Below are 57671 nucleotides of genomic sequence, written 5' to 3'. Positions count from 1 at the left end.
TGCGACGGCGTGCTCCCGGCACGCGGCGCCGCCGAATGCCGAGGTGTCTGCTGCATGTTCAAGCGCGTTCTAAGCGTCGCAACGTTGATCGGCGTGTGTCTGCTGGCAAACGGCTGCAATGCCGCCGCGCCGACCTGGATGGGCGCCAACGTCAAGGTGTCCGCCAACGCCCCGTGGGAAAGTCAGGCTGCAGCGCAGTCGCTGGACGCACTGGCCAAGACGGGGGCCAGCAAGGCGTTGCTGGTCGCGTTCGTGTGGCAGGCCAACCCGCAGTCCAACGACCCGGTGCTGGGCAGCGACAGCAGTGTGGACGCCATGCGCGCTGCGTTGCGGCAAAGCCTGCAGGCTGGATTGCAGCCGACGCTCAAGGTGCATGTCTGGATTCCGGGACACTGGGCCGGCGATGCCGCGCCCACCAACCCGGCGGCGTGGTTTGCGGCCTACCAGCAGGCATTGCTGCCATTGGCCAGGTTGGCCCAGGACGAACACGCCGAAGCGTTGGTGATCGGCACCGAGTTGCGCAAGTTGCAGGACGCGCCGCAATGGCCGGCGTTGGTCGCGGCAGTGCGCAAGGTCTACCACGGAAAACTGCTGTATGTGGCCGACGGTATGGAGCATGCCGAGAGCTTCCGTTACTGGTCGTTGTTCGATGCGGTGGGCACCAGCCTGTATCCGCGCCTGTCCGAAGCTGCCGATGCACGCAGCGCTGAAATGACCGCTGCGGCGCAACGCCTGCAGCAGTTGGGTCAGCGCGTGGGCAAGCCGGTGTGGGTGGCCGAGCTGGGGTTGCGTTCGGCGCGCGGTAGTCTGGCGGCGCCGTGGGAAAGCCCGGAGCAGCGCACGGCTGCCGTCGATACGCGCCTACAGCTGCAGGTGTTGCAGCAGTGGCGCAAGGTACTGCAGGCGCATGGCGTGGAAGGCATTGCGCTGTGGTGCTGGTATACCGACCCCAAGGCCGGCGGCCCGGGCGACAGCGATTTCACCGTGCAAGGCAAGCCGGCGCAGCAGGTGCTGGCGCGCTGAGGGCGACTGGCGAACAGCTGCGTTCGCCGCAGCGGCGGGGTGCGGCCAGTGCCCGGGATCGCCAGAACCCGCTCGCACGCTTGGGCTTCTGGCGCCGGCCACGTCACGCGATGCAGGCTCGCTCTGGTCGCCGGTCGCGCTAGATCGCGCTGCACGTGCATGGCGTGCGCCTGCGCTGTGCGTCAGACGGGCGCAGCTGCACGTGCTGGCGTCACGTTGCATGCCTTCCGACGTGCTCCTTCCGCCAGCGGCTGCGCTGCGCAGAACGGGTTGGAACGCGCTGGCCCAGCTTGGCAATCGCGGCTGTCTACCTGACGACACAGGTGCGCTGCGTTCTCACGCGGCTTGCGCACTGCACGCGCTGTCATCGCCGCCAAGGGCATAATCCGGCGGCATGATCATCCATTCGCTGCTCGACACCGACCTGTACAAATTCACCATGATGCAGGCAGTGCTGCACCAGCACCCGGCAGCGCAGGTGGATTACCGCTTCAAGTGCCGCACCCCCGGCGTGGATCTGGCGCAGTTCGTCGATGAGATCTCGCGCGAGATCGATGCGCTGTGCCGGTTGCGGCTGCGCGAGGACGAAGTGGATTACCTGCGCAGCCTGCGCTTCATCAAGCCGGACTTCGCCGACTTCCTGGCGCTGTTCCATCTGGATCGCAAGTATCTGAGCCTGACCGCATCGGCCACCCATCCGGGCGAGATCGAGCTGACCATCCGCGGCCCCTGGCTGCACACCATCCTGTTCGAGGTGCCGCTGCTGGCGATCATCAACGAGGTGTGGTTTCGCAATACCTCCGAGCCGGATTTCGAAGAGGGCCGCAGCCGCCTGCGCGAGAAGGTGGCGAGCCTGCGCAGCATGCCGGCCGGCTGCAAGATCGCCGACTACGGCACCCGGCGGCGCTACTCGCGGCAATGGCATGGCGAGTTGCTGCCGCTGCTGCGCGATGGCCTGGGCGAACAGTTCGTCGGCACCAGCAACGTGTATTTCGCCAAGCAGTACGGGCTGACCCCGCTGGGCACGATGGCGCACGAGTATCTGCAGGCGTTCCAGGCGTTGGGGCCGCGGCTGCGCGATTCGCAGGTGGCGGCGCTGGAATCGTGGGCGCGCGAATACCGTGGCGATCTGGGTATCGCGTTGTCGGACGTGGTTGGGCTGGATGCGTTCCTGCGCGATTTCGATCTGTATTTCTGCAAGTTGTTCGATGGCATGCGCCATGATTCGGGTGACCCGTTCGAATGGGGCGAGCGCGTCATCGCGCATCTGGAAGCGCACCGCGTCGATCCTCGGACCAAGGTGCTGGTGTTCAGCGACGGGCTCAATATCGACAAGGTGATGCGGCTGTACCAGCACTTCCACACGCGCTGCCGGCTGGCCTTCGGGGTGGGCACCAGCCTGACCAACGATCTGGGGCCGACGCCGCTGCAGATCGTGATCAAAATGGTCCGCTGCAATGGCCAGCCGGTGGCCAAGCTCAGCGACTCGCCCGGCAAGAGCATGTGCGAGGACATCGGGTATCTGCGCTATCTGCGCGACGTGTTCGGACTGCCGCCGATGGCAGAGGGATGATCGCTCGGGGCGATGCCGGCGGGGACTGACGGGCGGGCGTCGCCACCCGCTACAGAAATTCCCTACACGCTGTCGGGGAATGCCCGAAAAAAGTGAGACGCAGCTCTCGATTCGAGGATGGCGGCCGCTAACATGTCATCACGCATGCATCACATCGGGTGCATGCGTCGCATGTGACGGCCCTTTTTTCCTTGCGAAGTCTGTTGAATGAGCGCACTCGACCCGCTGCCGCTATACCGTACGCGCAGTTGCTCCCGGCAATGGCTGGGGTTTGTGCGCGCGATGGCCGAGGAGTTCGGCGCCGAGTTGCCCGAGGACGATCTGGCCCTGTTGATGGCGCGAATCGGCCAGCGCTTCGCACGCGAACAGCGGCTTGCGCCGTGCGCCACGCTGGACGACGCGCAGCTCGCGGCCAATGCGGTCTGGGACCGCTGCGATTGGGGCCAGTGCGTGTTGGAGGAATACACCGACCATGTGCAGATCCGGCACGCGGGGGCGCCGTTGAGCGTCGCGCTGAATGGCGCCGCGTGGAGCGATGGGTTTTTGCAGGGTGTCTACGAGGGGTGGTTTCAGCAACTGGGGATGCTGGCGGGTCTGGCGGTGCAGAGCGTGCCGAGCGACACCGTCGATCTGCGCCGCCTGGTGTTGGCGCGCACGGCATGAGCATGTCTGATCGGGCAAGGAGAGTGTGATGACAGCAAGGAAGGGCAAGGACGCACCCCAACATGACGATGTGTCGGGCCTGTTCGCGCGTTTGGGGACGCCGGCGAGCCAGGGGTACCACGATTTCGCCTATACCCAGCTGTCGCCGCGCACCTGCAGCCTGCCGCAGGCCGGTGCGCCGGCAGCGGTCGAACCGATCACCGTTGCGCCCGATGCCGTGCAGCCGCCGGTGGCGGTTGCCGCGCCGACGCCGAACTTGGGCATGCCGGCCGCCGTACCGGCGCCAGAGCGTTCGCTGCAACCCGTCGTGACGGCAGCAGACCCGGTGCCGGATGCGCTCGCCCCGCTGCGCAAATTGCGTCAGCTCGACGAACCTGCGCCGCGCGGCGTGCAGCCGGCCGATCGGCCGGCGCAGACGCCGTTGGAGCGCTTGTTCCAGCGCCTGTTGCAGGCCGATGCGCGCAGCTGCGCGCAAAGCCCGCTCAAGCGCCTGCGCTCGCGTTGACCTGTTGCCCGTTGTTTCCCGCTGCAGGCGCCGGTGCGCTTGTCGCTTGTTGTGCCGCACGCCGCCATGCCTGAAGGACGATTGATGACCGCTGCCAACCGCCATTGCGCATCACCGCTGCCGACGCTGGCGACCTGGGCGCTGTGGTTGCTGGGTGCGTTGCTGCTGGTGTTCGTGGTGGCCGTGCCGATGGATGTGACGCAGCAGCTGGTGTTTTCCGGCGTGTTGTTCGCGGTGGCGCTGGCGGTGCGCAACCGCGGCGGGCGGGTGGTCATCCTGATGATGATGGGGATGTCGCTGGCGGTGTCGTGCCGCTACATCTGGTGGCGCATGACCCAGACCATGGGCGTGGGCAGCGCGGTGGATTTCATCCTCGGCCTGGGCCTGCTTGGCGCCGAGCTGTATGCCTTCGTGATCCTGGTGCTGGGCTATTTCCAGGTGCTGTGGCCGCTCAACCGCAAGCCGGTGCCGCTGCCGGCCGACCAGCGCCTGTGGCCCAGCGTGGACGTGTTCATCCCGACCTACAACGAGCCGCTGTCGGTGGTGCGCACCACCGTGCTGGCGGCCAGCGTGATCGATTGGCCGGCCGGCAAGATCACCATCCATTTGCTGGACGACGGCCGTCGCGACGAGTTTCGCGCGTTCTGCGCCGAGGTCGGCATCAACTACGTCACCCGCACCAACAACGCGCATGCCAAGGCCGGCAACATCAATGCCGCGTTGAAGAAGTGCAGTGGCGATTATGTGGCCATCTTCGATTGCGACCACATTCCCACCCGCAGTTTTCTGCAGGTGGCGATGGGCTGGTTCCTGCACGACACCAAGCTGGCACTGGTGCAGATGCCGCACTATTTCTTTTCGCCGGACCCGTTCGAACGCAACCTGGACACGCATGGCAAGGTGCCCAACGAAGGCGAGTTGTTCTACGGCCTGCTGCAGGATGGCAACGACCAGTGGAATGCCACGTTCTTCTGTGGCTCGTGTGCGGTGATCAAGCGTACCGCGCTGGAAGAAGTGGGCGGCGTGGCGGTGGAAACGGTCACCGAAGATGCGCACACCGCGCTCAAGCTGCAGCGCCGCGGTTACCGCACCGCCTACCTGGCCGTGCCGCAGGCGGCGGGTCTGGCCACCGAAAGCTTGTCCGGCCACGTGGCGCAGCGCATCCGCTGGGCGCGCGGCATGGCGCAGATCGCGCGCATCGACAACCCCTTGCTGGGGCGCGGGCTCAAACTGTCGCAGCGGCTGTGCTACCTCAACGCGATGCTGCACTTCTTCTATGGTTTGCCCCGCATCATCTATCTGACTGCGCCGCTGGCCTATCTGTTTTTCGGCGCGCACGTGATCCAGGCCTCGGCGTTGATGATCCTGGCCTACGCCTTGCCGCACATCCTGCAGGCCAACCTGACCAACCTGCGCGTGCAGAGCCGCTTCCGCCATTTGCTGTGGAACGAGGTCTATGAAACCACGCTGGCCTGGTACATCTTCCGTCCCACGCTGGTGGCCCTGCTCAATCCCAAACTCGGCAAGTTCAACGTCACGCCCAAGGGTGGGTTGGTGTCGCGCAGCTATTTCGACGCGCAGATCGCCAAGCCGTATCTGTTCCTGTTGTTGCTCAACGTGGTGGGCGTGGTGGCTGGGGTGCTGCGGTTGATCTATGTGGGTGGCAGCGGCGAGCAGCAGACCATCTGGTTCAACCTGGCCTGGACGCTCTACAACATGGTGCTGCTGGGCGCCACGATTGCCACCGCCAGCGAAACGCGCCAGGTGCGCAGCGCACACCGTGTGCCGCTGGATGTGCCGGTCACCCTGTATCTGCCCGACGGCGGTGTGCTGCCGAGTCGCTCGGTGAATTTTTCCACGGGCGGCATGGCGATCACGCTCGCGCAGCCACAGCCGATCGAGCCGGGTCTGCCGGTGCAGATCGGCCTGAGCCACCGTGGCGTGGAGCAGACCTTGCCGGCGGTGGTGCGCCAGGATCGCGATGGACAGGTCAGCATCCAGTTCACGCAGATGTCGATGGAACAGGAGCGCTGGCTGGTGGCGTCGACCTTCGCGCGCGCCGACATCTGGCTGTCGCAGTGGGGCCAGCACGACCGCGATGCGTTCTGGCGCTCGATGGGCCAGGTGTTGGAAGCCAGTGCACGCGGATTCGGGCGACTGGGCGGGCATATCGTGGACAGCGCGCGGCAGGGCTTTCGTCCGAGGCGCCCGGTGGATCTGGAGTCGTGAGTGTGATGCGTGGTGTTTCCCTTTCCTTTACCAAGATGCCGCTGATGCGGATGTTCCCGGCTGTGTTGAGCTGTGCGTTGACCTTGCTGGCAGGCCTGGCGCAGGCGCAGCCCATGCCTGCAACGCCATCTGCGCAGGCAGGCAGCCAGATGCAGGCAGTCACCCCAGCGCAGGTGCCCGTCGCCTTCGCAGCGGCACCGTTGCCAGGCGGCAGCACGCGTGCGGCAACGCTGCGCGAGCTGGGCATCGATTACGAAATCACCTTGCGCGGGGTGCAGGGCAGCGCCGGCGTGCCCTTCAGCGTGCGCAGCGATGAGATCGTCACCGCGGCCACGTTGAATCTCAAATACAGCTACTCGCCCTCGCTGTTGCCCGACCTGTCGCACCTCAAGGTCACCATCAACGGCGTCACCGTGGCCACGCTGCCCACCGACAAGGCCAACGCCGGCAAGTTGCTCTCGGCCGATCTGCCGATCGACCCGCGCCTGGTCACCGATTACAACCAGCTCAACCTGCAGTTGATCGGCCACTACACGCGCGATTGCGAAGATCCCGACCACAGCAGCCTGTGGGCGAATGTGGATGCGGCCACCAGCCTGTCGCTGACCACCACGCCGCTGGCCTTGGCCAACAATCTGGCGTTGCTGCCGGTGCCGTTCTTCGATGTACGCGACACGCGCCGGCTGGAATTGCCGTTTTATTTCCCGCAGCGCCCGGACACGGCCACGTTGCAGGCGGCCGGCACGGTGGCCTCGTGGTTCGGTAGCCTGGCCGGCTACCGTGGCGCGGTGTTCCCGGCCTCCACCGAGGCCTTGCCGGCGTCCGGGAATGCGGTCGTCTTCGCTACGCCCGGCACCTTGCCCGCGCAATTTGCGACCGCCGACAGCGGCGTGGCCGACATCCGCGGCCCCACCGTGGCCGTGCTGGCCAACCCGAACGATCGCAACGGCAAGCTGCTGCTGGTGCTCGGCCGCAACAGCGAAGACCTGCAGCGTGCCGCCACCGCGCTGGCCTTGCGCGCACCGTTGACCGGTGCGGTGGCCCGCATCGGCGACATCAGCGCGCCTGCGCCGCGGCGGCCCTACGACGCGCCCAACTGGGTGTCGAGCGAGAGTCCGGTACGCTTCGGCGATCTGGTCACCCAGCCCAGCCAGCTCAACGTCACCGGCTATCACCCCGACCTGATCCGAGTCGGCCTGCAACTGCCGCCGGACCTGTTCGTGTGGGAACGCGACGGCATCCCGGTTGCGTTGAACTACCGCTACACGCTGCCTGAGCAGGACAACAAATCCGCGCTCAATGTCAGCATCAACGAGTCGTTCGTGACCACGCTGCCGCTGACCGGTCGCCCATTCGCTCAATCCACGCCGATGCGCTGGTGGAACAGCCTGGGGACGCGCGGCAGCATGCCGGTGCATCAGGACCTGACACTGCCGGTGGGTGCGTTTTCGGCCAACAGCCAACTGCGCTTCCATTTCTTCTTCGATCGCCCGCAGGGCGAAGCGTGCAAGAACACCTTCCCGGATGTGTCCGGTGCCATCGATGCCGATTCCACCATCGACCTGAGCGGCTTCCACCACTACATGGCGATGCCGAACCTGGCGGCGTTCGCCAATGCCGGCTACCCGTTCACGCGCCTGGCGGACTTGTCCGAATCCACCATCGTGCTGCCCAACAATCCCGGCGATCAGGACCTGAGCAATGTGCTGACCCTGCTCGGGCATTTCGGGGCTTCCACCGGTTACCCGGCGCTGCATGCGCAGATCATCGGCGCCGGCGCAGTGCAGCAGCATGCAGGCCGCGATCTGTTGCTGCTCGGTAGCGCCGAATCGCAACCGTTGTTCAAGCAGTGGCGCGCGCATCTGCCGATCGGCCAGGACGGGCGGGCGACCCGCTTTGCGCTGACCGACTGGCTGTTCGAACGACTGCCGCGCTTTCTCTCCTTCGATGCGCGCCGCACCGACCTGCCCACCACCGCCGAGATCGCCCTGCAGCCGCAGCCGGACGACGTCCTGCTGATGGGCTTCGAGTCGCCACTGGCAGCCGGCCGCAGCGTGGTCGCCTTCCAGACCGAAGACCCGGCCAACATGAGCCGCCTGTTCGATGCCTGGTTCGACCCGACCCTGCTCAAGGATTTCCAGGGCAGCGTGGTGGTGCTGCAGCAGAACAAAGTCACCAGTCTGGTCGGCAACCAGACCTATTACGTGGGGCATCTGCCGCTGCCGACCTGGCTGCGCTGGTATTTCTCGCACCACCCGGTGTGGCTGGCCCTTACCGTGGTGCTGCTGGCGTTGTTGCTGGCCCTGGCCGCACGCGTGCTGCTGCGTAGGCACACCGCCGAGCGGCTCAACGACGGTGGCGGTGCATGAGCGCGCACGCACATACCGGTGGCATGACGCGCCGTCGCCTGCTGCATGCAGGCGCATTGGCCGGCGTGGCCGCGCTGCTGCCGGCAGCCGCGCTGGCGGCGCCCAGCCAGTGCGGGCCGTGGCCGCTGTGGAGCGCCTTCGTCGACAAGCACATCCAGCCCGATGGGCGGGTGGTGGATTTTCTCAATCCCGATCAACGCTCCACCTCCGAAGGGCAGTCGTATGCGCTGTTCTTCGCATTGGTCAACAACGACCAGGTGCTGTTCGACAAGGTGCTGAGCTGGACCCGCCACAACCTGTGCGGCGGCCGCCCGGATCTCAACCTGCCGGCATGGCTGTGGGGCCGCGATGGCAGCGGCGCCTGGCGCGTGCTGGACGCCAACACCGCCAGCGATGGCGAGTTGTGGATTGCCTATGCGCTGCTGGAAGCCGGACGGTTGTGGAGCCGCCCGGGCTACCTCAAGGCCGGCCAGCAGATGCTGCAGCTGATCCGCACCCAGGAAGTGGCCACGCTGCCCGGGCTGGGCCCGATGCTGCTGCCGGGCCGCACCGGTTTCGTCGACAACGGGCGCTGGACGCTCAATCCCAGCTATCTGCCGATCCAGGTGCTGCGTCGTTGCGCCAATGCCGACCCCAAGGGCCCATGGGCTGCCATTGCCGCCAACAGCGCGCGCCTGCTGCGTGACAGCGCGCCGGTGGGGTTTGCCCCGGATTGGACGGTGTGGGACGGCAAGACCTTCAATGCCGATCCCAAGCGCGGCAATGTCGGCAGTTACGACGCCATCCGCGTGTACCTGTGGGCCGGCATGCTGGACGCTGGCGAGCCGCTGCGCGCGCGATTGCTGAAGGACCTGTCCGGACCGGCCGACCTGCTCGCCGCGCAGCAGACGCCGGCCGAAAAGATCGACACCGCGCGCGGTGTGGGCACCGGCGCCCTGCCGGTGGGATTTTCTGCGGCGTTGCTGCCGTACCTGAGCGCACTGGGCAAGCCCGCGCTGCTCAAGGCGCAGGCGCAGCGGGTGCCCGCCGCCACGCAACCGGCCGCCGCTGCATTGCCGTATTTCGAACGCACGCTGGCCCTGTTCGGACAGGGATGGCTTGAGAACCGCTACCGCTTCGCCGCAGACGGGCGCCTGTTGCCCGCCTGGAGAACCCCTGCATGTGCCGCAACGACCTGAAGCCGTTCTACCTCGCCGGCATGCTCGCGCTGTGCCTGCTCGCCGCACCGGCAGCGCACGCGCAGACCAGCGCCGCCCAGCAGCTGGTGGAGCAGGGCAATTACTGGCACGACCAGGGTCGCGACGATCTGGCCGCCGATACCTGGAAGAAGCTGCTCGGCATCGACCCGGACCAACCCGACGCATTGCTCGGCCTGGCCCAGATCGATCTGGCGCAGGGGCGCCAGTCCGAAGCGCGCAAGCGGCTGCAGCAACTCGAAGGCGCGCATCCGCAATCGCCGCAGGCGCAGCGCCTGCGCGTGGCGATCGGCGCGCGCGGTAGCAGCAACGCGGGCGAAGATTCCAATCTGCGCAATGCACGTCGTGCCGCCTCTGCCGGGCGCTATGTGGAAGCGGCGCGCAGTTACGAAGCCGCCTTCGCCGGCAAGTCGCCGCCGCCGAACCTGGCGCTGGAGTACTACCAATCGCTGGCCGGCACCCCCACCGGTTGGGAGCGCGCCCGCGACGGCCTGCGACGCTTGCAATCCAGCGACCCGGGCAATCCGTCCGTGCAGCTGGCGCTGGCGCAGGTCCTCAGTTACCGCGAACCCACCCGCCGCGACGGCATTGCGCAATTGCGCACGCTTGCCCAGCGCGCGGACGTGGGTGGGCCGGCACGCAGCAGCTGGCGCCAGGCGCTGCTGTGGCTCAACGCCGGCATGGCCGATGCGCCGCTGTACCAAGCGTTTCTTGCCGGTACCCCGAACGATGCCGAAGTGGCCGCCAAACTCGGCCAGCTGCGCGCGCAACGCACTGCCGCGGCCACGCCGGCCGATCCCAACGGCGTGCTGCTGGGCGAAGGCTTTCGCGCGTTGAGCGCCAACAATCTGAGCGCCGCCGAACAACGCTTTACCCAGGTCTTGCGTGCACGTGCGCGCGACCCCGAAGCGCTCGGCGGCCTGGGCTCGGTACGTCTGCGTCAGCAGCGTTTTGCCGAGGCCCAGGAACTGCTGCGACCGGCCGCGGCCAGCAACGGCAAATGGAAAAGCGCGCTGGAGAGCGCCCGTTACTGGCAGCAGCTGCAGCAGGCCGAAGCGGCGCGCGCGCGCGGCGATCTGGCGCAGGCGCGCCAGCTGGTAGAGCAGGCGGTGCAGCTGCTGCCCAACGAGCCGGCCGGACACGTGGCGCTGGGTGACGTGCAGGCCGCCGGCGACCCGGTTGCTGCCGAAGCCAGCTATCGCAAAGCCTTGTCGCGCGAGGCCGACAATGCCGGCGCGTTGCAGGGCCTGGTCGGGCTGTACAGCCGCCAGGGCCGTCTGCAGGAAGCCAGCGCCTTGTTCGACCGGCTGCCAGCGGCCGAGCGCGCCAAGTCCGGTGGCCAAGCCTTGCTGCGCTCCAACGTGCAGCGCGCCCGTGCGCGTCAGTTTCTGGATGGCGGCGATGCGGTCAGCGCGCAAACCGAACTGGAAGCGGCCATGGTCGAACGCCCCGGCGATGCCTGGATCCGTCTCGACCTGGCGCGCCTGTACCAACAGGCTGGCCGCCCGGATCAGGCGCGCAGCGTGATGGACGGCCTGCTCGCGGTCCATGGCGACCAACCCGAGGCGCTGCACGCCAATGCGCTGCTGGCGCAGGAAAGCGGCGACTGGCAGGGCGCCTACGACAGTCTGGACCGCATTCCAGCTGCGGCACGCACGCCGGCGATGGCCCAGCTGCGCGCCACCGCCTGGATCGAATTGCAGGCGCGTCAGGCGCGGCAGCTGGTTGCGCAGGGCCGGGTGGGCGAGGCGCAGCAGTTGCTGGCGCGTACCGAAACGGCGCTGGGCAATCAGCTCGACGATCCGCAACTGCTGGCCGCCCTGGCCGGCGCGCATGCCGACGCCGGCAACACCCAGCGCGCGCTGGTGCTGGCCCAGCGGCTGGTCACCGGCGCCAACCCGCGCACCGAAGACCGCCTGCAATACGCCAGCGTGCTGCTGCGCGCGCATCAGGACGCCGAGCTCTCGGCGGTGTTGCGTCAGCTGCAGGCCACCACCCTGACCCCGGAGCAGCTGCGCCGCTACCAAGGCCTGCGCAGCGCCTACACGCTGCGGCAGGTGGATGCATTGCGTGAGCTCGGCAATCTGGAAGGCGCCTACGACGCGTTGTCGCCAATACTGGCCCAGCAGCCGGACAACCGCGATGCGCAGGCCGCGCTCGCGCGGTTGTACGCGGCCGCCGGCGAGCACCGCCAGGCGCTGGCGATCTACCAGCAGCTCCTGCAACGTCAGCCCAGCGATCTGGACACGCTCACCGCAGCGGCCAACAGCGCCGCCGCGCAATCGGACCTGCGCAATGCAGAGAGCTATCTGCAACGCGCGTTGGCGCAGGCACCGGAGTCGCCGGAGGTGCTCGCGGCCGCCGGCCGCGTGTATCGCAGTGCCGGCAAGAACCGCAAGGCCGAGCAGTATTTCCGTGCAGCGCTGGCCGCGCAGCAACGTCAGGCCGGGCAGCTCGACAATGGCCTGGCGTCTGCACGTGGCCTGGCCGCCGTCGCCGCATCCGGTCGCCCGCTCAACCCATTCTCCGGCATGACCGGCGCCATGCCGCGTGCGCCGGCGGTGCTGTCCGAACGCATGGACGCCGGCAGCGCCTACACCGATGTCGCAACCGCGCCTGTCGCATCCATCGCGCCGCTCGCCATGCAGCCCAGCGTCGTACCTGTCGCGCCTGCCGCACCCGTCAATGCTGCCGCCGACATCAGGAGCGACGCGTTGCCGCAACCGGTGCGCGCCAGCACCGTGCCTTCCACGTTGCCTGCGCCCGGCAGCCGCTTGCGCGCTTCCTCGCATGGCACGCTGCCGCCTGTGTCGGGCAGCGATCTGCAGCCGCGCAGCAACCTCGCGCAAGCACTGCCTGCGCGCAGCAGCGGCAACAGCGTGCTCGACGAACTGCGCGCCGTGCAGGCGGAAAACAGCGGCGGCCTTGCCGGCGGCGCGCTGTATCGCGCACGCGACGGCGAAGACGGCCTGGGCCGTCTGGACGACATCGAAATGCCGGTGCAGGCCGAATTCGCAGTCGGCGAGGGCAAGCTCGGTGTCACGCTGACACCAACCGTGGTGGATGCCGGCACGCTCGGCACCGACTACGCCACCGCCAGCCGCTTCGGCACCGGACCGCAAAGCGCCATCGGCGATGCGCTGGCCGCAAACCGTGGCCCGATCGACACGCTGGTCGATTCGCCGGTGTATCAGCTGCTCGCCACCGAAGGCGATACCGCCGCCACGCGCGAACGCCTGCGCCGCTACAGCTTGAATACCGGCCTGTTCAATGCACTGCTGGTGGAGCACAACAACAGCAATGCCGCTGCGCTGACGGCGCTGGCCAACGAGCCGCTGCCGGCCTACCTGCTCAGCATCAACGCCTCCACCACGCCGATTGCGCAGCTGGCTCGCGACATCCTGGGCAATGCCGCGCTCAGCGAACAGCTGGGTGCAGGCGATGCGGCCGCATTGCGCGCGTTGGCCGGCAGCACGGCCGCCGCGCAGCAGACGCCGACCGGCCTGGTCGACACGCTCAATGCCATGGCCGCCAGCGGCAACGGCAGCCGCCGGCTCAGCCAGGACGACACCGGCGTGGGCGTCGGCGTGCGGTATCGCAATGGCGGTTTCAGTGCCGACGTGGGCAGCACGCCGATCGGGTTCCAGGAGCACAACCTCATCGGTGGCGTGGGCTATCGCGGCGAGCTCGGTGACACCGTCAGCTGGTCGGCCGAGGCCTCGCGGCGTGCAGTCACCGATAGCGTGCTGTCGTTTGCCGGTGCGCAGGACGCGCGCAGCGGGCGCGAATGGGGCGGTGTGACCAGCACCGGTCTTTCGCTGTCGGCCACTGCCGACAACGGCCTGCTCGGCGGCTACGCCAACCTTGCCGCGCACCGCCTGCAGGGCAACCACGTGGCCGACAACGACCATCGCCAGGTCGACCTGGGCTTCTACGTGCATGCCTTGGAGACCGAGCATCAATCGCTCACCGCCGGCGTCAATCTGACCACCATGCAGTACGACAAGAATCTCAGCGGCTTCACTTACGGGCACGGTGGCTACTTCAGCCCGCAGGACTATGTGGACCTGGGGTTCCCGGTGCACTGGAGCGGGCGCACGGCCGGGCAGACGGTGAACTGGAAGGTCGACGCCAGCGTCGGTGTGCAGCATTTCAGCACCGAGGCCTCGCCGTATTTCCCTACCGACCCGACCTTGCAACAGGCCGCCTACGACGCCGCGTCGCTGGCCGAGCTGCTCGGTCTGGTCAATCGCTACACCGACCCGGTGTATGCGGGCGAAAGCCGCACCGGCGTGTCCTACAACCTCAGTGGCGCGGCCGAATGGCAGGTGGCCCCGCAGCTGTTTCTGGGCGGGCGGCTGACCTTCAACAATGCACGCGACTACAACCAGTTCAGCAGCAACCTCTACTTGCGTTTCGTGATGGATCGCCTGGGCGCTGCGCTGGGGCGTGCGCCGCAGGTGCTGACCTCGCCGTATGCGGCGGAGCATTGAGGTGACGGCAAACCTGGTGCCTCGCTCCGAAGGCGCGCAGCAGGGGCTGCAGCGGATGCGCGCAGGCGACGGGATGCCGCGCGTGCATGGGTCCGCATGCTCGCCTGCGACGTGGTGTGCATCGCCGCCACGCTGCAGGGACCGCCTGGCCTGCGCGCCACCACGCGGCAGCAGATAAACGAACGGCGCCTTCCGGCGCCGTTCGCATTGCATCCCATCACGCGTTCGGCGCTTACGGACGCACCTTGGTGGCGCAGACGAAGACCGCTGCCTGTTGTACGCGGCTGATCACGCCCTGGCTCTGCAGCTCGCGCGCGTGTTCGTCCATGCAGGTCAGGTAACCCAGGCGGTTGCCGGCGTTCTGCGTCTTGCACAGGCTGCTTTCGGCAGACACGTTCGCACCCGGAATCAGGCCGCCGGTTTCCACCGTCGGGACCAGGGTGTTGCAGGTGCCCAACTTGGCCGGCCCGGTGTTCAAGGTCCAACCGATGTCGGCAAACAGCGCCGGGGTCAGGTCGATGTTCACGTGCGCCTGCACTTCCGGCGTGTCGAAAGGTTCCATCAAGGCATTGGGCTGCAGATCGGTATCGAAGTGCGAGAACGTCGAACCACCGGCCACCACGCTGGGCGAGTACAGCCGCGTGCGGCCTGCGCTGTCGGTGCCCTGCAGCAGTTGCGGATCTTCGTACAGCGACGCAACCACCGCAGTGCTGCCCTTCAGGCGCGCGCCGTCGGCCTGCGAGACCATGATGGCGGGGATGGTGATGTCGGTGATCGGCGGTGCTGCGTTGCCCATCGTCTGTACACCGGCCGCGTTGTTGGCGACGATCACGCCCACCGCGCCGTTGAGCTGCGCATTCTTCACCTTGATCGCGAAGGCGCAGGTGCCGCGGTCGATCAGCGCCACCTTGCCGGCCACATCGGCCGCATTGACGAACGGGGTTTCGCAGCCATCGCTGGCCGATGCGGCCGCCACGCCGTCATTGACCGTTACCACCGAACGCGCCGGGAAATTGGCCGCGGTGGCCAGCGGACCGAAGCTGGCAAAGCCCACTTCGAACTTGCCCGCAGCGCTGGCCGGTGCGGTGACGCGCAGCAGCGTGCGTGGATCCAGGATCAGCGCCGCCTCGCGGTTCACGCGCGTCCCGGCCCAAACCGTACGGCCGGGCGTGCGCATCGCTTCGGCACGCAGGGCGTTGGTCATGGTCGGGTCGTCGAAGCGCTTGTTCTGGACGTTGTCGTAGGCCTGCGAGGTGTAGACGTCGGTCAGGCCGCTGCCCGAGCCCAGCACGCCGGTGGTCTTGTTGAGAAAGCCCGCCGCGCCCAGACCGTGGCCGATCTCATGCATCACCACGTTGAGGAAGTTGATCTGGCCTTCGGGCGTCTTGCCGTCCAGGCCCAGATACCAGCCCGAACCGGCCAGGCAATCGTCCTTGCCCAGGTCGCCGTTGAACTGCGAAAACACGTCGGCCGGATCGGCCGGATCCGGCACCAGGTCCTGCCCGGCGATCGCATCGCCCAGCGCGGACGGATACAGCGTATCGGCCTTGGCGCCGGGGAAGTTGTTGACGATCCAGTTCGGGCCGGCCTGGCCCAGCGTGCCGCCGGTGGCGGTACAGGTCAGCCGTGCGAACGAGGCATACACCTTGATCTCGACATTGCTCTGCAGCACCGCGCCCCACAGGTCCATGGCGTACTGGTAGGCGATGCGGCGTTGCTCGCCGATCGTGCGGCCCGGGTTGCCGCCCAGTGGTGCGGCAGCGGTCGGGTCGTTCAAACCGACCACGGTGCCGGCATCGCCATTGATCAGCGTGACATTGGCTGCCCGGGCGTGCAGCGGTGCCAATGCGGCCGCCACGGCCAGGGACAACAGCAACAAGGGCTTATTCATGCGGCAGCGCTCCGTGCTCGGCGTGGGTGGGTTGGGTGGTGTCGGCGTCGTCGCTGTGTTCGATGACGATGCGTCCATCGGCCTGGCGGGTTGCCGTCAGCGAACTCATTTGGGTGGCCGGCAACTTGCGCGCCACGGTGCCATTGGGCAGGCGCCGCTCGGTCGCGCGCGCGGCCGCTTCGGTCTGCGGAACCGAGCTGCGTGCGGCGCTGCCGCGTGCTGCGGAGGCCGCTGCAGCCGCCTGCTGATCCAGTGCCGCGCTCTCGGCGTCGGTCAGCGGGCGCAATTTGCCGGTGGCAGGGTCGATACCGACCTTGGAACTGCTGGTAGCTGCTTCCTGCGCTGCAGCGATCGCCGGTAGGCATGCGACACACAACACACCGGACAGCATCCATCCGGGCTTGCGAAAGCTCATCATCGTTGGGGTTTCCTTGGGTCCAACAGGGGAAAAAACGCCGTGCTGACACCGGCGCTCGGGAGAATCCTTCCATTTCAGTCTGTTCATGACTGAATCATGAATCCGTGATTCGTGTCAATCTTTTGACACATTCGCCGTCGAATGCGAAGCGGCAACCTGAAAAAGTTATCGGCAGGGTTGCAGTCTGGGAGTTCACCCCAGGCATCGTCGCCAAGGCGCCTGCGCACGTCGTGGCCAGCGCTCGGCACGCCCGGGCGCCACTCGTACACTGGCCGGTCTGGGCGTCGTTCGGTCATCCGTTGCCGGCGCCGCCAGCCACCAGCCACCAGCCAACCCAGCGCCAGGCCACCATGCACGCCGTCATCTACCACAATCCCGGTTGCGGAACCTCCCGCAATACCCTTGCCCTGATCCGCCACACCGGCATCGAACCGCAGATTGTCGATTACCTGCAGCATCCGCCAAGCCGCCAGACGCTGCAGGCGCTCATCGCCGCTGCCGGCATCACGGTCCGCCAGGCCATCCGCGAAAAAGGCACGCCCTATCTGGAACTGGGACTGGACGATCCCACCCTGGACGATGCGGCGTTGTTGAGCGCAATGCTCGCCCATCCGATCCTGATTAACCGCCCATTCGTCCAGACCACGCGCGGCACACGCCTGTGCCGCCCCTCCGAATTGGTGCTCGACCTGTTGCCGCCAGCCACGCACGGCTTCATCAAGGAAGACGGCGAACGCGTGCTGGACGAGGCCGGTCAACGCATTGGCCGCTGACATGTTTGAGCCGGTTCAACCGGCGCCAAGCCGGTGTTGCGCCATCACGCTGGCCGCAGCGCTGGCGATAGATGCAGTGCGCCTATTCACGGCGCGATGAACAAGCCGGCTGCACGCCCACTTGCGCATGCACGACACCTGCTGAGCGCGGCACAGCAGGCCGGCTGCACGCACCGTGCGCTGGCGCGAGCGTTGCCCGGTGCCGGCATCCACAACCCGCGGCAGCGACCGCTCGTACACTGCAGCGCCTGCGGACCGTTGCACCGCCCGGCGCTTGTTCGCTACCGGGCGGCAGCCGCCCTAGAATCCACGCCACGATCGTCAGGAGCACCCGCATGATTCGCGAAATTATCCGCATGGGCGACAAGCGCCTGCTACGCGTGGCGCCACCGGTCAGCAACCTGGGCAGCGCCGAGTTGCACACGCTGGTGGCCGATATGTTCGAAACCATGGACGCTGCGCGTGGCGTCGGTCTGGCAGCACCGCAGATCGCGGTGGATCTGCAATTGATGGTGTTCGGTTTCGACGCCAGCGAGCGCTATCCGGAAGCGCCCGCAGTGCCGCGCACGGCCCTGGCCAACGCGCAGATCGAACCGCTGTCGGAAGAAATGGAAAACGGCTGGGAAGGCTGCCTGTCGATTCCCGGCCTGCGCGCAGTCATTCCACGCTATCGCTTCATTCGCTACCGCGGCTTCGCACCCGACGGCACTCCGATCGAGCGCGATGCCGAAGGTTTCCACGCACGCGTGGTGCAACACGAATACGACCATCTGGTCGGTCGCCTGTATCCCTCGCGCATCGAAAATTTCGACACATTCGGTTTCGAAGACGTGCTGTCTTACGACCTGTAGCAGGTCCTTCGTTGTGTCCGATGCGGCGTGGCTGCCGCCATGGACGGCAGCCACGTCCTGGACTGCGCCGCATTCAAGGCAATCATCAGCACGCTGCCTGGCGCGGTGCCTCGTCATTGCGGCACCGTTGGCGGCATGAATGTAGCAATCGACTCGCGTGATGGATGACGGCGTGTCTGGCGAGCGCATCGCACCCCCGCCCATGCCTCAGACCGAAAACGCGTGTGGCTCTGCAGCAAATCCGACCGCCAAGGCGCCCTTGCCGACGTTGACCATGCCGGTCAGGCTCATCACGCTTTCCAGCAGTTCCACGCCGTGGGTTTGGCAGGCGCCCTGCAGTGCGGCATAGCCGGGCAGGGCATGCAGCTCGGCCAGCTCGCCGCCGTAGCCCACGCACACCGTTGGCGTCATCAGGCCGTCGCGAATCTTGCGCACGGTGAAGCCGAACAGCTTTTCGGCCGAAGGTTCGAAACCCTTGAGCTTGGCCACTGGCTCGGTAACGCCGCGGTAGGCGCGCAGCACCGGTTTGATGTCCAGCGCGCTGCCGAGCGCGGCGCCGATCAGGCCGACGCTGCGATCGCCCTTGGTGCGTGCACGTGCGCGCAGGTAATAGAGATCGCGTGGAATCATGTAGCCATAGGTGTGCTCGGCCAGCTGTTCCAGGCGGGTACGGATGGCCGCCACGCTCTGGCCCTGGTCGCGCAGGCGGACTGCTTCCACGGCGGTGATGCCCTGGCCGGCGAACAGGTTGAGCGTGTCGATCACCCGTAGCGCGAACGGCGAGGTGTGGCCTGCGGCCTGCCGGATCGGCTTGTAGTCGTTGAGGATCGCGAAGCTGGCCTGCATCGCATTGTCGAAGATCTGGCTGCGGAGTTTGGAAATGGTCAGGCAGAACACATGGTCGTAGTCAATGACCAGTTGTTGCAGGAACAGATCGCGGATCTGGTTGACCGAAAACGGCGTGGTTTCCGCTTCGTGCCCGCGCTCGGCCACATGCGCCTGCAAAAAGCTCAGCGTGGCTTCCTCGTCGCGATGATCGGCCAGCACGGCCTCGCCGATACGCACGCTGATCGGCAATACGATGATGTTGTGACGTTGGATGAAGTCCTGCGGCAGATCGCACGCACTGTCCACCACGATTCCGATACGCATCGTCGCCCCCTCCGGCTGTTGCGTTGTCTGTAGTGCGAACGCTATCGCAAAACGGCTCCGCCGCGTAGGCCTGAGGTGGAGCGTGTTGCGGGCGCCGATCGCGCGGATGGCGACCGGACTGATGCAGGCCGGTGGCAGCGACGCCGCACTGCATTGAAAGGCATTGCACGCGCAAGCGACGCCGCCGGCACGTGCGGACACGGGCGATGCGTATGTGGCTGTGCACCATTTACCGCCCCACGCGCGGGCGTCTTTGGCGCGAAACCCGCCGCTACGCCCGTGTCCGGTGACCTAAGTGCTAGCCAGCGCACGCTCCAAGTGCAAGGTGGCGCCCGCTATCGCGCTTGGCCGGGTGGCGCCGCCGGAATCGTTATAGCTCCCCGCGTGGCGCCGCTGCTACGGTCCGACCCGACTGCCGCACGGCAGGTCCCGACGACGCTGCACCAGCGCCGCCGCGCTGAATCATACGGAGAGTCACCATGCACAACTGCCCATCCAGCTCCCTTGTCCAGACGTGCGCCCAGGCGCCGACCACGCGGCGGCGCGCCTCGCGCTGGTGGACCGCGGCGCTCGCTTTCGGTCTGGTCGCACTCGCCCCGGCGGCGCTCGCCGGCCCGTACAAGATCTTTGGCAACCACTATGCGTGGGTGAACAATTTCAACGATCCCAACAACATCATCCAGGGCACGTTCGGCACCGGCAGTACGCCGGAGCTGACGGTCACCTTCAACTTCGCCGACTACAACCTCTACGGCTATCCAGCGATCGTGCGCGGCTGGCATTACAACTGGAATCCGACCACCGACACGCTGTTCCCCAAGCAGATCTCCTCGATCAGCTCGCTGCCATTCAAATTCAATTACAGCGCAGGCGGCACCAATCTGGCCGGTGATTTCGCTTACGACATCTTCTTTCGCTGGGACACCGCCAAGGGCAATCCGCAGCTGGAAGTGATGATCTGGGGCGACCACAATTCCTGGCCGGTCGGCACCGTGACCGCGACCAAGGTCATCACCGCGGGCGGGCGCACTTTCGATCTGTGGGAAGGCTTCAATTCCGGCGCCGGCTATTACGTCTACACCTTCATCCCGACCGGGACCGCCGGCCAGCCGACGCTGAAGACCAGCGGCAGCCTCAACGTGGATGCCAAGCCGTTCCTGACCTGGCTGCAGAACAACCGCGCCAAGGATGGCCGCTACAGCAACAGCATGTACCTGCATGCGGCCGAAGCGGGCTTTGAAGTGGTACGCGGCAATGGATGGGCCAAGGTCAGCGCGACCTTGGATGCGAAGTAAGCGCAGCCCGGCTGTATCGTGCGTGTCGGCGGTATCGGTCGGCACGCACGCGGGTTTTTTCAACGTTGGACAAGTCGCCGCCTGTGCATTGTTCGAGCGGCTGGCGGCGCAGCGCTGCGCATGTGACAGCCACGTGCGGTGTGTGGCGCCTGTCGCCTCGATATCGGATTTCGGATGAGCTCACGTGAGCGATGTGCATGGATCACTGCGCCTGCGCCGCGCGTGGCCGCGGATGCGCTGGCGCGCACATCTGGAGCGGCGAACAACGCGCCGCTACGCGGGCAGTGCCGGCCCGAAGAACATCGGAACGGTTGAGCGCTGCATGCCGATGCCACCTACCAGCCGCGCGCGCCTGCCACTGCGCGAATCGTGTGTTCGGACGTTGCTATAACGCCACCAGCTGGATGCTGTCGAACACGATTGCCGGGCTGAGGTAGCCGTTATCCGGGGAGCCGGAGGCAATGCCGATCTCGATGCGGTTGTTGCCGGCCTGCAAGGCCGAGGCAGGGATGTCCACTTCGTAAAGGGTATTGTTGCCGCGCGCAGTGCCGCGCGTGATGCCGCGTGTCTTTGGTTGCGTGGGCGCGGCAGGCAGCGGGCCGTTCCAGCGTGCGTTCACGCTGATCTGCGGACGTGCGCCGCCCTGTGCCAACGGCACGAAAAGACGCAGGCGATAGCCGCGTACCTCGTTGGCGGGCAGGGTGAAGTCGATCCGGCTCGGGGTGTTGATGCCGCGCCACTGCACTGCCGGAAAGCTGCTCACGCTGCTCGATCCCACGGTGTAGGTCACCGCAGACCAGTGCATGCTCGCATCGGAAGGGTGCGCCCGCGGCAGCAGGTCCGCGTCGCTGAACCCCACCGGCGTGCCGTCGGGAATGCCGATCTGCCACTTCACCGTGCCCGGCAAAACGACCGCCTGCAGTGCGGCGTGCGCAGTGGCACCGGCAGAAACCTCGATGTTGCGTTGTGCGACCTCCAGTTCGTTTTGGTAGAGCGTCATGCGATAGCTGCCCGGGCGAACACCCGTCACCTGGTAGTTCCCGCTGCCGTCGGCGGTGGCCCAGTACTGCGCCTGCGCGTTGCGCAGGCCGATGACGGCCGGCTGGCCCGGCAGCACGCCGCCGACGTGCCCACTCACGGTGCCGCGCCCGCTTGCCGGCAAATAGCCGCTCAGGCCCAGCGTGGCATCGACGAACGCGGTGTCCAGCTGCGCACTCGACGGCAAGCTTCCATCGGTGAACAGCAGCCCGTACACCCCGTGCAGGCCGCCGCGAAAGGCTTCGGTCTGGGTGTGATCGGAATACATGTAGTTATAGAGCTCATGCGTCAGGCTGGTTTTTTGCGTCGCAATGTCCTTGAAGAACGGGCCGCCCGCGCTGCGCTCGCGGTTGCCCATCAGCATGAACACGGCAACGCCAGGGCCACTGACGCCATGCACCTGGTCGTCCATCATTCGACGTGCAGAATAGAACTTGGAGCTGGTGCGCCCATCCGGCAATAGAAAGACATCCTCACTTTCGATCGCTCTGCCGACATTGGAATCGGGCTCCTGCTGCGCATTGGGCAACTTGGACACGTTCAAGCGGGCGACGAAGCGCAATTCGCCCACTGGCAGCAAGGTGGGCGCATCGGTGGCCATGTAGATCGCGTTGCGGCCCTTGCGTGCGATGTAGTACTGGACCAAGTCGCCGGCCTTGGCCGACACCACGATCGTCCCGCCAACGATGCGTGCATCCACACTGGCACTGCCCAACCCCGAAGCGATGTGCGAGCCCTTCGATTCGGTGGTCTGCAGTTCGTTGTCGCGATAGCGCATCGACACGATGTCGCCATTTCGGGCATCGACCGCAAACACCAGCTCGGCGCCGCTGTCGACGATCACGCGGTTGCCGCTGCGGCTGATCCCGAAGTCGGCCAGTGCAGGTGCGCTGATGCCGGCATAGAGCAGCAGTGCGCAGGCGAAGTAATGTCGAAGATTGCGAGGCATGCGGGTGAGCTGTCGGAAGCAAGGCATGGTGGCGATGCGTGCGCGCGATGCTAGGCCAGTACCGAAGACAGAGAATGTACGCACTGTTCGAAATTACAGCGATCAAGGGTGGCGTCGTTGGTTACCTGCGGGCATCGCTGACTGTCGCCGCAGTGGGCAACTGCAATACGCAGTTCCGGCATCGGCCATGGAGAGGCTACCAAAACCTCGAGAGCCTTTGTCGGTTGTCGGTTGTCGGTTGTCGTGGACGGCGCACGGCCACCGCGCTGCACGAGCGGGACATGCCGCACGGCTCGGCGGCCGCCTCCGGCTTGGCGGTGACGCAGTCGCCTTGCCAGCTGCCTCTGCGACGCACCGGCGTCCTTGCACGGCTCAGCGCAGGGCATCCCGCGCCGAGGCGATGTCCGCCATCCATTGCGTGCGCTTGCCGATCACGAAGCGGTATCGCTTTCCGTCCTCCAGCCGCACTGCCAGCGATGTCGGCGCGATCGGCAGCAGGCCGAACAGGCGTGTCCAGCAGGACTGAATCGCCACGATCTGCGGCAAGGGCAGGCTCAGCGTCTGGCGCTGTACATTGAACGCGTGCGGCTGAAACAGCAGCGCATCGGCGGTGAGAATCAGACGCCCGCCCACCGCTTCCATCCCGCGCTGCAGATTGGCAGGTGCCTGGCGCAATACCGCCCGATCGATCGAACGCAAGCCGCTACCGTGGAAGAGCGAGCTCACGGTCGTGCAACGGCGAGGTGGGCACGCGGCATATGCCGTAGCAAGACGCCAAGGCGGCCAAGCGCTATCAAGAGCGAAACCGAAAACATGCGATAGGCCTAGTGGGAAACATCACAACAGCGAAGGCCGCCAGCAAGATGCGGCAGGACGCCATGACAGCACATCACCTGTGCACAGCAGCAAAGCGGTGAAGCGGTGCGCCGGTACCCGCTGTGCCGGCACACCAACGATGAAAGACCATGCTCAGGTGGCGCTTGAGCAACCCACCGCACGCTTACTTCAGATAGGCGCGCGGCAGCGGGCCGGCCCGCTGCATGTAGCGGTCGCGCAGCTCGCTCTGGCGCGATCGCATCGGCATGTCGCGGCCGCCCAGCCAGACCTGCTCGGCATAATGCGCCACATCCAGCGGGTCGCCTTCCCACAGCACCAGGTCGGCCTGCTTGCCGATCGCAATGCTGCCGATGCGATCGCCCACGCCGAAGATGTCTGCCGGCACACGGGTCAGGCCGGCCAGGCCGGCTTCCCATGGCAAGCCATTGGCGACCGCATTGCCGGCCAGCTGGCGCAGTTTGCGTGCGTTGTGCGAGGCATCGCCGTTTTGGGTAAAGCTGACCTCCACGCCGGCAGCGCGCAGACGTGCGGCGTTTTCCAGCGTCGCGCCAATCTGGTCGAAGGTCGATGGCAGATCCGCCAGCGCGTCGACCAACACCGGGACCTTGGCCTGCGCCAGTTGCGGCGCAAGCTTCCAGGCTTCGGCGCCGCCGGCAATGGCAATGCGCACCTTTTCGCGCTGCGCCCAGCGCAACAGCTGGCGGATGTCGGCTGCGCGTTCCACCTGCACCACGATGCGACCCTGGCCGGCCAGGTAGTTTGCCAGTACACCGCGTCCAACCGGGGTCAGTAGCGCATGCGGCGAATCGGCCGGGATACGCCCGCGTGCTTCGGCAACCAGTTGATCCAGCAACATCCATTGCGCGGCGCGCGAGCTGCCGGTGAGATCGGACGCCGCCGCTCCGATGCGAAGAAACAAGGCATGCGGGCCGACCGGATCCGGGCTGCCATCCAGCCGCACGATGCCGCCCTGGCCGGCAATGAAGGCGCCACTGGTGGTCGCCCCCAACGCGGTAAAGCCGATGCCCTCCACGCGCGCCACCGGCACCAGCACCGAATCGGGGTTGTAGGCCAGGGTGACGTCGAATTCCGGGCGCATCGGTTGATCGGCCAGCTTGACGCCGCTGTCCACGGTGCTTTCTTCGCCGGAGACTTCTTCGACACCGATTTCGGTGATGCCGCCGAACAAGGCCGGCGTCAGTGGGCGGCCGTTTGCTTCGACCACGCGGCCGTCGGTGGGTACTGCCAGGTTGCGGCCGATGGCGCGAATCACGCCGCCCTGCACCAGCACGTCGGTGTTCTGCAGGGTGCCTTGCGCGGTGGCAGTGTGCACGGTGGCGCCGCGAATCAGCACCTGCTGCGCGAAGGCCGGCAATGCCAGCGTGGCCATCACCAATGCCGCGATCGCGCGCAACCGCGGGGGCATGTGCGTGACGCGGCTCATCGTGCCACCTCCTGGCCGAGCATGAAGTCCGACACCGGCTGCAGTGCGCGGTTGTGCCGGTCGTAGACCTGCGCGCCGTCGATATACACCTGCTCGGCCAGCGCATACGAACTGAAAGGGTTGCCGTTCCAGACCACCACATCGCCCATCTTGCCCGGCTCCAGTGCGCCGGTCTGCTGCTCGATCCCGAGCGCCTTGGCGGCATTGCTGGTGAGCCAGCGGATGGCGCGCTCCGGCGGGATCTCCATGCCACTGCGACGCGCGTTGGCGATCACCTTGGCGGCCTCCTGGTTGAGTCGTTGGATGCCTTCTTCCGAATCCGAATGCACGATGGCGCAGCTGTTGGCCGGGCGATCGACCAGTGCGATGTTTTCCTGGATGCCGTCGAAGGCTTCCATCTTGAAGCCCCACCAGTCGGCCCACAGCGCGCCGCAGACGTTGTCCTGCGCCAGGCGGTCGGCCAGCTTGTAGGCCTCCACGCCGTGATGGAAGGCGGCGATGTGGAAGCCGAATTCCTTGGACAGATCCAGCATCGTCGCCATCTCATCGGCGCGGTAGCAGTGGATGTGCACGCGGATGTCGCCGTTGATGGCACCGGCCAGTGTGTCGAGCTTGAGATCGCGCTTGCCGCCGGCATCGCCACTGCTGTCGTTGTCGCCGCCGCGGCTCCACCAATGGCGCTTTTTGGCGGTTTTCTTTTTCGGCGCGTTCTTCTGCAGATACTCGGCCGCGTCGATGAACGCAGCGCGGTAACCGGCCACGTTGCCCATGCGCGTGCCGGGGCCACCTTTCTGGCCGTACACGCGTTTGGGGTTTTCGCCGCAGGCCATCTTCAGGCCCCATGGTGCACCGGGGAATTTCATGCCCTGATAGGTGGTGGAAGCAACGTTCTTGAGCGTGACGCCGCGCCCGCCGATCAGATTGGCCGAGCCCGGCAACACCTGCAGCGAGGTGATGCCGCCGGCCAGCGCAGTGCCGAAGCCGGGATCCTGCGGCCAGATCGAATGCTCGGCCCACACGTTGGGCGTCACCGGTGCGGTCATCTCGTTGCCGTCGCTATGCGCGCTGACGCCCGGGCTGGGATACACGCCCAGATGCGAGTGCACATCGATGATGCCGGGCGTCACCCACTTGCCGGTGCCGTCGATACGGCGCACGTCAGCGGGCGCCTGGAGCGCCTTGCCCACCGCAGCCACCTTGCCGTCGCGCAGCAACACGTCGGCATCGTCCAGCCGCTCGCCGGTGCCGGTGAGCACGGTGGCGTGCTGGATCAGCACCGGAGCGGACGCGAGCGCGCGATAGGTGCTGGGGTAGGGATCTTGCACGAAGCGCGATGCGGCCGATGCCGCAGACGCAGGCCCGCACAGCACCGCCGCGCCCAGCGCGGCGAACAGGATGGAACGCATGGATTTCCCCGGTAACACGAAAACGTCAGCCGCCAACCTAGTCGTCGGCGGCGTGCTTGCCAAGTGCTGGAGGTCGAGAGCGGCGGGCTCATCACATGCACCCGTGCATGCTATGCCGAATTCGTCAGGGGATGTGCCGATGATTGCCAAAACAGAGCGCAACAAGCAGGCCGATGTGGTGTTGGCTTTCTGGGAGCTTGCCGGCGCGGCGCGCTGGTTCACGCACAACGACGCCTTCGATGCCAATTTTCGCCAACACTTCAGCGAGCAGCATTTTGCCGCCGCACGGGGTGAGTACGCGCAGTGGATGGCACGCGCCGAAGATGCACTGGCCTTGCTGATCCTGCTGGATCAATTTCCACGCAATGCGTTTCGCGGCAGTGCGCATGCCTATGCCACCGATGGCCTGGCACTGCGGTACGCCAAACAGGCGCTCGCCAGCGGCTTCGATCAACAGGTGTCGGCGCAACTGCGTCTGTTTTTCTATCTGCCCTTCGAGCATGCCGAACACGCCGATGAGCAGGCGCGCGCGGTGCAGCTGATCACTGCACTGGGCGATGCACAGACCACCCACTGGGCGCTGGAGCATCAGCGCATCATTGAGCGCTTTGGCCGGTTCCCGCACCGCAATGCGGTGCTGGGACGTGAGACCACGGCAGAAGAGCAGCAGTTTCTGGATGAGGGTGGATTTGCCGGTTGAAGACCTGCATCGGCGATCTGCATGCCGATGATCGAGGTCTGCCGTGCAGCGTGGGTAACGACGCTGCTGCAGCCGGGCACAGGTGGGCATCGCAACGCAGAAGATGCCGCCCTGCGCATGCCGCACCGGGCAGCGTGCAAGCAGTCAACACCGATCAGCAGCCGCCCGGCAATGCTTCCGACCGCCAGCTGGCGCCTTCGCCGAGCAGCAGAGAAAACCCGTAACTTTCGTAGCCGCTTTCGGCCAGCACGAAATCGAGCGTGCCGTTGCCGTCGATATCCCCGAACTGCAGCAGATGCGTGCGCAGCGGCAGGTCTTCGCAATCGTCGCAGCCGCTGGCAGCGTGACCCTTGCGGAACTGCCAACGGCTGCCGTCATGCTCGAAGATCGCAAGGACGACGAGCACGCCGGTGGGGTTTTCCGGGTTGCCGGTCTCGATGGGATGGTTGGAGGTCAGGATCGCCACGCGTCGCTGCGGTTGCTGCGTATCGGTGACGATCTGCAGCGCCGCCAGATCCTGCGCGCGATCGGCATCGAACGCGGCCAGCGCCTGCGCCAGGGCTGCCGGCTTGACGCGCTTGCGCAGCGGCGCGGTGTTGTTGACCTGTGCAAACAGCTCGGCCCGTTCGCTGACGGTGGCTGCGCGGCCGGCAAAGCGCTTGCCGGGATTCACATCCACGGTCGACAGCAGCGGCGAGTCGGACAGCGTGGGGTTGCCCTTGATGCGCAGCTTCGCGGTGCCGCCGCACATGCTGTTGTCGTCTACCGTCAGTGCCGCAAGCCGCACGTTGCCGGTGGAAACGCCTGCATTGAAGACCCGCAACGGCTGGCCCAGCAGCGCCTTGGGCAGGGTCGATTCCCTGGCGATACCCTCGCCGAGCCAGACCGGGATGTATTCCAGCGGATCGTCGGTCGGCTGGTTGTCGTAGGTCTGGACCAATAGCACCGCGCGCGACGGTTCGGCGGCGTGGGTGGCCAACGGCAGCAGCGCGGCCAGGGCGACAGAGAGCAGGCGGGTATGCATTGCAGCGATGTCCTTGTGCAGGGTGATCCATGAAAAAACGGGCGCTCCAGGGAGCGCCCGTTTCGGTCTGAGGTGCGCCGGCCTAGGTTGCCTCTTGGCGAACCGCGGTCACGCGGTTGTCGCAAGCGCAGCAGTCTACCCAGGAAGCATGACCGGCGAGCGGCAGCCGCAACCGTGCGACGACCGCCGATGTGTTGCTCAGTATTTCGCCACGCCGTTGTCCACCTCGTCCGACCACGCATCGATGCCGCCGGTGACGTTGTAGACATTGGTGAAGCCCAGCCCACGGAAATGTTCGGCGGCCTGCAGGCTGCGGCCGCCGCGGTGGCACAGGAACGCCAGCGGGGTGTCCTTGGGCAACTGTTCGATGGCGGCGCGCTCGTGCGCATCCAGCGTGCGGAACGGTGCGGCCACCGTGGCCAGTGCGCGCTCGTCGGCCGGGCGCACGTCCACCAGGGTCAGGCTGCCGGCCTTGAGACGGTCGTCGGCATCGCGCACCGACAGCTCCTGCACCGGCTTGGGCGCATTGGGGTTATCGATGGCCAGGCCACGGCCGCGGATGTCGTCGACCCAGTCGATGGTGATGCCGTCGGCACGACGCGCGCTGGCCAGGTCGAACTGCACGCGCAGCCCGTTGGATTCAGCCGCAATGGCGTTCGGGTTGGTCGGCGCCAGCTGGAAATTGGGCTGGAAATTGGCATCGATGGCCAGCGTCAGCGAGGCATCCGGCGCATCGGCCAGCGCACTTTTGAGCATCTCGACCGCGGCGGGGGTGATGGTGATCTTGGGCGGGCTGCGGTCGGGCGCCTGCAGGCCGAGCATGCTGCTCAGCTCTCCGCTGTCGGCCATCTGCACGATGATGTCGCTGCCGCCGATCAGCTCGCCGTCCACGTACAGCTGCGGGATGGTCGGCCAGTCGCCATAGGCCTTGATGCCCTCGCGGATTTCCTGGTCGGCCAGCACGTTGACGTGGGCATAGTCGATGCCCAGGCCGTCCAGCACGCCGACCGCCTTGGCCGAAAAACCGCACTGCGGCATGCCGGGCTGGCCTTTCATGAAGAGCACCACGCGGCTGGATTGCAGCAGCGTATCGATACGGGAACGCAGGGCGGGATCGAGAGACATGGCAGCACTTGGGTGGCAGCGTGGAGACCGGGCATTCTACGCCGCATGGCATCATTGGGCATGACCACGCCGGAAACGCTGTATCGCACCCCTTCGCGCCCCTACCGCTGGGTGGGCCTGTTGGCCCTCTCGCAGGCAGCGGTGGCACTGCTGTGGTGGCATCTGGGCTGGGCCTGGGGGCTGCCTGCGCTGCTGCTGTCGCATGCGCTGTTCGTGGTGCCGGTGTTCCTGCCGCGCGCGCGGCTGTATGCGCCGGTGCTGGCGCGGTTACCCGGTCGCGCGCCGCATGTCTGGCTGACCATCGACGATGGCCCGTCCGACGACACCCCAGCCATCCTCGACCTGCTGGATGCCTACGACGCCAAGGCAACGTTCTTCCTGGTCGGCGCGCGTGCCGAGCAGCGGCCCGAGCTGGTGCGCGACATGGTGCGGCGCGGGCATGGCATCGGCAACCACAGCCACACCCATCCGCAAGCCTGGTTCTGGGCGCTGGGGCCGCGCCGGATGGCGCAGGAAATCGGCCAGGCGCAGCGCGTGCTGGCGTGCATTACCGGCCAGGCGCCACGGCTGTACCGCTCGGTGGTCGGCATGACCAACCCCTTCGTCGCCTCGCCGCTGCGCGCGCACGGGCTGACCCGGGTGGCCTGGAGCGCGCGCGGCTTCGACGGCGTGCAATGCGAGCCGGACACCACCGTCGCCCGCATCGTGCGCGACCTGCAACCCGGCGCCATCGTGCTGCTGCATGAAGGCGCTGCGCACGGGCACAACCTCACCATCCTGCGCGGCGTGCTGGAGGCGATGCAGGCGCGCGGGTTGGTGGGGCGGCGGCCGGATTAAGCGCGACGGACAAAACAATTGCAGTCGCCGCCTGGCGGGCGCTGCCGGTGTTGGCGCGGCATGCGCCGCCCAGACATGACAGTTCCTTCCCCGCTTCGACGTCTGGTCGACGATTGCTCGCAACGTGTGCCCCGTCGCCTGCCACGCTCAGCGTGGCTCTGCAACGATCAGCCAGTTGTTGAAGGGCGTGTTGCCATACAACGGCGCAAACGTGGCGCGCAGACCGGCCGCGTCCAGGTGCGCCTGCAGGCTCTCGCGCGTGGGATAGCTGCGCGGCATCCGCTGCATCCAGCCGCTCAGGTGCGCCAGGACGTCGGTGACACGGCTGGTGCGGCCACGGCTGCTGGCATCGCTCAGCGCGCTCCGAATCACCAGCTTCGCGCCGGGCGTGAGCATCTGCGCCACGCTGCGCAGCAGACTGGCCTGCATGTCCGCTTGCAGATACTGCAGCACATCCAGGATGGTGACGCTGCCCCGATGCTGCGGCCACGCCACGCTCAGATCGACCACTTCGAACTTGGTAGCGCCCAGGTTCGAGCGCTGCGCGATGTGCTGTGCGCGGCGAATCTTGGACGCATCCACATCCACGCCGTGATAGGCCAAGGCCTGGCCATCGGCGCGCAGTGCATGGGCCAGCAGGCCGAGCCCGCAGCCCAGATCCAGCACCGGCGCCGTGGTCGTGCGCAGCTCGGCCAGCACGCCCGGATACAGCGGGTCGGTGCGCAGCTTGGCTTGCGTGTAGTAGTAGTCGTAGCGGTTGCCCAGCGGATGCGCCGGCAGAAATGCGCGTGCAATCGTCAACGCCTGCGCGCGGCTCATCGGTTGGGTGGCAGTGGTGTGCAATGTCGTTCCTTGGCAATCAGGCGTGCTGCGCGGCTAGCTTAGGGCCTGCCGGGCTGGTTGGGGTAGGGCGGGTTGGCAGTTTGCGATGCGTGCCCACGGATGCATCGGTGGCTGGTATCCGACCTGCGCGGATCGAAAGACCTGGCTGCAACGCCTGCTGCTACCGCATCGACGTAAAGAGGGCTGGCATTGATTGCGTGCGACATCTCGCGCTGTGGAGGCAGGTGCAAACCCACGCGCGCACAACCGCGGCAGAGAAGCGCAGCAAAACGCTGTGACTTGGTGCCTTGCCAAGATGTTGCGCGCAGCCAGCAGATGGGCTTGGGCCGCATGCAAGAACTGCAGCGTACGGTTGGTGAATCCTGATTCCGGGCGCCGGCCGCAGCTACCTGGCAGCAGCCCGGTCTGTGTTGCCCAGCTACGCTTAGACGATCGTGTCCAGCGATCCAGTTGCGCCCAACGCATCGCGCGCTGCCGGTAGCGCCAGTGCCGTCCAACGCGCATACATTGCGCCGGAAGGATGCAAACCGTCGTCCACCAGCATGTCCACCGCATCGCCGCCATCGCGGCTGGTGGCCGTGATGTCGACAAAGCGCACCGCATGCGCACTGCAGCGGTCGGCAGCGATTGCATTGAACGCGTCGATCTGCGCACCGATCAACGCGGCATCGCCACTGCGCGCGCGCGCAAACGGGGTCAGGCCCCAATCGGGAATCGACAGCACGAACACGCGTGCCGGGTGGCCGTTCGCGCATGCAATTGCACGCAGCAGCAGGGCGTCGAACTGCTGGCGGTACTCGTCCAATGGGCGCCCGCGATACTGATTGTTGACGCCAATCAACAAGCTCACCAGGTCGAACGGACCCTGCGGGGCTGCCGCGTCGATCCCGGCCTGCAATTCGTCGGTGGTCCAGCCGGTGGTGGCGATGATCTGCGGCGGCGCCACGTTCCAACCGTATGCACGTAAGCCAACGACCAGTTGCGAAGGCCAACGCTGGGCAGGCGCAACGCCTTCGCCGATGGTGTACGAATCGCCGAGCGCCAGATAGCGCAGCGGCGCGCCAGGCGCAGTCATCAGGCCACGCTGCGTGGCTTGAGTGGAACCACCTTGGTGACCGCTTCGGCGCGGCGTGCCAATGCACGGTCGATGCGGGCGAACACATCGCGCATCACACCGGCTTCCGGCATCAGGGTCACGCGGAAATGGTGGCGATACGGCACGTTGAAGCTGGAGCCGGGAACCACCAGCACGCCTTCTTCGTTCATCAGATCGAGTGCGAACGCATGATCGTCGAAGTTGCGCGCCGCTGCGCCCACCACCGCCGGGAACGCATACAGCGCCCCGGCCGGTGCCACCAGCTGCAGATGCTCGCTGGCCGCACAGGCCTCGATCACCGCGCGGCGGGTTTCATACAGGCGGCCGCCCGGCGCGCACAGCGCCGAGATGGTGTCCGGCCCGTTCACGGCCGCATCGATGGCGTACTGGCCTGGCACATTGGCGCACAGGCGCAGCGCGCCGAGCAGGTCCATCGCATTGCGCAGGTCGTTGATGCGCGCTTGGTCGCCCGACAGCAGCGCCCAGCCCACGCGCCAACCGCAGGCGCGATGCACCTTGCTCAGGCCGCTGAAGGTGATGCACGGGTGCGCACCGGCCAGCGGTGCGACCGGCACGAAGGCCGCGTCGTCGTACAGCACCTGGTCGTAGATCTCATCGACCATCAGCAGCAGATTGTGCTTGGTGGCGATCGCCACGATGCGCTCCAGCAGCTCGCGCGAATAACTGGCGCCGCTGGGGTTGTTCGGATTGATCAGCACGATGGCGCGGGTGCGCGAGGACACCAGCGTCTCGATCTCCACCGGGTCCGGCTGGAAGCCGTTTTCCGGCGCGCAGCGGTAATACACCGGGCGGCCGTCATTGAGGATGGTCGCCGCCGACCACAGCGGATAGTCGGGCGAGGGCACCAGCACTTCGTCGCCGGGATTGAGCAGCGCCCGCAGCGACAGATCGATCAGCTCGCTGACGCCGTTGCCGATGAAGATCCGGTCCGGATGCGCGTCCGGATGCTGACGCCGCGCATACGCGGTGGCGATGGCCTCGCGCGCCTCCGGCAGGCCTTGCTGATGGGTGTATGGGTCGGTGCGGCCCATGTCGTCGGCAATGGCGCGCTGCAGATGCTCCGGCGCACGGAATCCGAACGCACCGGGGTTGCCGATATTGAGCTTGATCAGCTTGCGGCCCTGCGCCTCCAACTCCCGCGCTCGCCGCGCCAGTTCGCCCCGGATCTCGTAGCGGACTTCGGACAGACGCTCGCGGATGGCGAGCGGCTTTTGCGGGGCAGTGGACATGCGACGGGCCGGTTGTAGGCGTGAGGCTTGGCATGGTATCGGAAATATGACAAGCGGACATGCTTGCATCGGCAACGATGTCAAGGAGTGCCTGCCCGCCATTAGTTATCACCAGGTATGTCTATTTTGGAATGACGGGCCCGCGCAGTAGCTGCGTCTCAGCCCGGAAGACGCTTGATCGAGATAATAGATCGTCAGCAAGGGATTAGCTGATTGACAGGTTCTTAACATCCCGGGATTCTATTCCTTCAGTTGAGCCCGCCTTGTGCTCTACAGCAAGGAACGCGTATGTCAGGGGGAAGTGCGTCGCTCTCGTTGGTCGAGGGCGGCTCGTCGGTGCAAGATCGGCCGGATCTGGGGCTGCAGGGACTGGTGCTGCTCGCGCAATTTCATGGCGTTGCCGCTGATGCCGTGCAGTTGGCGCATGGGTTCGGGCGCGGCGGCGAGCCATTCGACGAAACCACGCTGTTGCTGGCAGCCAAGCAGTTGGGACTGAAAGCCAAAGTCGTGGCCCAGCCGGCCGCGCGGATCGGCATGGCGGCGTTGCCGGCATTGGCGCTGGTGCCCGAAGGAGACGCTTTCATTGTCGCCAAGGTCGGTGCGGACCAGATCCTGATCCACGATTTGGTCGAAAAGCGGCCGCGCTCCATCTCGCCCGCCGAGTTCGAAGCACGTTACCAGGGGCGGTTGCTGCAGGTGGCCTCGCGGGCTTCGGTGCTGGGCGATCTGGCCAAGTTCGACTTCAGCTGGTTCATCCCTGCGGTGGTGAAGTATCGCAAATTGATGATCGAGGTCTTCGTCGTCTCGTTCTTCATCCAGCTGTTCGCGCTGATCACGCCACTGTTCTATCAAGTGGTGATGGACAAGGTGCTGGTGCACAACGGCCTGACCACGCTGGACGTGATCTCGATCGGGCTGGTCTCGATGGCGGTGTTCGACGTGTTGCTGTCCGGGCTGCGCACTTATGTGTTTGCCCACACCACCAGCAAGATCGACGTGGAGCTGGGCGCGCGGCTGTTCCGGCACGTGTTGGCGCTGCCGTTGGCGTACTTCGAGTCGCGGCGGGTCGGCGACACCATCGCGCGCGTGCGTGAGCTGGAGAATATCCGCAACTTCCTGACTGGACAGGCGCTGACTTCGGTGCTGGACCTGTTCTTTACGGTGGTCTTTCTGTCGGTGATGTTCTGGTACAGCGGCTGGCTGACCTTAATCGTGGTGCTGTCGTTGCCGCTGTACGCCACCATCTCTGGCCTGATCACCCCGGTGCTGCGTCAGCGTTTGAACGACAAGTTCGCGCGCGGCGCAGACAACCAATCCTTCCTGGTGGAGACAGTCAGCGGTATCGGCACGGTCAAGGCGATGGCGGTGGATCCGCGCGTGACCCGTACCTGGGACAACCAGCTGGCCGGCTATGTCAGCGCCGGTTTCAACGTCACCCGCATTGCCACGCTGGGCCAGCAAGGCGTGCAACTGGTGCAGAAGCTCACTGCCGTGGCGGTGCTGTTCTGGGGCGCCAAGCTGGTGATGGAAGGCAAGCTGTCGATTGGTCAATTGATCGCCTTCAACATGCTCTCGGGCCAGGTCACCGCGCCGATCATTCGGTTGGCTCAGTTGTGGCAGGACTTCCAGCAGGTCGGCATTTCGGTCGAGCGGCTGGGCGACATCCTCAATACCCGCACCGAGGTGCCGGGCAGCCGCCTGGCATTGCCGCCGATTCGCGGGCAGGTGACGTTCGAGCGGGTCACGTTCCGCTACCGGCCGGATGCGCCCGAGGTGCTCAACGGGATCGAGCTGGATGTCCGCCCAGGCGAAATCATCGGCATCGTCGGCCGTTCCGGCTCCGGCAAGAGCACGCTGACCAAGCTGGTGCAGCGGCTCTACACGCCCGAGCGCGGGCGAGTGCTGATCGATGGCCAGGACCTGGCGCTGGCCGATCCGGCCTGGTTGCGTCGTCAGCTGGGCGTGGTGCTGCAGGAAAACTTCCTGTTCAACCGCAGCGTGCGCGAGAACATCGCGTTGACCGATCCCGGCATGCCGCTGGAGCGGGTGATCCATGCGGCCAAGCTGGCAGGTGCCCACGACTTCATTCTGGAACTGCCGGAAGGCTACGACACCAAGGTTGGCGAGCACGGCACCGGCCTGTCCGGTGGGCAGCGGCAGCGCATTGCGATCGCGCGCGCACTGATCGGCGATCCGCGCATTCTGATTCTCGACGAAGCCACCAGCGCCCTGGATTACGAATCGGAACACGCGGTGATGAGCAATATGCGCGCGATCTGCAAGGGACGCACCGTGCTGATCATCGCGCACCGCCTTTCTACCGTGCGGCAGGCCAATCGCATTGTCGTGGTGGAGAAGGGACGCATCGTCGAGAGCGGCTCGCATGCCGAGCTGGTCGACCGCCCGGAAGGCCAATACGCACATCTGTACAGACTGCAACAGGGGACACCATGAAGCACCTGCTCCAGGGATGGCGCGATTTCTTTCTCCGCTATTTCAACATCTTCAAATCGGCCTGGGCGGTGCGCCGCCAGCTCGACCCGCCCGCGCGCAGCGCCGACGAGCGCGCGTTCCTGCCCGCCCATCTTGAGCTGACCGAAACGCCTGTCTCGCCCACCGCGCGCTGGACGATGCGCATCATCATCGGTTTCTTCTGTGTCGCGCTGCTGTGGGCGTGCCTGGGCAAGCTCGATATCGTCGCCGTGGCACCAGGTAAGACCGTGGTCGACAGACTCGCGGACCAAGGTGGTGCAGACCGCAGAAACCGCGGTGGTGCGCAGGATCCTGGTGCGCGACGGACAGGCGGTGAAGAAAGGCCAATTGCTGGTCGAACTCGATGCCACCGCCACCGGCGCCGAGTTCGCCCAGGCCGGCGACGCGCTGGTCAATGCTCGTCTGGCCGCGCTACGGCAGGCAGCGTTGGCAACAGCCATTGCCACCGGACTGCTGCCGCAGCTGGATCCCGCCCCGGATCTGCCCGCCGAGCGCGTGGCCAACGAGCAGCAATTAGTCAGCAGCCAATTCGACGCATTCCAGGCGCGCCGACACAACCTGCAAGCCAGCATCGCCCAACGCCAGGCCGAACTGCAGACCACCCAGGACGCGATCGAACCGCTGGCCGAATCCGCACGCATCTCCAAAGTGCGCGCAGAAGATTACGGCCGCCTGGTCGAAGGCAAGTACGTCGGCCGCCACGACTATCTGTTGCGCGAACAGGAACGCATTGCCGCAGAAAGCCAGCTCGCTACCCAGCGCAATCGCCTGCGGGAAATCCGCTCGGCGATCAGCGCGGCGCAGGAAGAGTTGCGCGTGCTTGTCACCGACACACGCCAGCAGGCACTGGATGCCTTGCGCCAGGCAAGCGAGCAAGCCGGCCAGCTGACCCAGGACGTCGCCAAGACCGGCCAGCGCGACAAGCTGATGGCGCTGCACGCCCCTGTAGACGGCACCATCCAGCAGCTGGCCGTCCACACCGTAGGCGGTGTGGTCACGCCCGCACAGCCGTTACTGGTCGTGGTGCCGGCCGAAGAAGCACTGGAGGTAGAAGTCACCGTCCTCAACAAGGACATCGGCTTCATGCGCCCGGGCCAGCCGGTCACCGTCAAGGTCGATAGCTTCCCCTATACCCGCTACGGCTATCTGACCGGCACGGTCGCCAGTGTGTCCCACGATGCTGCACAGGACGAAAAACTAGGTTTGGTATTCCCAGCGCGCATTAAATTGAACGGCAGCACGCTGGAGATCGATGGGGTCAAGGTGCGGATGAGTGCTGGGATGAGCTTGAGTGCTGAAGTGAAGACGGGCAAGCGGCGAGTGATTGATTATTTGTTGAGTCCTTTGCATCAGCACGGATCGGAGTCTTTGAGGGAGCGCTGAAAAATACCTTTTGCAAGTAACTATAATGGTTGGATTGGGGTGGTTGCCTGCAGAATCATTGGTTTAAATAAATCTAATATGGTTGTGAGGTTCTTTTTTTCTGTGGAATGCATGCGTGAATAATTTTCGGGGTGCTATGAATATTGAACTGGATAAAAATAGGCGTGGTGGCCATGGGGGTTCTGAAAAAATAAGCTCTGCTCGGTTGATATCACTTGGGGCGCTAATTAACTGTTTTCTACCGATAGTGGGTTTCTCAATATCGGGTTTTTATAAAAGCTCCATTGCGTCCAGCATGGCTGGCTCAAATAACTTTATCTGGTTGCGAGCGCTGGAAACTAGCTTTCCGGAAAGTGCCTTTGTACTGACTATTTCCGGGCTGCTAGCTCTGCTGATCTCTTATGTTCCTCTGTATGTTGCCGTTTCTCGAATAACGCTCGTTAGGTTGGCTATATTTAAAGATACTATTATGGTATCTCTGCATAAAGAAGGAATGCCTTATAGATTTTCTGGCCTATTGGCCCCCCTGATTACCTCAGTCATCTCATTGGTCGTGGTTATTGGAGGGCCTGTAGATATGGCTATTTTTTGTAACGGAGGCATGTGTATATCTGAAAATCCTGTAATTTTTTTAATTTCGCGAATCGCAATTTTCTGTCTTATCTACGCCTCTAGCTTGTGCGCTTTTGTCTGGGGCATGGCCTACTCAAAATTAAGGAAGATGAAATGACTTCGACTACTCCCGTGAGAGATGGAATATATAGTGCAATTATTTTGGAGTCAGAAAGGTTGCCTGCTAAAGATCCAAAACCGCCGCAATATATGAACGCTGAGGAGCTAAGCAATTATATAAAAAAACAAATTCAAGACTCATATGTCGACGGGGCTGCCTCACTTGTTCAGGCATCGCTGCTCCCAACCGAGCAGGCCGCCTTAGCTGAAAAGGCACGCTGGTCTCAAATGGCCGCTCAGAATGCCGAGTCAGCGGCTTTTATGCGTCGATTAGCAAATGGTATGGCTGACGCTGTTTCGCAGACAGGTGGAGCCTCAACAACCCAGGAGGCTATGATAATTAATAATCTCCGTCGTGCAGATGCTTTTCTAGGTCAAGCAAATACATATATTGGAAACGCGCTGGAAAGCGGAGCTACTGCAAAGTCGCTAAAGGCGATAGGTGGTGCGGTGGGTGCTGCTGCTAGTTTGTATGGGTTGGCAATGAATGGCGTAAGCGATGGATTGCAAGGGGTCCGACGTCCCCCCGCTCTGAGTAGCGGCCGGGTTTAGAGTCCGGGGTTGATGATATCGGTGTTGGCCAGCTGTTGGGCATACGCAGATGGCGTCATGCCGCCAATGGCCTTCTTGGGTCGCTCCTCGTTGTATTCGCGTCGCCAGCGTTCGATCTCGGTACGCGCATGCAGCAGGGTTGGGAACCAGTGCTCGTTGAGGCATTCGTCGCGCAGCCGGCCATTGAACGATTCGACGTAGGCGTTCTGGTTTGGCTTGCCAGGCTGGATCAGCCGTAACTGCACGCCACGCGCATGTGCCCAGGCCACCATCGCTTTGCCGCAAAACTCCTTGCCGTTATCTGTGCGGATCACCTGTGGCAAGCCGCGACTGTGCGCCAGCCGATCCAGCACGCGTGTCACGCCATGGCCCGAGATTGCGCGCTCCACCTCGATGGCGATCGCTTCGTGGGTTGCATCGTCCACGATCACCAGACACTTGATCACTCGGCCTTCGGCGCTGCGGTCGAACACGAAATCCATCGACCACACCTGATTGGCCTGCGATGGCCGCAGCAGCGGCTGACGCTCTCCTATCAGCACCTTTTTGCGCTTGCGGCGCCGGACCTGCAGCTGCTGCTCGCGGTACAACCGCTCCACACGCTTGTAGTTCACGATGCGTCCTTCCTGTCGTAATTTGAGATAGATCATCCCCACACCATAACGGCGATGGCGATGCGCCAACGCACAGATGCGTTCGCGCAGTTCGACGTTGCGATCTTCGCGCGGGCAATATCGCAGCGCACTGGCGCTCATGCCGATCACTGCCAACGCACGACGCTCGCTGGCACCACGCCCGATCCACTCGCGCACCAGCATGCGACGCGCCGGTGCGCTCACCACTTTTTTCGCAGTGCATCCTTGATCAGGTCGTTCTCGAACAGCTGCTCGGCCAGCAACTTCTTCAGCCGCGCGTTCTCGGACTCAAGGTCCTTGAGCCGCTTGGCATCGGGCACGCTCATCCCGCCGAACTTGCTGCGCCACAGATAATAGGAAGCCTCGCTGAAGCCATGCCGCCGGCACAGGTCCTTGATCGCCACACCGGCATCAGCTTCGCGCAGGAAGCCGATGATCTGTTCTTCAGAAAAACGCTTCTTCACGTCCAATCTCCTCGAGTTAGGGAATTGGACTCCAAACTGAGGTGCTACTCAAAATCGGGGGGGCGTCGCGGGTTGGGTAGCACCGCCGAGATTCAGACTAGAATTCCCCCCATGAGCATTGTGTCCCCCGATTACCCCACCCTCCAGTCCATTGGCTGGCCCTGGCCTGGCCCTGCCGAGGATCCGGCCTGGCAGGCGCTCTTTGCCGCGCATCCGCAGGCGTTGCCGGCGCGGGTGGTGGAGCAGCATCGCACCGGCTATGTGGTGGCCGATACGCCGGAGGCCGGTCTCAAGGCCGAGTCGTTGCCGGAGTGGCAGCGGCCGCGGTTTCCCAGCCATGAGCGGGCGTCGGTGGGCGATTGGGTGTTGATGGAGGGCAAGCGCATCGTGGCGTTGCTGCCGCGGCGCACCTCGATCAAGCGGGGGGCGGCCGGCGAGCATTACCACCAGCAGGTGATCGCGGCCAATATCGATACGGTGTTCATCGTGTGCGGGCTGGATGCGGACTTCAATCCACGCCGCATCGAGCGCTATCTGTTGCTGGTGGGCGGCGGCGGTGCGCAGCCGGTGGTGGTGCTGACCAAGGCCGATCAGACCGAATACGCCGAGGATGCGTTGGCGGTGCTGGAAGAGCTGGAGGCGCAGAACATTCCGTTACGCGCGGTCAATGCCAAGGATCCGGACAGCGTGGCCGCGTTGCGGCCGTGGCTGGGCGATGGCCGCACGGCGGTGCTGGTGGGCTCGTCCGGTGCGGGTAAATCGACCCTGACCAATACGCTGCTCGGCACGCAGAAGATGAAGACCAATGCGGTGCGCGAGAACGATTCGCGCGGCCGTCACACCACCACGCATCGCGCGTTGATTCCATTGCCGTCCGGGGCGTGCCTGATCGACACGCCTGGCATGCGCGAGCTCAAGCCGACCGGCGAAGAGGATCTGGCCGAAGGCGGTTTTTCGGACGTGGAGGCCCTGGCGGCGCAGTGCCGCTTCAACGATTGCGCGCATATCGCCGAGCCGGGCTGTGCGGTGCGGGCGGCGATCGACGCAGGCGAGCTGGACCCGGAGCGTGTTGCCAACTACATGAAGCTGCGGGTGGAAGTGGCCAGCGCCGCCGAGAAGCTCGCCACCCGCGTTGCGCAGAACAATCGCGGCAAGGGGTCGGGCAAGCGGCCGGCCAGCGTCGATCGTCCCGGGCGGCGCTGATGCCCTCGCGCAAGGGGCCGCCGGACATCGTCCATCACGCGGCGCTGGATGCGCGCCTGGTCAAGGCCGTGCGCGGTGTGCGCCTGCTGGCCCTGGCCAGCTGGCCGCGCTCGCTGCAGGAGCCGTTTCTCAACAGCGTGGCGCGCGGGCAGCCGGAATTGCCGCAGGTCGAGTATCCATCGCTGGATTTCGGCGACACCCGGCGCGAACTGGCCGCCATCGCCAAGGACGCCGACCCGCATCATCCGCTGGGTGAATACCTCATCGATTCGGCGCATAGCTGGAGTCTTGCAGCAGGTTTGCTGGAGTCGTTGGGCACCCCGGCGGTGAGCGAGTACTCGGCGCAATTGTTCGGCGTGCCGGAGGACCCGATGCCGGGCAACGGGCCGAGCACACGCGAAGCGGCGCAGCATTTCATCCAGATCGCGCAGGAGCTGGATCGCGAACTGATGGCGCCGGAAGAGCAGGTGCCGGTCTCGGCCACCGCCTTGCGCATGCAGTTGCAGAACGATCTGGACGGGTTTTTCGAGGGGCGCGTCATCACTGTCACGCTCGATCCGGATCTGCTCGCCAAGGCGGCGGCCGGCGCGCATCGCATCCGCTTGCGCACCGGTGCCACGTTCAGCGATTACGACCGCGCGCAGCTGTTCCATCACGAAGCGCTGGTGCATTCGCTGACCGCGCTCAACGGGCGCGCGCAGGTGCATCTGCCCAGCCTGGGCATTTCGTCCCCGCGCACGACCGCAACGCAGGAGGGCCTGGCCACGTTTGCCGAGCAGATCACCGGCAGCATCGATATCGAGCGCATGAAGCGCATCAGCCTGCGCATCGAAGCGATTGCGATGGCACGCTCGGGTGCGGATTTCATCGAGGTATTTCGCTATTTCACCGCAGGCGGGCAGAGCGCTGCAGAAAGTTTTTCGTCGGCGCAGCGCGTGTTCCGCGGCGTGCCGACCAGTGGCGGCGGTGCGTTCACCAAGGACACCGTGTATCTGCGTGGTTTGGTCGCGGTGCACACCTTCTTCCGCCATTCCTTGCAGCGCGACCAGCTGCAGCTGTGCCGTTACCTGTTCGCCGGCAAGATGGCATTGGGCGATGTGGCGCGCTTTGCGCCGTTGTTCGACAGCGGCGTGCTGGTCGCGCCACGCTGGCTGCCGCCGTGGGTGAGCCGAGTCAGCGGGCTGGCCGGCATGCTGGCGTTTTCGTTGTTCGCCAACCGCATCCGCATGGATCAGCTGCAGCCGCCGGCAATGAATGTGTGAGGCGAGGCGTTTGCTGCCGTTGCGGCGCATCGCAGCGCCCGACAGTTGCTAACAACGCTGGCGAGACATTGTTGGGTGGGCGCGAATGGCGCGCAGGAGCCGGCATGTAAAAAGACACGTGCGGCGCCCGGAGCACCGGCGGCGCGCCTGTCAGCTGCATTGGCTTGTTGGACGCGATCCCAACATTCATGAACACATGCAGCGGGCACCACGCGCTCTACACGAGGCTGCAACGGGCTGAACTGCACACTGGTCGCCTTGCCCAGTTGGGCCATGACACGAGGCAATGCGATGAAAGTTTTGATGGTACTGACGTCCCACGACCAGCTTGGTGACACCGGCAAGAAGACCGGGTTTTGGCTGGAAGAATTTGCCGCGCCGTATTACGTGTTCAAGGATGCAGGCGCGGACATCACCCTGGTCTCGCCCAAGGGTGGCCAGCCGCCGCTGGATCCCAAGAGCGACGAGCCCGACGCACAAACCGACGCCACCAAGCGCTTCAAGCAGGACCAGGATGCGCAGAAGGCCCTGGCTAGCACGCACCGTCTGGCCGACATCAAGGCCGAGGACTTCGATGTGCTGTTCTACCCGGGCGGCCACGGCCCGCTCTGGGATCTGGCCGAAGACGCCGATTCCATCGCGCTGATCGAGACGTTTGCCAAGGCCAACAAGCCGCATGGTCTGGTGTGCCACGCACCAGGCGCGCTGCGTCGGGTCAAGGGCAGCGACGGCAAGCCGCTGGTCAATGGTCGCCGCGTCACGGGTTTCACCAACAGCGAAGAAGAGGGCGTGGGCCTGACCAAGATCGTGCCGTTCCTGGTCGAAGACGTGCTGACCGAACTCGGCGGCAAGTACGAAAAGGGCGCCGACTGGGGCGTGTACGTGGTCACCGACGGCACCCTGGTCACCGGTCAGAACCCGGCGTCTTCGGAGAAAACCGCAGAAACGCTGCTGGCGCTGGCAAAGCGCTGATTCCTGGCAATTGACGGGTCTTGAAAAAGCCCCGTTCCCGTCAGGGCTCAATGCATGGCCCGCGCGCTCCTGGTGCGCGGGCCATGCTGCGCTTGCATTAGTAGGTGATTGCGCGGAGCGAGCTTAGGCGAAGATGCGGCTCACCAAACGCGCGGCCAATCACCGCTTACGCTTATCGGGTGCATGTTCAGCCCTTACGCTGCAACCAACGCACGCCGTAAGGCGGAAGCACGATCGATACATCGTCGCTCACGGCCGCAGCATCGACCGCGTCGTCGATGGCCAGCAGCGTCCATCCATCGACGCCGACCGCCGCAAGCTCCACGTCGAGCGGCTGGTCACTGAAGTTATGCAAGGCGATAAAGCTCTCGCCACGCGTCAACGCGAACACGCGAGCATCGTTCAACGCGATGCTGCCCAATGCCTGATCCGCCGCCAACGCGGTGAGTGCGGTACGTTTCCGGATCAATCCACGCAAACGTCGGTACACCTTGCCACTCAGGCTGTTGGCATCGTGACGTTGCGCGGCAAGCTGCCAATCCATCGCCGGCCGATGCAGCCAACGGCCTTCATGCTGGCGGAGCGGATCGTCGCGATAGCCGGGGTCATTGACCATCGCCAATTCGTCGCCCATGTAGATCAGCGGGACACCCGGCATGGCAAGCGCAATGGCATACAGCAACACCAGCCGGTCCACTGCAACCGCCAACGCCGCCGCATCGCCTGCCTCCTGCGCGGCCTGGATGCCCGCAAGTGCAGCAGCCATGCCATTGGTTCCATGCACGCCGTCGCCGCTGCTCTGGAAACTCTCGCCGCGCGCGTAACTGCCAGGCACCGCGTTGGCATAGAAGCGCGCCACATCGCGTAGCGAAAACGGCGGTTGCGCTGCATTGCCGCTGGCTTCGTGCTGCAGCACATTCCAGCCGATATCGTCATGGCAACGCACATAACTCAACCATGCACAGTGGCGCGGCAGCGGTGGGCTGTGCGCGATCACGTTGTGCAGGATGTCGCCGCGTTGCAACGCCAGCGCCGACCAGCCGGCCGCCATCAAGCTGCTGTGATAGGCCAGATGGCATTCGTGGCCCTGGTCCGTGCCGCTCCCGAAGTATGGCGGCAGTTGCGTCATCGGCACGATGGCTTCGGCCTTCATCACCACCGCCGGCGCGACGATATCGGTCACCGCGCGCAGAGCCACCAGCAAGGTGTGCGCTTCGGGCTGGTTCATGCAATCGGTGCCGATACGCTTCCACAGATAGGCCGTGGAATCCAGGCGGAATGCTTCCACGCCCAGGTTGGCCAGCCGCAGCATCGCCAGGGCCATATCGCCGAATACGGCCGGGTTGCTCCAGTTCAAATCCCATTGATACGGATAGAACGTGGTCCACATCCATTGCGCGGTGTCGTCCACCCAGGTGAAGTTGCCAGGCGCTGTGTGCGGAAACACCTGCCCCAGCGTGGCTTCGTACCGGTCGGGCAGGCTGCGGTCGGCAAAGTGGTGGTAATAATCCAGATAACGTGCATCCCCGGCGCGGGCCGCCTGTGCCCAGGCGTGATCGTCGGCGGTGTGATTGAGCACGAAGTCCGCGCACAGGCTGATGCCCGCTTCGCGCAGGCGGGTGGTGAGTGCGATCAAGTCGTCGTTGGTGCCCAGGCTGGGTGCCACCTGGCCGTAGTCGCTGACCGCAAAGCCGCCGTCGTTGTCGCCGGCACGTGCGCGCAGGAATGGCAGCAGATGCAGGTAGCGCACGCCCAGTTCCTGCAGATACGGCACGCGTTCGGCCACGCCCTGCAGCGTGCCGGCAAAGCGGTCTGCGTAGGCGCTGTAGCCGAGCATGTACTGTTCGCCGAACCAACCGGCGTGCCGGGTGCTGTCGAGCGCTTGCAAGGCTTGCGGGCGTTGCCGGGCGATCGTGCCTACCTCGCCCAGCCACTGCGCCAGCCACGATGCATAGTCGGCACGCTGGCCGTAGAGCGCGTGCAAGGCATCCAGCAAACGCGACGCGTGCTGGTCGTAGCGCGACAACAGCACGTCGGCGCGTTGCGGGTCCAGCGGCGCGGCGAAGGCCGCGCGCAATGCGGTGGAATCGATCGGGGAGGTGCTCATCAGAGGCCGCCGGGCAGGGCCCGGCGCGGGGTCCTTAAAAGTCGTAACGCAGGCTGATGCTGGTGGTACGGCCGGCAATCGAGCGCGCGCGGATGATGCCATTGGCCGGAATGGTCGCCTCTTCGGCTTCGGTCAGGCCAAAGGTGTTGAACAGGTTGTTGACGTTGAGCGCCACGGTGAGCGCGTCGGTGACGCGGTAGTCGCCGAACAGGTTCACCTGCGTATAGCCGGGCATCTTCAACTGATTGGCGTCTTGCGTGTAGGCGTCGGTGGTGCCGATCAGGTTCACGCCGAACTGGTAGCTGTCGCCGCGGTAGCTGGGCGTGAGCTGCCACACCACATCGGCCTGGCGACGCGGCACGTTGCCGGTGTTTTCCGGGGTGATCTGATCGCGCGAGATTTCTGCATCGGTCCAGGTCAGGCCGCCATTGAGGGTGAAACCTTGGTAGCGATAGCTGGCTTCCAGTTCCACGCCGTGCGCTTCATAGCTGCGATTGAAGAACCGCTGGCTGGTGATTTCGAAATTCTGCTCCTGGGTCCGTGCAGAGAACGCGGTGGCGAACAGGCTCAGCCCGTCGCGGCGCCACTTCAGGCCGGCTTCGGCCTGGCGCACCACGTTGACGCCTTCCTCGGAAGACACCGAACCGTCGTCGCGCACCACGCCGAACAACAACCGGTCTGCGTTGGCGCGTGCGCCGCGGCTGATGCGCGCAAACGCGCCCAGGTCGTCGGTGATCAGATAGTTGCCGCCCAGCGAGTACGACAGGTAATTCCAGTCGTAGTCCACCGGGCGCGAATTGGCGGTGTCCACCGTGGCCACGCGCTGTTCCACCGGTTGGATCACGCCATCGCCGTTGACGTCCAGGTTCTGTGCGATGGCAGTGCCGTTGTAGCTGCCGCGCGCATCGCCCATGTCGTAGCGCAGGCTGCCGTCGACGCTGAACTTGCCGCTGTCGAAGGTGAGCGCAACGTAGGGCGCGTTGACGTCGTAGCGCACGTCGTAGCTGCGGGTGACGCAGCAGTCGCCCCAGAACGGCGTGCCGTAGGCGTACAGGCCGTTCTGCGAGCGTGAGACGCCGGCCGCGTCCACCACGTTGAGCAAGCGCGAATTGCGGCCCAGGCTCTGCACGTACGAGTTCCAGGTCCAGTCCATGTCGATGGTCTGGCGTGAGCTGTAGTAGCCCATGCGCAGGTTCAGCGTGCGCCCGTCGCCGCCGAACTCGCGCGAGACGCTGAGGTCGTTGGTGACGTTGCCCAGGTCGTTGATGGCCACGTTGAACAGGTGGGTGCGAATCGCGTTGCCGGTGTAGGCCTGGCCGGCATTGGGTCCGCCGGCTTCCACCAGTTGCGCACCGGCACCGCCGATGGAAGCGGCCAGCGACGCGGCGTCGGTGACTTCGGCCGGGAACGGGCTGACGAAGCGGCCGCTGTTGTCGGCGACGCGGAACTTCTCGCTCAGGTTCCAGCCATTGCCCAGGTCGAACCAGGCCTCGGCACCGATGGTGCGCGAGATGGGATGCATGCCGTCGCCCAGATCGGTGCGGCGCGGCTGGTTGTTGCCGTCCAGGCCCACGTCGGTGCGAAAGTTGCGGCTGTACAAGGTGTCGTTGCCGGGATCGAAACCGGGAAAGCCGCCCAGGTCTGGTGAGCCATCGCGGCCGCGCACCGAGGTGGGCACCGGCAGGTAGCCGGCGGCGCGGTCGTTGAGGTATTTGCCGTACAGGCGCACGTAGCCGTTGTCGAACAGGCGGGTGAGGTTGGCCTTGAGCTGGCCACCCTTGTCGGTGGTGTAGCCGGCATCGCGCACGCCATCGCCCTGGCGGAAGAAGCCGCCGATATTGAACTGCCACTGCTCGGCAAACGGCGCGCCGTAATCGAAGTCGATGCGGGTGTTGTCGTAGTCCAGGCCGCGGCTGACGCCGACACTGCCGCCTGCGGTGTCACCGGTCTTGCTGATGAAGTTGATGATGCCGCCGGGCGCGTTGCTGGTGAAGGTGGACGCCGAACCGCCGCGGATGGCTTCGATGCGGTCCAGGGTGAAATCCGAACGCAGGAAGATTTCCGAGTTGCCGAAGGCGATATCGCCGAACTCCATCACCGGCAGGCCGTCTTCCTGCAGTTGCAGGAATTTCGCACCGCCGGAGGCCACCGGCAAACCGCGCACGGCGATGTTGGCATTGCCTTCGCCACCGCTGGATTCGGAGCGGATGCCGGGGATATTGCGGAAGATTTCTGCCGTGCTGCGCGGCGCCGATTGTTCGATCGCCTCGGCGCCGACAGTGCTGACCGAGACGCTGGATTTCAATTTGGTGGTGGCGGTGGAGGTGCCGGTGACGAACACCGAATCCAAATTGACCGCGGCGCTGTCGGCAGCCGGCGGCGTGGCCGGCGCAGCGGCGGCGGTGTCCTGGGCCAGCGCGACGGGCGCGCACAGGCAGGAGACGACCGCGCAGGCCAGGGCATGCAGGCGCATGGTGTGCAAGGTGGACATTGCGATTCTCTCTCTCACAGATGGTGGTGTGCCGACGCCTGCATCGTCCCCTCCCAGGGAGTGGCCATGTGGCCTGCAGTGCGAGCGCAGTAATACGCTGTAATACAATCGATTGCAATCTTGCGTCGCAGCATAAATGGCAAGTTGCATCTGATTTATTTCAGATGGGGAAACGTGCTGCGATGCAGCGTTACAATCGATTGCATCAACGGCAGGGTACAGTGCGCTGCGGCCACCGGGAGCCGCACCGATGCCCAGGGCCTTGCATGTCGTCGACCGTTCCTAAGCTCTCCTTCGCGCGCATCCTGGCGCTCAACGCCGGGTTTTTTGGCGTGCAATACAGCTTCGGGCTGCAGCAGAGCAACATGAGCCCGATCTACAATTATCTGGGCGCCGACCACGCCAACCTGCCGTACCTGTGGCTGGCCGGGCCGATCACCGGCCTGGTGCTGCAGCCGTTCGTAGGGGCGTGGAGCGACCGCTCGGTGACGCGGTGGGGCCGGCGCATGCCGTACATGGTGCTAGGCGCGCTGGTGTGCAGCCTGTGCCTGCTGGCGATGCCGTTCAGTACCGCGCTGTGGATGGCGGTATGCCTGCTGTGGGTGCTGGATGCGGCCAACAACGTGGCGATGGAGCCCTACCGTGCGCTGGTGAGCGACGTCCTGGCGCCGCCGCAGCGACCGTTGGGATATCTCACCCAGAGCGCATTTACCGGCCTTGCGCAGACGCTGGCCTACCTCACGCCGCCGTTGCTGGTGTGGATGGGCATGAACCAGGACGCTGCCAACGCACACCACATCCCTTACGTCACCATTGCCGCGTTCGTGATCGGCGCGGGCTTTTCAGCAGGCTCGATCCTGCTCACCGCACGCAGCGTGCGCGAGCCGGCGATCGCGCCGGCAGAGATCGCACGCATCCGCCAGCGCGGCGCCGGGCTGGGTGCGACGGTGCGCGAAATCGGCAGCGCGCTGCGCGAGATGCCGCCCACCATGCGCCAGTTGGCCCCGGTGATGCTGTTTCAGTGGTACGCGATCTTTTGCTACTGGCAATACATCGTGCTGTCGCTGTCGACCACATTGTTCGGCACCACCGACCCCACCTCGCATGGTTTCCGCGAGGCCGGCCTGGTCAATGGGCAGATCGGCGGGTTCTATAACTTCGTTGCGTTTCTGGCGGCGTTTGCGATGGTGCCGGTGGTGCGTCGCTTCGGTCCCAAGTACACGCATGCGGCCTGCCTGGTCGCCGCCGGTATCGGCATGTGGCTGCTGCCTGGCATCGAAAATCGCTGGCTGATGCTGCTGCCGATGATCGGCATTGGCCTGGCCTGGGCCAGCATGATGGGCAACCCGTATCTGATGCTGGCCGACAGCATCCCGTCCGAGCGCACCGGCGTGTACATGGGCTTGTTCAACCTGTTCATCGTGCTGCCGATGCTGATCCAGATCGTCACCTTGCCGCTGTATTACGAGCATGTGTTGCACGGCGACCCGCGCAACGTGGTCCGCCTGGCCGGCGCGCTGATGCTGGCAGCGGCATCGGCGATGCTGTGCGTGCGGGGCCGCAAGCAGGGGACGATCCCGGCAGGGGCGTAGCAATGCGGGGCTGACATCGCTGGCTGCCACAGATGCCAGACGCGAGTGCCTGCCGGGTTGCCTGGGGTGGCGAGTACGGTGGATCGGCTGGCCGCCGGCCCTCATCCGCCCTTCGGGCACTTCCCGCAGGCGGGAGAAGGAAGCGGGTTGCCGGGCTGGTATCTCCCAATCCCGAATCCCGAATCTCCGCCTCACGCCGACTCGCGCACCACCAGTTTCACCGGCATTTCAACCGATTGCACCTGCTCGCCCGCAATCAGCGCCAGCAGCCGGTCTACCAACAACCGCGCGGCCAGGCCCAGATCCTGCTGCACGGTGGTCAACGGCGGTTGGCTATAGGCGGCCAGCGGGATGTCGTCAAAGCCCACCAGCGAAATGTCCTGCGGCACGCGATGGCCGGCCTCGACCAGGGCGCGGATTGCACCCACGGCGATGACATCGGAGGCGGCGAACAGGCCATCGGGCGGGTCGGCTTTCTTGAGCATCGCGCGGGTAAGGCGGTAGGCATCTTCGCTGACGAAATGGCTGCGCGCGTGCAGCCGCGTATCGAATTCCAGCCCGTGCCGCTCCAGCGCGTGGCGATAGCCGGCAAACCGCGGTGCCACCTCGGGCAATTGGTCGTCGCCCAGAAAGGCGATGCGCTGGCGGCCGCTGGCGATGAGGTGTTCGGTGGCGAGCACGCCGCCCTGGAAATTGTCGCTGCCCACGCTGATGTACGACTGCCCATCGATGCGGCTGCCCCATACCGCCATCGGCAGGCCGTCGCGTGCGGCTGCATCCAGCGCGGCGTGTTCGGAACTTTGCCCCAGCACGATGACGCCGTCGGAGCGGCTGCCGCGCGCGAGTTGTTCCACCCAGCCATCCTGATGCCGGTCCAGTTTGGAGAGCAGCATGCTGTAGCCGCGTCCGGTGAGTTCTTCGGCCAGCAGCGCCAGCATGGTCATCAGGAACGGGTCCGAAAGCGGCTGATCCAGCGCATGCATCATCGGCACTGCCACGCTCACGGTGTTGGAGCGTTTGGCGCGCAGGCTGCGCGCCACCGGGTCGACCTGGTAGCCGGCATCGGCCGCAATCTGCTTGATATAGGCGCGCGTGCGTTCGGCCACGACCGGGCTGCCGGCCAGGGCCCGCGACACGGTGGATTCGGACACGCCCGCCATGCGCGCGATGTCGGCCATCTGCGGACGGGCAGTGAGCGTGGTGCGGTCTGAAGGTTTGGCCATGGCAGCGCGCTGCGGAAAAGCCAGAGTGTAATCAGTTCGCACTAGAGGCGGGTTGTTCGCACGGTGGCGGCTGCTTGTACGCGCGGGCGCGGCGCGCACGCGCACGGATCTGCTGGCCTTGTGGGCGCTGCCGCAAATCGGGCGCCGGACGTGCGGGGCAGGTGGGCAGCGAGACATGTAGCGGTGCGCGGCGAGAGCGTGTTGTGCGTACAGCGCAACCGGCCTCGTTTGCGCGCTCGCTCAGCCCATGTAGAGCCCGCCATTCACCGCGTAATCGGCGCCGGTGACATAGGCGGCCTCATCGGAGGCGAGCCAGGCGCACAGTCCGGCAACTTCGGCCGGTTTGCCGAGCCGGCGCACCGGCACCGAGGTGGCCAGGCGATCGAGCACATCCGGCGGAAAGCTGCTGATCGAGGCGCTGGCGATATAGCCGGGCGAGATGGTGTTGACGGTGACCCCGCGCGAGGCGACCTCTTGCGCCAACGCACGGCTGAAACCATGCATCGCCGCCTTGGCGGTGGCGAAATTGATCTGGCCGATCTGCCCCTTGTGCGCGCTGACCGAGCCGATATTGACGATGCGCCCCCAGCCGCGCGAGGTCATGCCATCGACCACCTGCTTGGTGATGTTGAACAACGAATGCAGGTTGCTGGCGATCACCGCATTCCAGTCGTCGCGGCTCATCTGCCGGAACAAGGTGTCGCGGCTGCCGCCGGCATTGTTGACCAGCACATCGATCTCGCCGACTTCGGCCTTGACCTTGGCGAACGCAGCCACGGTGGATTCCCAATCGGCGGCATTGCCTTCGGATGCCACGAAATCGAAGCCCAACTCGCGCTGCTCGCGCAGCCACGACGCCTTGCGCGGCGAATTGGGCCCGCAACCGGCAACCACGGTGTGCCCGCTGCGCGCCAGTTTCTGGCAGATCGCGGTACCGACACTGCCCATGCCACTGGTGACGTATGCGATGCGGAGAGTCATTGGGTGTCACTCCTTCGGAGTTGGGATTCGGGATTGGGGATGACGGGATTCGCAATAGCGGGCAGCGGTATTCGCTTTTGCGAATCCCCAATCCCGAATGCCGAATCCCGGCGCGCGGCTAGCGCGCCAAAGGGAACAGACCAAACAACAACCCGCCGCCCAGCATCAACAGCGAAATCAGCACCGCCCACTTGAGCGTGAAGCGTTGATGGTCGGCGAAGTCGACCTTGGCCAGGCCGACCAGCAGATAGGTCGAGGGCACCAGGGGGCTGAGCAGGTGCACCGGCTGGCCGGCAAGCGAGGCGCGGGCCATTTCCACCGGGGTGATGCCATAGTGGCCGGCCGCTTCGGACAGGATCGGCAGCACGCCGAAATAAAACGCGTCGTTGGACATGAAGAACGTAAACGGCATGCTGACGATCGCCGTGATCACCGCCAGATACGGGCCCCAGCTGTCGGGAATGACGGCCAGAAAACTGCGCGACATCGCTTCGACCATGCCGGTGTTGGACAGGATGCCGGTGAAGATGCCCGCAGCGAAAATCAGCGACACCACCGACAGCACGTTGCCGGCGTGATTGACCAGGCGGCGGCGCTGCTCGGCGAGGTTCGGGTAGTTGATCATCAGCGCCAGCGCAAAGCCGATCATGAACAACACCGGCATCGGCAGCACGCCCACCACCAGCGCGCCCATCAGCGCCAGGGTCAGGATCAGGTTCACCCACAGCAGCTTGGGCCGCTTCATGTCTTCGGTATCTTCCACGCGCGGCAATGCGTCGTTGTCTTCCGGGATGCTGGTGTCCAGCCAGTTGCCGTCCGCCGGCAGGCGCACCACGCCCAGGCGGCGACGTTCGCGCATGCCCAGATACCAGGCCAGCGCCAGGATGCCGGCGATCGCCAGCAGCATGGCCGGCACCAACGGCACGAAGATATCTTCCGATTCCACATGCAATGCGGTGGCCGCGCGTGCGGTGGGGCCGCCCCACGGGGTCAGGTTCATCACGCCGCTGGACAGGATGGTGACGCAGGTGAGATTGAGCGCGTTCATGCCCAGGCGCTGGTACAGCGGCAACATCGCAGAGACGGTGATCATGTACGTGGTGGAGCCGTCGCCGTCGAGCGAGATCAGCATCGCCAGGATCGCCGTGCCCATCACGATCTTCAGCGGATCGCCCTTGACCAGGCGCAGGACGCGGCCAACCAGCGGATCGAACAGCCCGGCATCGATCATCACCCCGAAATACAGGATGGCGAACATCAGCATGACGCCGGTGGGCGCGATCTTCTTGATGCCTTCGAGCATCATCTCGTTGATGCCGGTGCCGAAGCCGCCCAACAACGCGAACACGATCGGCACCGTGATCAGAGCTACCAGCGGCGACAACCGCTTGCTCATGATCAGGTACATGAAGGTGATCACCATTCCGAAACCGAGCGCGGTCAGCATGCGGGCGAATCCTTTGAGGCGTACGGCAGGGGGAGAGTGGAGCGCAGCGTTGCGCAAGGTGCGCAGCGCCGACGATGCAGGTATGCGGTTGCTGCTGGACGTACGCGAGCTAGCGCAAGCGCGGCGCTGCGCGCGGACCTGCCGCGGTAGCGGCGCGTTGCGCCGCTATGCGCGAACAGCGTGCGCACGTCGGTGTTTCTGATTGCCGACACGATGCAGTTGCGCATCAGAAGTCGTACTGAAAGCGGCCGGTTACCGCCAGCGTGTGGTCGACCACTGCGTTGGCGATGCGATCGCGGTTGTGGCTATCGATCACGTTGAGCATCACGCGCAGGTTCGGCTTGAAATACCAGTTGCCGCCCAGCGTCCACGACTGCGTGCTGGCGTTGATGAAGTCCGGTTGCCCGTCCAGATGCTGGCCGCCACGCATGTAGTCGTAGCGCAATGCCAGCTCGAACGCACCGGACGGGCGGTTGGGCGTGGCAATGCGGCTGAAGCGGCCGGTCTTTCGGTCGTACCCGCGCGATTCGCCGGTGACGAACCAGCTGACCAGCCCATAGCTGGCCAACACCTTGGCGTGCTGCGCGCCATCGTCGAGCAGGCCACCGCTGAATTCGCTCTGCCACGACCACGGGCCGAGCACTTCGGCATATTCCAGCGACCATTTGTCGAAATCGGTATCGCGGCCATCGGCAAAGCGCGCCAGAGTGATGCGGCTATTGTTGGCCAGATCGTTTTCCGGACGTGGGCGGATCAGCAGCGATGAAGCGCCCCCACTGCCCGGATGCGAATAGCGCTCGTGCGCCAGCGAGACACCCAGGTGGCGCAAGCGCGCCTGGCCCATCTCCGGCGCGTAGGTCAGGCGCGTGCCGAGCGCACCGCCCTTGGTCGAAGAATTATCGATGCTTTCCAGGCTATAGGCAGACGTGGACCAGGTTGCATCCGGGCGACTGGTCTGCCAGGAAATGGCCTTGCGGTAGATCGGCGCCAGCGTGGTCGAGGCGTAGCCGCGTTCCAGGAATGGGCCGTAGTTGGAGCCGGTGCGATCGTCGAGCGAGAAGTACTGCTTGAATTGGCCAACGGTCAACGTACCGGCCGAGAACTTCTTGGCGATATAGACATCGCGCGCCAGGATGCCGCGGCTGCCCGCCTCGTATTGCAGGCCGGCGAAATCCGCCTCGGCCTTGTAGTTGAAACCGTAGAACTTGCCGGACACGTCCAGCCACACGCGGCGGAACTGGGTGTCGTTGCGCTCGCGTGCACCACGGTCGTCGTTGTCGAACATGGTGAAGTCCCAATGCACGCGCCCGCCCACTTCGGCAGTGACCGGGCCGGCCTCGTCGGCTGCATGTGCCGCCGGTGCCAGGCAGATCGCCGCGCAGGCGCCCAAGGCACGCAAACGCAAGGTGTCGTTGCTCACAGACCCTCCCAGGTACAGGTGTGAATCACGTTTGGCAATGCACCGCACAACCGCCGCGGCGCGTTGGCAGCAGCCTAGTCCGGCGAAGCTGTCATGGACCTGTCGTTTGGGGGCGGGGATTGGGGAGTCGGGATTTGGGATTCGCAAAAGCAGAGTTGCAACAGCGGCGAGCTTTTGTACGCGTGGCCTGTTACCTTCCGGCCGCGACCAACCGCTGTTCCGAATCCCCAATCCCTATTCACGAATCCCTGCCCCATGCGCCTTCTGCTAGTCGAAGACAATGCCGATCTCGCCGATGCCATCGTGCGGCGTATGCGCCGTAGCGGGCATGCGGTGGATTGGCAGGCCGATGGGTTGGCGGCGGCCAGCGTGCTGCGGTATCAGAGCTTCGATCTGGTGGTGCTGGACATCGGTCTGCCCAAACTCGATGGGCTGCGGGTGCTGGCCGGCATGCGCGAGCGGGGCGATACCACGCCGGTGCTGATGCTGACTGCGCGCGATGGCATCGAAGACCGCGTGCAGGCACTGGATGTCGGTGCGGACGATTACCTGGGCAAGCCGTTCGACTTTCGTGAGTTCGAAGCGCGTTGCCGCGTGTTGCTGCGGCGTAACCGGGGGCAGGCCAGCGAGGTGGTGCAGATCGGCGGATTCGTCTTCGACAATGCCGCGCACACGCTGCTGCTGGATGGCGTGCCGATCGAGTTGCCCAATCGCGAATATCGCCTGTTCGAGATCCTGATCGGACGGCTCGGACAGGTGGTTGGCAAGGACGAGATCGGCAACGGCTTGTTCGGCTTCGACGACGACGCCGGCCCCAATGCGATCGAGCTGTATGTCGGCCGGCTGCGGCGCAAGCTGGCCGCCGCGCCGTTGCGTATCGTCACCGTGCGCGGTGCCGGTTACAAACTCGAAGAAGCCGACCCGCATGCGCCGGTGGAGCCGGGCGCCGATGGCTGAGCCGCTGGTGGTGGCACCGTCGATCCGGCGCACCTTGCTGCTGTACCTGGGCAGCCTGTCGCTGCTGGGTGCAGTGGTGCTGTTCTTTGCCGCACGCGATTACGGCGAGCGGGCGGCCAATCGGTCCTACGATCACCTGCTGGTGTCCTCGGCGCTGTCGATCATCGACAGTGTGGCCTTGGTCGGCGGCGACTGGCAGGTGGATCTGCCGTATGCCTCGCTGGATCTGCTCGGCATGGCGCCGGAAGACCGCGTGTTCTATCGCGTGTTCGATGCGCAGGGCCGCACCATTACCGGCGAAGACACGCTGCCGCCGCCGCCGCGTGCGCCCCGCGACGAGCGGCCGCTGCTGTTCGATGCGCAGTACAGCGGCGAGCCGGTGCGCTTTGCGGTGGTGATGCATCGGGTGGCGTCGGCCTCGGGGCAGGGCGAGGTGCGCGTGCAGGTGGGCCAGACCCGGCGCGCACGCGATGCGGTGGCGCGCGATGTGGTGCTCAACGCCTTGGTGGCGATCGGCGTGCTGTCGCTGCTGGCGCTGGGCCTGGTGTGGCTGGGTGTCTACCGCGCGTTGCGGCCGCTGCAGCGCATCGAGCGCGATCTGTCGCGGCGCGAATCCTCCGACCTCAAGCCGCTGAACGTGCCGGCGCCGCAGGAAATGCAGTTGATGGTGACCGCGCTCAACCGGTTCATGGCGCGGCTATCGTCCAGCAACGAAACCCTGCGCGCCTTCATGGCCGAAGCCGCGCACCAGATGCGCACACCGCTGGCAGCCTTGCGCGCGCAGGCGCAGCTGGCGATGGACGACGATGACCCGCACGAGATGCAACGCAGCCTGGTGGCGATCGAGCGCAACGCCAGCCATATGAGCCGGCTGCTCAATCAGTTGCTCAGCGATGCCAGCGTGATCCACCGTGCCAACCTGCAGCGCTTTGCCACCGTGGATCTGGCCGATGTACTGCATCAGGCCCTGCACGAAGCGCTGCCGCGCAGCCCAGGCGCACCGCGCGTGCAGCTGGCGATCGACCCGAAACCGGCGCTGCTGCGCGGCGATGCCTTGCTGCTCCGCGAGGCGCTGAAAAACCTGATCGACAACGCCTGCAAATACGGTGCCGGTGCCGGTGCCCCGCTGCAGGTGGCGCTCACCAGCGACGGCAACCACCACGTGCTGACCATTGCCGATCATGGCCCGGGCATTCCGGCGGCCGAAGCCGAGCGTGTGTTCGAGCGTTTCGTGCGGGGGGCGGATGCGCCGGCCGGTGGCGCCGGGCTGGGGTTGGCCATCGTCAAGCGCGTGGTGGAAGCGCATGGTGGGCGCATCGATCTGTCCAACCGCATCGGTGGCGGCTTGATCGCCTCGCTGCATTTTCCCGGAGGAGACGCGTGATGCGGGCGATGTGGATGCTGCTGTTGCTGCTGGTCCATGGCCTGGCCTGCGCGGCGCCCGGCGATGTGCGGCGCTTTCCTACACAGGGCCCGGTGCGTGTGCAGCTGCGCGTGCAGGGCTCCACCGACCTGGAAGTGTTCGGCGCAGTCATCCGGGATTACCAGCGGCTGCATCCGGGCACCGAGGTGATCTACGAAGACGTGATTGCCTGGGACATCTATGACCGTTATCTGCACCCAAGTCATGGCGCACCTGCTGCAGACATGCTGATCAGCGCCAGCATGGATCTGCAGACCAAACTGGTGAACGACGGCCACGCGTTGGCGCATCGCTCCGCACAGACCGAAGCCTTGCCGGCATGGGCGCAATGGCGCCATGAAGTGTTCGGCATCAGCTACGAGCCGGTGGCCATCGTCTACAACACGCGCAAGCTGGATGCCGCCCGCGTGCCGCGCACGCGCCGGCAGTTGCTGGCGTTGTTGCGCGCGCCCGATGCACCGCTGCGCGGCAAGGTCGGCACCTACGATGTCGAACGCAGCGGCGTGGGGTATCTGTTCGCTACCCAGGACGGCCAGGTGGGCAGTATCGCCGGCGCGCTGCTCGCGGCGCTGGGGGCCAACCGGGTGGTGTTGGAGGAGCGCACCGGCAGCCTGCTCGACCGGGTCAGCCGTGGCGAGCTCCTGCTGGCCTACAACGTGCTTGGCTCCTACGCGCAGGCCCGCATCGATGCGGGCGCGCCGCTGGGCATCGTGCAGCCGCAGGACTACACGCTGGTGGCGCTGCGCACGGCGGTGATCCCCAAGACGGCGCCGCATGCGCCGGAGGCGCGCCGGTTTCTGGACTACCTGCTTTCGCCGCGCGGCCAGCAGGTGCTGTCGCGCGAGGCGCGGCTGATGCCGATCCTGCCGGCCGCCGGTGGCCGCGGCGGTTCGGCGCAGCCACCGTTCCGCCCGATCCCGCTCGGCCCCGGTCTGCTGGTGTATCTGGACAAGCTCAAACGCCGCCAGTTCCTGGACGCCTGGCGGGCGAGCACGCAGCCGCCGCGTTAGAGCGTGTGATGCACGTTGAGATGAGATGCATTGGCCGTCAGCGGTGTGGAGCGGCCACCGCTTGGCTTGTCTTGGCGCGCCAGCCAAGCCGGCGCCACGCAGCACCCGCTCCGTGCCGCTGACGGCCAACCCTCCGCTTCGCACTCACCTCAACGTACATGACACGCTCTAGTGCAAGGCATCGGCGGCGGCCCTGTGCCAGACTTGGCGTATGGCTGATCTCACCATTCTCGTCGCCGACGACCACCCGCTGTTCCGCGCCGCCGTCATCCACGTGCTGCAGCAGACCCTGCCGCAGGCCAACGTGGTGGAAGCCTCCAGCGCTGCCACCCTGAGTGCCATGC

The 57671-nt window shown here is 65.4% G+C and carries 44 protein-coding genes and 1 pseudogene (2 of these 45 running past the window's edge); 26 read left to right on the top strand and 19 right to left on the bottom strand.

Annotated elements, in window-relative coordinates:
- The 9 genes from ACDH77_RS16595 to ACDH77_RS16555 form a co-directional block, all read left to right on the top strand.
- Positions 1 to 73, top strand: the 3' portion of a protein-coding gene (locus tag ACDH77_RS16595) for a hypothetical protein (RefSeq protein WP_218488685.1). 1223 nt of this gene lie to the left of the window's left edge; 73 of the gene's 1296 nt are visible here — the last part of the coding sequence; the start codon falls outside the window, past its left edge; its stop codon occupies positions 71 to 73.
- Entirely contained in the window at positions 55 to 1023 is a 969-nt protein-coding gene (locus tag ACDH77_RS16590; RefSeq protein ID WP_011348569.1) for a glycoside hydrolase family 113, read from the top strand. Before ACDH77_RS16595 ends, ACDH77_RS16590 begins: the two co-directional genes overlap by 19 nt.
- A gap of 394 nt (positions 1024 to 1417) precedes the next feature.
- A complete protein-coding gene (gene pncB / locus ACDH77_RS16585; protein WP_008573756.1) occupies positions 1418 to 2596 on the top strand; it encodes a nicotinate phosphoribosyltransferase in 1179 nt (392 codons plus the stop codon).
- Positions 2597 to 2803: 207 nt separating this feature from the next.
- On the top strand, positions 2804 to 3259 hold the full coding sequence (gene bcsD / locus ACDH77_RS16580; RefSeq protein ID WP_008573758.1) for a cellulose biosynthesis protein BcsD: 456 nt from the start codon (positions 2804 to 2806) through the stop codon (positions 3257 to 3259).
- 28 nt (positions 3260 to 3287) lie between these two features.
- A complete protein-coding gene (locus ACDH77_RS16575) occupies positions 3288 to 3764 on the top strand; it encodes a hypothetical protein (RefSeq protein WP_029820254.1) in 477 nt (158 codons plus the stop codon).
- 84 nt (positions 3765 to 3848) lie between these two features.
- The gene (bcsA, locus tag ACDH77_RS16570; RefSeq protein WP_055026843.1) at positions 3849 to 5993 is read left to right on the top strand and encodes a UDP-forming cellulose synthase catalytic subunit; all 2145 of its coding nucleotides are present in this window, start codon (positions 3849 to 3851) and stop codon (positions 5991 to 5993) included.
- Positions 5994 to 6037: 44 nt separating this feature from the next.
- Positions 6038 to 8362, top strand: a complete 2325-nt coding sequence (gene bcsB, locus ACDH77_RS16565) for a cellulose biosynthesis cyclic di-GMP-binding regulatory protein BcsB (RefSeq protein ID WP_029820252.1) — start codon at positions 6038 to 6040, stop codon at positions 8360 to 8362.
- Positions 8359 to 9540: a cellulose synthase complex periplasmic endoglucanase BcsZ gene (gene bcsZ, locus ACDH77_RS16560; protein ID WP_029820251.1), complete on the top strand. Its 1182-nt coding sequence runs from the start codon at positions 8359 to 8361 to the stop codon at positions 9538 to 9540. The genes bcsB and bcsZ overlap by 4 nt, the downstream gene beginning before the upstream one ends.
- On the top strand, positions 9522 to 14051 hold the full coding sequence (locus ACDH77_RS16555) for a cellulose biosynthesis protein BcsC (RefSeq protein WP_109290713.1): 4530 nt from the start codon (positions 9522 to 9524) through the stop codon (positions 14049 to 14051). Before bcsZ ends, ACDH77_RS16555 begins: the two co-directional genes overlap by 19 nt.
- 232 nt (positions 14052 to 14283) lie before the next feature.
- On the opposite strand, the gene ACDH77_RS16550 is transcribed toward ACDH77_RS16555, so the two are convergent.
- Together ACDH77_RS16550 and ACDH77_RS16545 are read right to left on the bottom strand one after the other, a co-directional pair.
- A complete protein-coding gene (locus ACDH77_RS16550) occupies positions 14284 to 15942 on the bottom strand; it encodes a PA domain-containing protein (protein WP_109290714.1) in 1659 nt (552 codons plus the stop codon).
- Entirely contained in the window at positions 15935 to 16360 is a 426-nt protein-coding gene (locus ACDH77_RS16545; protein ID WP_109290715.1) for a post-PEP-CTERM-1 domain-containing protein, read from the bottom strand. The genes ACDH77_RS16550 and ACDH77_RS16545 overlap by 8 nt, the downstream gene beginning before the upstream one ends.
- A gap of 350 nt (positions 16361 to 16710) precedes the next feature.
- Here ACDH77_RS16545 and arsC point away from each other — a divergent pair, with 350 nt between their 5' ends.
- Both arsC and def read left to right on the top strand, forming a co-directional pair.
- The gene (gene arsC, locus ACDH77_RS16540; protein WP_008573772.1) at positions 16711 to 17133 is read left to right on the top strand and encodes an arsenate reductase (glutaredoxin); all 423 of its coding nucleotides are present in this window, start codon (positions 16711 to 16713) and stop codon (positions 17131 to 17133) included.
- Positions 17134 to 17468: 335 nt separating this feature from the next.
- Positions 17469 to 17984, top strand: a complete 516-nt coding sequence (gene def, locus ACDH77_RS16535; RefSeq protein WP_008573775.1) for a peptide deformylase — start codon at positions 17469 to 17471, stop codon at positions 17982 to 17984.
- A 207-nt stretch (positions 17985 to 18191) separates the two neighbouring features.
- On the opposite strand, the gene ACDH77_RS16530 is transcribed toward def, so the two are convergent.
- Positions 18192 to 19136: a DegV family protein gene (locus ACDH77_RS16530; RefSeq protein ID WP_109290716.1), complete on the bottom strand. Its 945-nt coding sequence runs from the start codon at positions 19134 to 19136 to the stop codon at positions 18192 to 18194.
- A gap of 479 nt (positions 19137 to 19615) precedes the next feature.
- Here ACDH77_RS16530 and ACDH77_RS16525 point away from each other — a divergent pair, with 479 nt between their 5' ends.
- A complete protein-coding gene (locus tag ACDH77_RS16525; RefSeq protein WP_005920703.1) occupies positions 19616 to 20431 on the top strand; it encodes a GH12 family glycosyl hydrolase domain-containing protein in 816 nt (271 codons plus the stop codon).
- Positions 20432 to 20816: 385 nt separating this feature from the next.
- Here the strand turns inward: ACDH77_RS16525 and ACDH77_RS16520 are convergent, their stop codons facing one another.
- The 4 genes from ACDH77_RS16520 to ACDH77_RS16505 all read right to left on the bottom strand — a co-directional run bounded on the left by ACDH77_RS16520 (position 20817) and on the right by ACDH77_RS16505 (position 26105).
- A complete protein-coding gene (locus ACDH77_RS16520; RefSeq protein WP_057682110.1) occupies positions 20817 to 22418 on the bottom strand; it encodes a rhamnogalacturonan lyase B N-terminal domain-containing protein in 1602 nt (533 codons plus the stop codon).
- 372 nt (positions 22419 to 22790) lie between these two features.
- On the bottom strand, positions 22791 to 23117 hold the full coding sequence (locus ACDH77_RS16515) for a hypothetical protein (RefSeq protein WP_014091038.1): 327 nt from the start codon (positions 23115 to 23117) through the stop codon (positions 22791 to 22793).
- 301 nt (positions 23118 to 23418) lie between these two features.
- Positions 23419 to 24699, bottom strand: a complete 1281-nt coding sequence (locus tag ACDH77_RS16510) for an amidohydrolase family protein (protein ID WP_372353557.1) — start codon at positions 24697 to 24699, stop codon at positions 23419 to 23421.
- Positions 24696 to 26105: an amidohydrolase gene (locus ACDH77_RS16505; protein WP_008573784.1), complete on the bottom strand. Its 1410-nt coding sequence runs from the start codon at positions 26103 to 26105 to the stop codon at positions 24696 to 24698. Before ACDH77_RS16505 ends, ACDH77_RS16510 begins: the two co-directional genes overlap by 4 nt.
- Positions 26106 to 26238: 133 nt before the next feature.
- Here ACDH77_RS16505 and ACDH77_RS16500 point away from each other — a divergent pair, with 133 nt between their 5' ends.
- A complete protein-coding gene (locus ACDH77_RS16500) occupies positions 26239 to 26805 on the top strand; it encodes a DUF924 family protein (RefSeq protein ID WP_029820243.1) in 567 nt (188 codons plus the stop codon).
- Between the two features lie 154 nt (positions 26806 to 26959).
- Here ACDH77_RS16500 and ACDH77_RS16495 read toward each other — a convergent pair whose 3' ends face one another.
- Positions 26960 to 27829 (bottom strand): hypothetical protein, encoded by an 870-nt coding sequence (locus ACDH77_RS16495; protein ID WP_008573787.1) that lies wholly within the window; start codon positions 27827 to 27829, stop codon positions 26960 to 26962.
- A 198-nt stretch (positions 27830 to 28027) separates the two neighbouring features.
- Complete coding sequence (gene grxD, locus ACDH77_RS16490) at positions 28028 to 28954, bottom strand: Grx4 family monothiol glutaredoxin (RefSeq protein WP_008573624.1); 927 nt, start codon at positions 28952 to 28954, stop codon at positions 28028 to 28030.
- A gap of 45 nt (positions 28955 to 28999) precedes the next feature.
- Between grxD and ACDH77_RS16485 the strand changes: the two genes are divergently transcribed.
- Positions 29000 to 29791, top strand: a complete 792-nt coding sequence (locus ACDH77_RS16485; RefSeq protein WP_031424303.1) for a polysaccharide deacetylase family protein — start codon at positions 29000 to 29002, stop codon at positions 29789 to 29791.
- Positions 29792 to 29938: 147 nt separating this feature from the next.
- Here ACDH77_RS16485 and ACDH77_RS16480 read toward each other — a convergent pair whose 3' ends face one another.
- From ACDH77_RS16480 to ACDH77_RS16470, 3 genes are all read right to left on the bottom strand, one after another.
- Positions 29939 to 30610, bottom strand: coding sequence for a methyltransferase (locus ACDH77_RS16480; protein WP_372353916.1), 672 nt, complete (start codon positions 30608 to 30610; stop codon positions 29939 to 29941).
- 448 nt (positions 30611 to 31058) lie between these two features.
- Positions 31059 to 31709 carry an SGNH/GDSL hydrolase family protein gene (locus tag ACDH77_RS16475; RefSeq protein WP_011348550.1) on the bottom strand — a complete coding sequence of 217 codons (651 nt, stop codon included), beginning with the start codon at positions 31707 to 31709 and terminating at the stop codon, positions 31059 to 31061.
- Positions 31709 to 32980, bottom strand: a complete 1272-nt coding sequence (locus tag ACDH77_RS16470) for a pyridoxal phosphate-dependent aminotransferase (protein WP_031424298.1) — start codon at positions 32978 to 32980, stop codon at positions 31709 to 31711. The genes ACDH77_RS16475 and ACDH77_RS16470 overlap by 1 nt, the downstream gene beginning before the upstream one ends.
- 288 nt (positions 32981 to 33268) lie before the next feature.
- Between ACDH77_RS16470 and ACDH77_RS16465 the strand changes: the two genes are divergently transcribed.
- The 4 genes and pseudogenes from ACDH77_RS16465 (at position 33269) to ACDH77_RS16450 (ending at position 38140) form a co-directional block, all read left to right on the top strand.
- Positions 33269 to 35434, top strand: coding sequence for a type I secretion system permease/ATPase (locus ACDH77_RS16465; RefSeq protein WP_031424296.1), 2166 nt, complete (start codon positions 33269 to 33271; stop codon positions 35432 to 35434).
- Positions 35431 to 36856, top strand: a pseudogene (locus ACDH77_RS16460) (HlyD family type I secretion periplasmic adaptor subunit). The gene ACDH77_RS16465 and the pseudogene ACDH77_RS16460 overlap by 4 nt, the downstream one beginning before the upstream one ends.
- 115 nt (positions 36857 to 36971) lie before the next feature.
- A complete protein-coding gene (locus ACDH77_RS16455) occupies positions 36972 to 37586 on the top strand; it encodes a hypothetical protein (RefSeq protein ID WP_218497156.1) in 615 nt (204 codons plus the stop codon).
- The gene (locus ACDH77_RS16450) at positions 37583 to 38140 is read left to right on the top strand and encodes a hypothetical protein (protein WP_218488682.1); all 558 of its coding nucleotides are present in this window, start codon (positions 37583 to 37585) and stop codon (positions 38138 to 38140) included. The genes ACDH77_RS16455 and ACDH77_RS16450 overlap by 4 nt, the downstream gene beginning before the upstream one ends.
- On the opposite strand, the gene ACDH77_RS16445 is transcribed toward ACDH77_RS16450, so the two are convergent.
- Positions 38137 to 39239, bottom strand: a protein-coding gene (locus tag ACDH77_RS16445; RefSeq protein ID WP_094030629.1) for an IS3 family transposase whose coding sequence is annotated in 2 segments (ribosomal slippage) — positions 38137 to 38981 and positions 38981 to 39239 — 1104 coding nt in all. Because the reading frame shifts where the segments join, the coding sequence is not laid out codon by codon here. The two genes, ACDH77_RS16450 and ACDH77_RS16445, sit on opposite strands and share 4 nt — an antisense overlap.
- Before the next feature lie 111 nt (positions 39240 to 39350).
- On the opposite strand from ACDH77_RS16445, the gene rsgA reads away from it, so the two are divergent.
- The 3 genes from rsgA (at position 39351) to ACDH77_RS16430 (ending at position 42676) form a co-directional block, all read left to right on the top strand.
- Positions 39351 to 40442: a ribosome small subunit-dependent GTPase A gene (gene rsgA / locus ACDH77_RS16440; RefSeq protein WP_031424293.1), complete on the top strand. Its 1092-nt coding sequence runs from the start codon at positions 39351 to 39353 to the stop codon at positions 40440 to 40442.
- Positions 40442 to 41704, top strand: coding sequence for a flavohemoglobin expression-modulating QEGLA motif protein (locus ACDH77_RS16435; protein WP_109291003.1), 1263 nt, complete (start codon positions 40442 to 40444; stop codon positions 41702 to 41704). The genes rsgA and ACDH77_RS16435 overlap by 1 nt, the downstream gene beginning before the upstream one ends.
- A 291-nt stretch (positions 41705 to 41995) precedes the next feature.
- Positions 41996 to 42676 (top strand): type 1 glutamine amidotransferase domain-containing protein, encoded by a 681-nt coding sequence (locus ACDH77_RS16430; RefSeq protein ID WP_011348546.1) that lies wholly within the window; start codon positions 41996 to 41998, stop codon positions 42674 to 42676.
- A 187-nt stretch (positions 42677 to 42863) separates the two neighbouring features.
- Here ACDH77_RS16430 and ACDH77_RS16425 read toward each other — a convergent pair whose 3' ends face one another.
- Positions 42864 to 44783 carry an alpha-amylase family protein gene (locus ACDH77_RS16425; RefSeq protein ID WP_372353555.1) on the bottom strand — a complete coding sequence of 640 codons (1920 nt, stop codon included), beginning with the start codon at positions 44781 to 44783 and terminating at the stop codon, positions 42864 to 42866.
- Positions 44784 to 44817: 34 nt separating this feature from the next.
- Positions 44818 to 47274 (bottom strand): TonB-dependent receptor domain-containing protein, encoded by a 2457-nt coding sequence (locus tag ACDH77_RS16420; RefSeq protein ID WP_372353554.1) that lies wholly within the window; start codon positions 47272 to 47274, stop codon positions 44818 to 44820.
- Positions 47275 to 47540: 266 nt separating this feature from the next.
- Here ACDH77_RS16420 and ACDH77_RS16415 point away from each other — a divergent pair, with 266 nt between their 5' ends.
- Positions 47541 to 48866, top strand: a complete 1326-nt coding sequence (locus ACDH77_RS16415) for an MFS transporter (RefSeq protein WP_209261391.1) — start codon at positions 47541 to 47543, stop codon at positions 48864 to 48866.
- A gap of 191 nt (positions 48867 to 49057) precedes the next feature.
- Here the strand turns inward: ACDH77_RS16415 and ACDH77_RS16410 are convergent, their stop codons facing one another.
- The 4 genes from ACDH77_RS16410 to ACDH77_RS16395 all read right to left on the bottom strand — a co-directional run bounded on the left by ACDH77_RS16410 (position 49058) and on the right by ACDH77_RS16395 (position 53937).
- Positions 49058 to 50089 (bottom strand): LacI family DNA-binding transcriptional regulator, encoded by a 1032-nt coding sequence (locus ACDH77_RS16410; protein WP_007963280.1) that lies wholly within the window; start codon positions 50087 to 50089, stop codon positions 49058 to 49060.
- A gap of 240 nt (positions 50090 to 50329) precedes the next feature.
- A complete protein-coding gene (phbB, locus tag ACDH77_RS16405; protein WP_005912059.1) occupies positions 50330 to 51070 on the bottom strand; it encodes an acetoacetyl-CoA reductase in 741 nt (246 codons plus the stop codon).
- Positions 51071 to 51188: 118 nt separating this feature from the next.
- Positions 51189 to 52517 (bottom strand): CitMHS family transporter, encoded by a 1329-nt coding sequence (locus tag ACDH77_RS16400; protein ID WP_014091019.1) that lies wholly within the window; start codon positions 52515 to 52517, stop codon positions 51189 to 51191.
- 226 nt (positions 52518 to 52743) lie between these two features.
- On the bottom strand, positions 52744 to 53937 hold the full coding sequence (locus ACDH77_RS16395; RefSeq protein WP_005912055.1) for an OprO/OprP family phosphate-selective porin: 1194 nt from the start codon (positions 53935 to 53937) through the stop codon (positions 52744 to 52746).
- Positions 53938 to 54192: 255 nt separating this feature from the next.
- Here ACDH77_RS16395 and ACDH77_RS16390 point away from each other — a divergent pair, with 255 nt between their 5' ends.
- The 4 genes from ACDH77_RS16390 to ACDH77_RS16375 all read left to right on the top strand — a co-directional run.
- A complete protein-coding gene (locus ACDH77_RS16390; RefSeq protein WP_005912054.1) occupies positions 54193 to 54894 on the top strand; it encodes a response regulator transcription factor in 702 nt (233 codons plus the stop codon).
- Positions 54887 to 56278, top strand: coding sequence for a sensor histidine kinase (locus ACDH77_RS16385; protein ID WP_031424281.1), 1392 nt, complete (start codon positions 54887 to 54889; stop codon positions 56276 to 56278). Before ACDH77_RS16390 ends, ACDH77_RS16385 begins: the two co-directional genes overlap by 8 nt.
- The gene (locus tag ACDH77_RS16380; protein WP_218557032.1) at positions 56278 to 57327 is read left to right on the top strand and encodes an ABC transporter substrate-binding protein; all 1050 of its coding nucleotides are present in this window, start codon (positions 56278 to 56280) and stop codon (positions 57325 to 57327) included. The genes ACDH77_RS16385 and ACDH77_RS16380 overlap by 1 nt, the downstream gene beginning before the upstream one ends.
- 211 nt (positions 57328 to 57538) lie before the next feature.
- A protein-coding gene (locus ACDH77_RS16375) for a response regulator (protein ID WP_003483405.1) crosses the window boundary here: on the top strand, positions 57539 to 57671 show its start. 506 nt of this gene lie beyond the right edge of the window; 133 of the gene's 639 nt are visible here — the first part of the coding sequence; the start codon lies at positions 57539 to 57541; its stop codon lies beyond the right edge, outside the window.

This window comes from Xanthomonas axonopodis pv. maculifoliigardeniae, assembly GCF_041519315.1.
In the GTDB taxonomy this organism is placed as follows: domain Bacteria; phylum Pseudomonadota; class Gammaproteobacteria; order Xanthomonadales; family Xanthomonadaceae; genus Xanthomonas; species Xanthomonas euvesicatoria.
The sequence above is the reverse complement of the archived record's forward strand: the minus strand, read 5'-3'. Positions and strand labels throughout refer to the sequence as shown.

Excerpts from the sequence above, each read along its gene's own strand:
- ACDH77_RS16385 (WP_031424281.1), top strand. The coding sequence starts at position 54,887 with ATGGCTGAGCCGCTGGTGGTGGCACCGTCGATCCGGCGCACCTTGCTG.
- ACDH77_RS16525 (WP_005920703.1), top strand. The coding sequence starts at position 19,616 with ATGCACAACTGCCCATCCAGCTCCCTTGTCCAGACGTGCGCCCAGGCG.
- ACDH77_RS16590 (WP_011348569.1), top strand. The coding sequence starts at position 55 with ATGTTCAAGCGCGTTCTAAGCGTCGCAACGTTGATCGGCGTGTGTCTG.
- ACDH77_RS16480 (WP_372353916.1), bottom strand. The coding sequence starts at position 30,610 with ATGAGCCGCGCGCAGGCGTTGACGATTGCACGCGCATTTCTGCCGGCG.
- ACDH77_RS16520 (WP_057682110.1), bottom strand. The coding sequence starts at position 22,418 with ATGCCTCGCAATCTTCGACATTACTTCGCCTGCGCACTGCTGCTCTAT.
- bcsZ (WP_029820251.1), top strand. The coding sequence starts at position 8,359 with ATGAGCGCGCACGCACATACCGGTGGCATGACGCGCCGTCGCCTGCTG.
- ACDH77_RS16410 (WP_007963280.1), bottom strand. The coding sequence starts at position 50,089 with ATGGCCAAACCTTCAGACCGCACCACGCTCACTGCCCGTCCGCAGATG.
- ACDH77_RS16450 (WP_218488682.1), top strand. The coding sequence starts at position 37,583 with ATGACTTCGACTACTCCCGTGAGAGATGGAATATATAGTGCAATTATT.
- bcsD (WP_008573758.1), top strand. The coding sequence starts at position 2,804 with ATGAGCGCACTCGACCCGCTGCCGCTATACCGTACGCGCAGTTGCTCC.
- arsC (WP_008573772.1), top strand. The coding sequence starts at position 16,711 with ATGCACGCCGTCATCTACCACAATCCCGGTTGCGGAACCTCCCGCAAT.
- ACDH77_RS16575 (WP_029820254.1), top strand. The coding sequence starts at position 3,288 with ATGACAGCAAGGAAGGGCAAGGACGCACCCCAACATGACGATGTGTCG.
- ACDH77_RS16425 (WP_372353555.1), bottom strand. The coding sequence starts at position 44,783 with ATGAGCACCTCCCCGATCGATTCCACCGCATTGCGCGCGGCCTTCGCC.
- ACDH77_RS16530 (WP_109290716.1), bottom strand. The coding sequence starts at position 19,136 with ATGCGTATCGGAATCGTGGTGGACAGTGCGTGCGATCTGCCGCAGGAC.
- phbB (WP_005912059.1), bottom strand. The coding sequence starts at position 51,070 with ATGACTCTCCGCATCGCATACGTCACCAGTGGCATGGGCAGTGTCGGT.
- ACDH77_RS16555 (WP_109290713.1), top strand. The coding sequence starts at position 9,522 with ATGTGCCGCAACGACCTGAAGCCGTTCTACCTCGCCGGCATGCTCGCG.
- pncB (WP_008573756.1), top strand. The coding sequence starts at position 1,418 with ATGATCATCCATTCGCTGCTCGACACCGACCTGTACAAATTCACCATG.
- ACDH77_RS16550 (WP_109290714.1), bottom strand. The coding sequence starts at position 15,942 with ATGAATAAGCCCTTGTTGCTGTTGTCCCTGGCCGTGGCGGCCGCATTG.
- ACDH77_RS16485 (WP_031424303.1), top strand. The coding sequence starts at position 29,000 with ATGGCATCATTGGGCATGACCACGCCGGAAACGCTGTATCGCACCCCT.
- ACDH77_RS16510 (WP_372353557.1), bottom strand. The coding sequence starts at position 24,699 with ATGAGCCGCGTCACGCACATGCCCCCGCGGTTGCGCGCGATCGCGGCA.
- ACDH77_RS16545 (WP_109290715.1), bottom strand. The coding sequence starts at position 16,360 with ATGATGAGCTTTCGCAAGCCCGGATGGATGCTGTCCGGTGTGTTGTGT.
- ACDH77_RS16420 (WP_372353554.1), bottom strand. The coding sequence starts at position 47,274 with ATGTCCACCTTGCACACCATGCGCCTGCATGCCCTGGCCTGCGCGGTC.
- ACDH77_RS16380 (WP_218557032.1), top strand. The coding sequence starts at position 56,278 with ATGCGGGCGATGTGGATGCTGCTGTTGCTGCTGGTCCATGGCCTGGCC.
- ACDH77_RS16390 (WP_005912054.1), top strand. The coding sequence starts at position 54,193 with ATGCGCCTTCTGCTAGTCGAAGACAATGCCGATCTCGCCGATGCCATC.
- ACDH77_RS16465 (WP_031424296.1), top strand. The coding sequence starts at position 33,269 with ATGTCAGGGGGAAGTGCGTCGCTCTCGTTGGTCGAGGGCGGCTCGTCG.
- ACDH77_RS16475 (WP_011348550.1), bottom strand. The coding sequence starts at position 31,709 with ATGACTGCGCCTGGCGCGCCGCTGCGCTATCTGGCGCTCGGCGATTCG.
- bcsB (WP_029820252.1), top strand. The coding sequence starts at position 6,038 with ATGCGGATGTTCCCGGCTGTGTTGAGCTGTGCGTTGACCTTGCTGGCA.
- grxD (WP_008573624.1), bottom strand. The coding sequence starts at position 28,954 with ATGTCTCTCGATCCCGCCCTGCGTTCCCGTATCGATACGCTGCTGCAA.
- ACDH77_RS16415 (WP_209261391.1), top strand. The coding sequence starts at position 47,541 with ATGTCGTCGACCGTTCCTAAGCTCTCCTTCGCGCGCATCCTGGCGCTC.
- bcsA (WP_055026843.1), top strand. The coding sequence starts at position 3,849 with ATGACCGCTGCCAACCGCCATTGCGCATCACCGCTGCCGACGCTGGCG.
- ACDH77_RS16430 (WP_011348546.1), top strand. The coding sequence starts at position 41,996 with ATGAAAGTTTTGATGGTACTGACGTCCCACGACCAGCTTGGTGACACC.
- ACDH77_RS16435 (WP_109291003.1), top strand. The coding sequence starts at position 40,442 with ATGCCCTCGCGCAAGGGGCCGCCGGACATCGTCCATCACGCGGCGCTG.
- rsgA (WP_031424293.1), top strand. The coding sequence starts at position 39,351 with ATGAGCATTGTGTCCCCCGATTACCCCACCCTCCAGTCCATTGGCTGG.
- ACDH77_RS16470 (WP_031424298.1), bottom strand. The coding sequence starts at position 32,980 with ATGTCCACTGCCCCGCAAAAGCCGCTCGCCATCCGCGAGCGTCTGTCC.
- ACDH77_RS16495 (WP_008573787.1), bottom strand. The coding sequence starts at position 27,829 with ATGCATACCCGCCTGCTCTCTGTCGCCCTGGCCGCGCTGCTGCCGTTG.
- ACDH77_RS16400 (WP_014091019.1), bottom strand. The coding sequence starts at position 52,517 with ATGCTGACCGCGCTCGGTTTCGGAATGGTGATCACCTTCATGTACCTG.
- ACDH77_RS16505 (WP_008573784.1), bottom strand. The coding sequence starts at position 26,105 with ATGCGTTCCATCCTGTTCGCCGCGCTGGGCGCGGCGGTGCTGTGCGGG.
- def (WP_008573775.1), top strand. The coding sequence starts at position 17,469 with ATGATTCGCGAAATTATCCGCATGGGCGACAAGCGCCTGCTACGCGTG.